We start from the raw sequence: 57,421 nt of genomic DNA, 5'->3' as shown, positions 1-57,421 counted from the left end.
GTGGTACCGGGCCGGCACTGTCGTCGTAGATCATCCAGAACGGCAGTGTCATCGCCCCCTCGTCCAGGCGCGTGATGATGTCGCGGCCCAGCCGGTCGTAGGGCGCGGATTCGTTGACGAAACGCTGCCCCGCCCCGTCGACGAAAATGCCCCCGGTGAACCACAGCGCGAAGGCCGCGCGGCCGTCGGGATGGATCATTCCCGGCGACCACCACGCCTGATCCATCAGATCGGTATCGGCGCCGACCGCCATCCCGGCCTCGTGCGCCTTGCCCTGATTTCCCCAGGGCCCCATGGTGTCGCGGGCCTCGCCGGGGACGCCGAAGCGCCGGCGCAGGTCGTCGTTGCCTTCGAACCCGCCGGCCGCCAGCAGAACTCCCTTGCGGGCCCGGATCGCGACCCGCGTGCCCTCGCGTTCCACGATCGCGCCGACCACCGCGCCGTCCTCGGTGACCAGTTCGACGAGCGGGGTGTTCAGCTGCAACGAGACGTCGGGGAACTTCGACAGCGCGAGCAGGAACCGCCCGACCAGGGCGCGGCCGCCGATCAGATATTTCGGCTGTGGCTCGCCCAGCCGGTCGGTGCCCAGCGGGCCGCGCACGGCTGTGGCGAGGTCCCCGAGAGTCGCGGCAGGCAGCGGTGCGGGAACGATATGCCGCTTACCGTCGGTGCGAGCCTTGGGCGCCGCCCCGAAATAATCCGGCCACGGGAACATCTGGAATTCGAAACTGTCGTCGCTCTCCAGGTATTCGATCACCCGGGCGCCGTTGTGGATATAGGTCTCCTGCAGGTCGGCGGGCGTCCGATCGCCCACGACCGCGCGGAAATAGGTGAGCGCGTCCTCGAAGGTGTCGTCCACCCCGGCCCGTTGCAGCACCGGATTGCACGGAAACCACACTCCGCCACCGCCCGAATACGAGGTGGTGCCGCCGAATTTCTCGGTCGCCTCCACCACGGCCACCGAAAGTCCTTCCCGCGCTGCGGTATAGGCGCCGGCCAAACCGCCGCCCGAACCCGCGACCAGTACATCGACTTCTTCGTTCCAGTCCGTCACCGCACACTCCCAGCACTCGTCTGTGCTCACGGTAAGCGTTCGGCGCCCACGCGTCACCGAAGATCCCGATGGGCAGGAACGTCGTGGTCACAGCCGCCGATCCGTGCCACCGCGATACAACCGGCGGTTGTGGCGGAGTGCGTGTCGGTTGTTTGCGCGGCACCCGGACCGATTGCTTCGATCACCTCGATGACGAATCGTTCGCTGGGCACCTCGTTCACCCGGCTCTGGACCGCCTACGCGGTGAGCACCTTCGGCACCTGCCTGGCCCTGGATGCCTTACCGCTGATCGCGATACGCGTGCTGCACGCCGAACCGGGTGCGGTCTCCGCCTTGACCGCCGCCGGATTGGCGGTCGGCGTGGTGCTCGCCGTCCCGCTCGGTCCCTGGGTCGAGTACCGCCCGAAGCGTCCGGTGATGGTCGCGACGGATCTGCTGCGGTTCGCTGCCATGCTGAGTATTCCGGTCGCCTTCGCCTGCGGCGTGCTCGGTTACGCGCAACTGCTGATCGTCTCCGTCGTGATGGCCGCGGCCGATATCGCCTTCCGCGCGGCCAGCGGCGCCTACCTGAAAAATATTGTCCCGCAAGAGGATCTGCTCGTCGCCAACGGCAGATTCGAATCGACCACCTGGACCGCGACCGCATTGGGACCGCCGCTGGGCGGCACCGCGATCGGGCTGTTCGGCCCGGTCACGACCGTCCTCGCGGATGCGTGCAGCTATCTGCTGTCCGCCGCGGCGCTCGGCTCGATCCGCGCCGCCGAACCGCAGCCGGATCGCGGGAGGGTCGCGCGCACCCGCGCCGCCGATCTGTTCGCCGGCTGGCGCTATCTCCTCACATATCCGGTGCTGCGACCGCTGTTCCTCAACTCGGTCGCGGTGAACGGGCTGATCATGGCGACCGCGCCGGTCGTGGCCGTGCTGATGCTCGGCAGCCTCGGCTTTCCCGCCTGGCAGTACGGGCTGGCGTTCGGAATCCCCTGCCTGGCGGGCCTGGTCGGCTCCCGGCTGTCGCCCCGACTGGTGCGGCGGTACGGGGAACGCCGGATCGTGCTGGTCGCGGGCAGTCTGCGCGCCTGCTGGCCGATCGGATTGGCGGGTATCACCGCGGGTCTCGGGGGCCTGATGCTGGTGATCGTCGTCGAGGCCGGCCTCATCGCGAGCATCGGGATCTTCAATCCGGTGATGGCCACCTCCCGCCTGCGGCATACCGAATCCGGATCGGTCGCACGCGTGCTGACCGCGTGGTCGATCACCGGTAAGGCCACCACCGCGATACTCACCGCGCTCTGGGGCGTGCTGGCCCAACTCACGGGCCCGCGCACCGCACTCGCCGTGGCGGGCGTGTTGTTGCTGGCCACGCCGCTGTTGCTGTTCCGAGGCGGATACAACCACGCGGACAGGGCGGCGGAACCGTCACAGTCGCCGACGGCACCGGAGCCGCTGCGACAGGGGTGATCAGCGCTCCGAGTGATCAGCGACCCGAGTGACCAGCGACACAGTGCCGTGCCGCCCGCCGGCGCCTAAATTCGTTAATTAGCGAAATGCCGAAGGATGGTGGATGTGCGCGACAGCGGAGCGGTTCGGGTGGAAGACCTCGCCGAGCTGAACGAGGCCGAATGCGAGATGCTCGAGGAATGCAAGGCCCTGGCCAACCGGACCAGGCTCCAGATCCTGCACTGGCTCAAGGAGCCGCACGCGAATTTCGCTGAGCTGGACCGAGATTCGGCCGAACTCGGCGTCTGTGTCGGACTGATCCAGCGGCGGGCCGGAACGTCGGCCTCGACCATCTCGGCCCATCTGGCGGTACTGCAGCGCGCGGGATTCCTCATCGCCACCCGTCGCGGGCAGTGGACCTACTACCGCCGCGACGAGGCCCGCATCCGGCACTTCACCGACCGACTACACCGCGTGCTCTGATCCACGCACTCCGAATACGAAAGGCAGCGACCATGCCTACCGCGACTGTGCCCACCGCCCTGTCCATCCTCGACCTGGCGTCGGTGGCCCCCGGCGCGACCGCGCGCGAGAGCTTCGCCAACAGCGTCGCCCTCGCCCAGGCCGCCGAGCGCAGCGGATATCGGCGCGTCTGGTACGCCGAACACCACAACATGCGCTCCATCGCGTCGAGCGCCACCAGTGTGCTCATCGGCCACGTCGCCGAACACACCGAGACCATCCGGCTCGGCGCGGGCGGCATCATGCTGCCCAACCATTCCCCGCTGGTCATCGCCGAACAGTTCGGCACCCTCGAAACGCTGTTCCCCGGCCGTATCGATCTCGGCCTCGGCCGCGCGCCCGGCAGCGATCAGAAGACGATGCTCGCCCTGCGTCGCGATCCGCACTCGGCCGACTCGTTCCCGCAGGACGTCCTCGAACTGCAGGGATATCTGAGCGGGCAGTCGCGCATCCCCGGTGTGCAGGCGGTGCCGCGCGCGGAAGGCATTGTGCCGCTCTACATTCTGGGTTCGTCGCTGTTCGGCGCACAGCTCGCGGCGCATCTCGGCCTGCCGTACGCCTTCGCCTCGCACTTCGCGCCGGATGCGCTCCACCAGGCGGTCGAGGTCTATCGCGAGAAGTTCCAGGCGTCCGAGCAGCTCGCCGAACCGTATGTGATGGCCGGCATCAACGTCTTCGCCGCCGAGACCCACGACCAGGCGATCGAGCAGAAGGCCGTCTCCTACCGGGCCCGCGCCCGCATGATGATTTCTCGCGGCGCCGGCACGGCAACCTTCACCGACGAGGAGATCGACGCCTTCCTCGCCTCGCCCAACGGTGCCCAGCTGGCCTCGATGACGCGCTACACCGCCGCCGGCACTCCGGACGAAGTACGCGACCACCTCGACGAATTCGCCACCTCGATCGGCGCCGACGAGCTGATCCTCGTCCACCACGCCACCGATATCGCCGACCGGGTCCGATCCGTCGAACTGACCGCGGCCGCGATGCGCACCGAGCGAGCAGCCAACTGAAACGGCCGGGCCCGTCGCTACGGGCCCGGCCGTTACCGGCTCACCTGCGGTGACTACCGCCGCGGTCGCCTACTTCGTGGCCGTCGTGGTCGGTGCCGCCGACGTGGTGGTGGTCGGCTGCGTCGTCGTCGGCTGGGTGGTCGTCGGCTGGGTGGTGGGCGGTGCCGTGGTCTCGACCGGAGCCGCGACCTGGGTGCGTGCCGGCGGTTCGGCCGGTGCGACGGTCGTGGTCGTGGTGGCCGGGGCCGGCGTCGTGGTGGTCGGCACCGTGCCGGTGGTCGTCGGCGTCGCGGTCGTCGGCGCCGGCTGGGTGGTGGTGGCCGCGGGACTCGTCGTGGTGGCCGCCTTGGTGTCGGCCGCCTTGCTGTCCTGGACGGTCTTGTACGCCGCCTGGACGTCGGCCTGGGTCGGCTGCGACTTGGTGTCGATCTGCTGACCCGCCTGCGCCTGCTGCGCCAGGTGCGTGAGCCACGCCGCCGCGTATTCGGCCGAGCTCATCGGTTTGCCGTTCGCGGCGTCGGAGTCGCGCCAGTAATCGAAGTGGTGGCCGGTGCCGTTGGGGCCGAGGGTCAGCTGGTACGGATCACTCATGATCACGGGGATCGTGTTCTGGTTGGTGACGATCAGGCCGATGATCTCGTTGAGAACCTTCTGCGGCAGATATGCCAGCGGCGCCATCTGCTCGGTCGAAATCGACTGTGCCGGAGTGGGCGCGGGCGGATTGTCGCCCGGCTTGTAGCCCGGTTCGGACACCTTCAGCAGCACCTGCAGGAAGGTCTCGTTACTGGCCATCCAATTCGGCTGCGACGCGATGTAGGAGAAGGCGTTCATCGCGATCCGGCCGAGTGTGACCGCCACGTCCTGACCCGTCGCAGGCGTCAGCCCCTCGTTCTGCAAGTTGTCGACGTTCAATTGCCGGCCCACGTTCGCGGCCAGCTGCAGCAGCGAAATGTTCTGCGGCGCAGCGCAAGTGAGGTCGCCCTCGGAGCAGAACGAGGCAACCTTGCCGTTCAGCGCGCCGAAGTCGCCGGCCTGATCCGGCAGCGCGCCCTGCCCGGAGATCGGCTTGTCGCCGTTCTGGTAGTTCTGACCGAAGCCGTCGGGATGATTCGGATCCTTGGCGCCGGGGAAGGGGCCATCGCCCGCGGTCCGGCCGGCATCGGCCAGAATCACCACGCCCAGAACGTTTTTCGGGTCGACGACATCGTATTTGCCGTCGGCGCCGGGCTCGTCGTGACCGATGCCCATGGCCACGCGGCGCGCGACGTCGGCGCCTTCGCTGTAACCGACGATGGAGAACTTGGTGTCGGGGCACGCCTGCGCGATGTCGTGCATGACCTTCTCGGCATTGGCCACGCCGGTGTCGACGGCCTGCTCGTAGGTGCTCATGTTGGCCGGATACGCGATGTACACCGCGGCGTAGGAACCCGGATCCACCTTGTCGGCGGGTGCGTTGACCACCGGATCGACCCAGTGGCTGCTGTAGTCACCCGACAGCGCCGCGGGCAGCGCGTTGCCGTTCGCGTCGACCAGCATGGCGGTCTTGTTCGGGTCCGGGCTGTCGTTGCGACCGGCCACCGAGATGGTCACCATGTCATGACATTCGGTGACCGACGAAGTGAGCCGCGTATCGCGGGTCTCGGGCGTCGCCATCAGGCCCCACGAGGCCGCGACAATGGCCGCCACCCCCAAAACTGCTGGTCCGGCGGCCGCAGAGGCGATGCGGTGCCGTTTGATGAACTCGCGAAGAGCCATGTCCTGATCCCCAATTCGGTCCGACAAGAAAGCGGGACAGGCCCCCCGACGGGCCGTGTGTGTCACGAGAGGTGTCGGGAACCGCATGGCGAGCGTTACCAGCCGGAACAGTTCTGTGATCTGAACCGCGGCGTGTAAACGCGGAGGCCGGCCGCAGCGATAACGCGTTTTCGGCCCCACGGCGAGGACCGCCGCTTTGACGATCCGGCAAATTTCTTTGCGTCGCGGGCGGTGCGCTGGGCACGGTGAACGCGTGGACGACGGGTTCGAACCGGTAGTGGCGGCGCTGGGACCACGGCTGCGCGAACTGCGCCGCCGCAGTGGCCGGACGCTGACCGAGCTCTCTGCCGGGACAGCGATTCCGGTCAGCACCCTTTCGCGGCTCGAGTCGGGGCAGCGCAAACCCGGCCTCGAACAGTTGCTGGCACTCGCCCGGGCCTACCGGATTCCGCTGGACGAACTGGTCGGCGCCCCGGCGAGCGGTGACCCCCGGGTCTATCCACAACCGTTCACACGCGACGGCATGACCGTCATCCCGCTGACCCGCAATCCCGGTGGTCTGCAGGTATTCCGCCAGATCCTGCCCGCGGGAGGCAGCCACCGCGAACCGGCGCCGCGCTCGCACGAGGGCTATCACTGGCTGTATGTGCTGGACGGCCGGTTGCGCGTGGTGCTCGGCGATCAGGACCTGGTTCTCGGCACCGGCGAGGTCGCCGAATTCGACACCCACCTCCCGCACTGGTTCGGCAACGCCGACGCCCGCGCGGTCGAATTCCTCAGCATCCTCGGCCCCCAAGGCGAACGCTTCCACCTGCGAGCGCGATACCGCCCGAACTGAATTCGCCACACCGGGCCGCTCGTACGAATCGCTCGTACCATGGCGGCATGCCTGTGCAGCCGGTGGTGCTGGCCGGTGCCGTGATGGACCTCGCGGTCCCGGCCGGGCGTGGCATGCCGGGCGTGAGCATGGCCGGGTTCCGGGGAAGAGCCGGCGAAACGGTCGCCCTGCAGATGATCCCGTATCCGGCGCTGACGATTTTCGTCGATTTCGGTGACGCGCTGGTCGTCGACGGTGTGCGCGGTCAGCGCACGGACGGCCCCCTCGTGGTCGGCCTGCCCCGCGGCGCGCTGCGGGGTTCGGGCCGCGCCGTCGACCTGCTGCAGATCCGGCTCTCTCCCGTGGTCGCCCACACGGTGCTCGGCGCGGGTGCGGAACTGAACGGGATGGTGGTCGGGCTCGGCGAACTGTGGGGTGGGGATGCCGCGCGAATCCAGGAGCAACTGCGTGCCGCGCGGTCGTGGGATACGCGCTTCGCGATCGCGCACGCCGCACTCGCTCGGCGCCTGGCCACCGGCCCGGAGGTGGATCCGGAGGTCGAATTCGTCTGGCGCCGACTGACGCACAGCCGCGGCCGCGCCCGGATCGAACCACTGGCGGCCGAGGTCGGCTGGAGCCGTCAGCGGCTGTGGTCGCGCTTCCGTGCCCAGATCGGGATCACGCCCAAACAGAGCGCCCGGCTGGTGCGGTTCGACCACGTGGCCCATCGACTCGCCGCCGGCCACCGCCCCGCTCGGGTCGCCGCCGAAACCGGTTTCGTCGACCAGTCCCATCTCCATCGCGACATCGCCGACTTCGCGGGAATGCCCACCTCGGCCGTCGCCACCGCCCCGTGGCTCTCGGTCGACCACATAGCCTGGCCGCGCCGGCTGTCCGCTACCCGCGCGCCATATCCACGAAGCGGCTGAGGTGGAGTTGGTGGGCGACGGTGATCGTCGCGGTGGGGCCGTTTCGGTGTTTGCCGAGGATCAGGTCTGCTTCGCCGCCGCGCGGGTCGTCGCGTTCGAACGCGTCGGGGCGGTGCAGCAGGATCACCATATCGGCGTCCTGTTCCAGCGAACCGGATTCGCGGAGGTCGGAGACCATGGGGCGCTTGTCCGTTCGCTGTTCCGGCCCACGGTTCAGCTGACTGATCGCGACCACCGGAACTTCCAATTCCTTGGCCAGTAGTTTCAGGCTTCGGGAGAATTCCGAGACTTCCTGCTGGCGGGATTCGACCTTCTTACCGGAGGTCATCAGCTGCAGGTAGTCCACCACGACGAGCCGCAGATCGTGGCGCTGCTTGAGCCGGCGCGCCTTCGCCCGGATCTCCATCATGGTCAGGTTCGGCGAATCGTCGACGAACAGCGGCGCCTCACTGATCTCGCTCATCCGCCGCGCGAGCTTGGTCCAGTCGTCGTCGCTCATCCGCCCGGCACGCATATCCCCGAGCTTGATCTTCGCCTCCGCCGACAGCAGACGCATCACGATCTCGGTCTTACTCATTTCCAGCGAGAAGATCACGCTCGCCAAGCCGTGCTTGATCGAGCAACTCCGCATGAAATCCATTCCGAGGGTCGAGTTGTGCGTGGGGACCATCGAGCGCCCGGCCAGGTAGAGGTGGTCGGGATTGTCGACCTCGACGCAGCGGACCGGGACGCTGGGGATCGGCCGGATGTCGACGATGAACCGTGAGTTCGACCGCGCGGTCCCGGTCGCACCCCGACGCTGCTTGTGCAGCAGATTCTTTCGGCTCAGGCCGAATACCTCGTCGTCGGTCGCGAACGTGAGGGTGTAAGCCACCGAACTGTCCGCGGTGCGTCCGCGAACGCTCTTGCTCGATCTGTGGCATCGATATCCGAGGCTGACGATCAGTTCTTCGACATCGGAGACCAATCGTTCGTTCGTCACGGCGAATTGCACCGAACCGCCGTGGGTCACCGTGCCATCGGTGTCGAGCAGACCGGCCAGCAGCGCTCGCCGCTGTGCTTCGGAGGCTCGAAGATAGGCGGTCGGGATGTGCTTGTTCCCCAGCACACCGATGGTGCGCAGTCGTGCTTGCACCGTGCCCGTGGCATTGCGGCAGCCCTGGCACGCCCGCAGGCCCGTGGAAGGCCGGCCGCACTGCGGGCAGGTCGGCCGTGGCGAGGGGACGGACACGAATCGCGACTTGCCACCGCAGGATCGGCTGCAGGTCTTCACCTCGGAGGTGAACGGCACGAACTCGGCCCCGCACACGACGCAGTTGCGAGGAGAAATCGGATCGGGTTCGGGCAGGCGCAGGTGGTAGCGCAACGCAGCACTCGCCGACGGCACTGCGAGCAACCCCTCGTTCTCGATGCGCAGCACGATTTCCGGGTCTGCAGTTGTCAGTTGGGCGGAGGCGGCGGTGCCGTCGCCCAGCCAAGCGCCCAGGGTGTAGGGCGGAACGAGCAGGTCACGCTCCGGCAGCTGGAGGGGCGCCGCATTGGTGACCGAATGGTTGAGGCGCGCGTCCGCGGTCGCACAGCGGAGGGTTCCGGCGATATCGGCGGTGGTCCGAACCTCGGCGAATGTCCGCTGGTTCCGGTACCGGTTGTAGCCCGTCGCGGCTTGCTGCGCCGAGCGCCGTGAGGCGCGAGTCTCGGTCAGCCATTGATGTTCGGCGTCCGCGACGATCACCGTGCCGTCGGAGAATTCCACCTCATAGCAAGGGCGCTCGTGCATCGTCTCGGTGGCTGCTACGACGCGGGTGGGCCGTCCGTGTGCGTCGAGCAGTTCGTCTCCGACCGCCACCTCGCCCATGGTCGTCCAGCCGTCCGGGGTGGGTAGCGGAGTGTCCAGCGCGAGCGCCTTGCCGACGCCGGGGCGGGCCGCGACGATGATCATCTGGCCGGGGTGCAGGCCGTTGGTGACCTCGTCGAGTTCGGTGAAGCCGGTCGGTACGCCGAGGGAGATGCCGCCGCGGCTGGCGATGGAGTCGATCTCGTCCATCGTCGGCTGGAGGAGCTCCTCCAGGGGCAGGAAGTCCTCGGTGGACCGGCGTTCGGTGACCTCGTAGATCTCGGCCTGGGCGCGGTCGACGACCTCGGCGACGTCCTGGCCCTCGGAGCCGGCGTAGCCGAATTGGACGATGCGCGTGCCGGCCTCGACCAGGCGCCGCAGAATCGCCTTCTCCGCGACGATCTCGGCGTAGTAGGAGGCGTTGGCCGCCGTCGGCACGGTTTGGGTCAGGGTGACCAGATAGGGCGGGCCGCCGATGCGTTTGAGTTCGCCGCGGCGGTCCAGGGTGGCGGCGACGGTGACCGGGTCCGCGGGTTCGCCGCGGCCGTAGAGGTCGAGGATCGCGTCGTAGACGGCCTGGTGCGCGGGACGGTAGAAATCGCCGGGACGGATGACCTCGACGACGTCGGCGATGGCGTCCTTGCTGAGCAACATGCCGCCGAGAACCGACTGTTCGGCGGCCATATCGTGCGGCGGCTGCCGACCGAAATCCTCGCCGGGCTGATCGTTGTAGTCCGAGTGCCCGCGATCGTCGACGACTGCCACTCGACCGTCCTCTCTCATCGCACCCGGCCTGATCCCACCCGGCTTCGACCCTATTGATGACTTGTTGTACGCCCGGGTACCGACACGTCGGAACATGTCACACCGGCCGTCGCGGCGGCCGCCACATGATCGAGAACCTGCCCGTAGCTAACGGATTTCCCACAGTGAGAATCGCGGTGCTACGGGCGCGTGACGACGGCGCCTGGACGAACCTAAGGGACCGAGTTGGGGATCGCCAAACCGTCCTGTGGAAACAGCTGTGGATAAACTGGGCACAGTTCACCCGCTGTTGTGTAGGTCTTGTGCATCAACTGGGGATAACGCGGTATGCGCAGTAGCTATGACCAGGTGGACACGCGTTTTTTCGATTTCCCACATGTGGATTGAAATAGCGTCGGCGTGTCATCCGAGATGAACAGCCGGGCGTGTTGGGTTAACACCGCTCTCCGAAGCTATGGCGTAGATCACATTCGAGATGGTCGGTTTGGCTACTTGTCCACAAATCCCCACGAGCTGGGTAAAAAGTGCGCAGAAGCTGTCGTCGGCGGGATCCAGTGCCCACCGTCACCAACTAGCAAATCTTTCGCAACTCTATCGTGTCGGATCCGATTCCGGTCCGAAACGCGACAAGAGCCGTATACGGGCCTGTCGGCCGGAAATATCCGCGCAGGCGAAGACCATCCCCGCAGTAACCACGGGGATGGTCTTCGATGAACTGTGACCCGCCGGCCGGATCGGGCATATCGGCGAACCGATCGGTGCCGTACCGGACAGCGGGGCGGAGATCACTCCGCCGCAGCAACCTGCAGGTCGAACTTGGCGATCACGTCGGGGTGCAGGTGCACGGTGACGTTGTGCTTGCCGGTGCTCTTGATGTGCGACTTCGGCAGCTCGATGCTGCGCTTGTCGAGCACCGGGCCACCGGCGGCCTTGACCGCGCCGGCGACGTCGGCGGTGGTGACCGAACCGAACAGCTTGCCGGTGCCGGCGGTCTTCACCGACAGGGACACGCCCTCCAGGCCCTCGATCGCGGTCTTGAGCTCCTTGGCGTGGTCCAGGTCGCGCACGCGACGGGCGTCCTGCGCCCGGCGAATGCCCTCGACCTGCTTCTCGGCGCCGCGGGTGGCGACGATCGCCAAGCCGCGGGGCAGCAGGTAGTTACGGCCGTAGCCGTCCTTGACCTCCACGGTGTCGCCGGGCGCACCGAGGTTGTCCACATCAGCAGTCAGAATCAGCTTCATCGTCTGCCTCCCGTTCTCAGCGAGCCGTGGACACGTACGGCAGCAGCGCGACCTCGCGAGAGTTCTTCACCGCGACGGCGATGTCCCGCTGGTGCTGCACGCAGTTTCCGGTGACGCGGCGGGCGCGGATCTTGCCGCGGTCGCTGACGAACTTGCGCAGCAACGCCGTGTCCTTGTAGTCGATGACGGCGCCGGTGCCCGAGCCGTCCTTCTTCGCCTTCTTGTCGTCCTTGCAGAACGCGCAAGCCTTCTTCTTCAGCACCTTTTCGCGTGCCGGTGCTTTGGCCATGGGTCTTCACTCCGTTTGCCTGGGAGCCGCATACCGCGGGCCCCGATATGTGAGCCGTTCAGAACGGCGGTTCGTCGTCCATCTGGCCGCCTCCGAAGGAGCCGGCCGCGGGAGCGCTGCCCCACGGATCGTCGCCGGCGGAACTCTGTCCGCCGCGACTGCCACCGTTGGAGCCGCCGAAGCCCCCACCACTGCCGCCGGAATTGCCGCCGAAACCACCACCACCGCCACCGCCACGCGAGGTCTTGTTGACCTTCGCGGTCGCGTAGCGCAGGGAGGGACCGACCTCGTCGACCTCGAGTTCGACGACCGTGCGCTTCTCACCCTCGCGGGTTTCGTAGGAGCGCTGCTTCAGCCGTCCGCTCACGATGACGCGAGCGCCTCGGGTCAGGCTCTCGGCGACATTCTCCGCGGCCTCACGCCAAATGTTGCAGCGCAGGAACAGTGCCTCGCCGTCTTTCCATTCGTTGGCGTTGCGGTCGAACACCCGGGGAGTCGAGGCGACGGTGAAATTGGCCACCGCCGCGCCCGCGGGCGTGAATCGAAGTTCCGGATCTGCCGTCAAATTGCCGATGACGGTGATTACGGTGTCGCCTGCCATGGTTCCTCCTGGTCTCCGGTGCGATCAGCTGTGCACTCGCCTGTTGCGCTAGAGCCTAAGGCCAGGCAACGACAAGTGCGGTTTGCTTTCCGGCAGGTATGCCAGGGGTCTTACTTCTTGTCCTGCCGCAGCACCTTGGTGCGCAGCACCGACTCGTTCAGGCCCAGCTGACGGTCGAGCTCGCTGACCGTGGCCGGTTCGGCGGTCAGGTCGACGACGGCGTAGATGCCCTCGGCGCGCTTCTCGATTTCGTAGGCCAGCCGGCGGCGGCCCCAGAGGTCGACCTTGTCGATCTTGCCGCCCTGTTGCGAGACCACACTGAGCATCTTGTCCAAGTTCGGACCGACAGTGCGCTCGTCCAGGTTCGGATCGAGGATGACCATCACTTCGTAATGACGCACGGGAACCCATCACCTCCTGTGGACTGTGAACGGCCACGGACTTTCCGTGGCAGGAGGGGTCGTTGCGTCAGCAACCCGACAAGGCTACATGAACGGCCGGTCCGGACCCGAATCCGGGGCGCCGGGTGCGAAATGGGTCTCCTTCCCCATGAATATCGCCGTCGGCGGGGTAGCCCACCTATCGTGGTGAACATGCCGATTCGATCCGCCGATCGTGGGAACTCCGGCGGTGGCGACGGGGTGGCTGCGGAGGTTGCCGCGTGGCCGATGCGATAGTCCGGGCGCGCGCAACCGGCCGGGCCGCGGCCGCGGTGCTGGCCTGTGCGGTCACGTTGATCTTCGCCTATCTCAACAAGGCTCGTTGCGCGGGCGCGCCGTTCGACGGCGACGGGCGCAGCCTGATCTTCGATCGCATCAAGGATGCCGAGGTCTGCTATTCCGATATCCAATTCCTCTGGCTCGGCCGCGGCATCGACGAACATCTGTTTCCCTACGTCGGCGGCGGTATCACCCCGGACGGCACGCTGACCGGTGGCGCCGTGGAATATCCGGTGCTCAGCGGACTGCTGATGTGGCTCGGTGCGGCCGGCGTGCACGACGACGCCGGCTTCCTGCTGCATTCGGCACTGCTGCTGGCGCCGTTCGCCCTGCTGACCGCCTGGATGCTGGGACGGATGTCGGGAGCGGTCGCGCTGCTGTGGTCGGTGGGGCCGCCGCTGGTGCTCTACGCGTTCCACAATTGGGAACTTCCGGTGGTGTGCACGGCAGTCGGCGCGGTCTACGTGATGACCACGCTGACTCGATATTCGTTGCGCACCAGGGGAATTGTCGCGGCGGTCCTGCTGGGCATCGGATTCTGCCTGAAGTTGTATCCGGGAATCTTCGTCCTGCCGCTGATGCTCTACCTATTTCTCGGCGAGCCGGACCTCGGCGAGCGGCCGGATGCCCCTCGCCGCGGCTACGATCCGGCCGGTGCGTTCGCGGCCGCGGGTGCGGCGATCGTGACGGTGGCGGCGATCAACCTGCCCTTCGCTCTGCTCGGCTACGACGGCTGGCGGGCCTCGTTCACCTTCCAGCAGATGCGGCAGGCCGACATCACCACCAACTCGATCTGGTACTGGGGTCTGCGGCCGATGTTCGGGCAGGGACAGAGCGGGGAGGCGTCGTTCCAAAACGTCGTGGCGACGGCCTCGCCGGTCCTGGTCGCCGTCTCGTTCGCGCTCGCAATCTGGTTGGGGTGGAAGCGTTTTCCCGCACTTCGCTACTACCCCTGGGTGGGCGTGAGCGCGGCGATGCTGTGTGGATTCCTGTTGTTCCACAAGGTGCATTCACCGCAGTACACGCTGTGGGTGCTGCCGTTCTTCGTCCTGCTCGAAGTGCCGTGGGCGGCGGTCGGCGCCTATCTGCTGGCCGATCTGGCGCTCGGCATCGGGGTCTTCCGCTACTTCCACGCTCTGGGGAGCGGAACGGGTGCGGACTTCTACGAGAAACTCGTGCAGTTCGGGGTGTGGGGACGCGCGATCCTGTTGGTGTTCTTCTTCTTCGCGTTCGTTCGCGCCCGCCCGCGCGGGTACCGGCCGATGGTGTCGCCGGTAGCGCGCGAACTCGTTTCCACCCGCTGAATTACGGCTTGCCGCGGCGAGCGCGGAACGACGCGCTCTTGGCGCGGTTGCCGCACAGCGTCATATCGCACCAGCGCCGCGAACCCGCGCGGGAGGTGTCCAGGTAGAGGCGTGTGCAGGTATCGCGGCCGCATTGTTTGATCCGATCGCGATCGGGTCCGCCGAGGAGTTCGATCGCCTCGGTCGCGATGCGCGCGAGGGCGTGATCGCAGTCGCCGCGGCGGGTCACGCCGGCGTCGGCGCGCAGGGCGATCGAGGGTTTCGGGCCGTCGGCGATCCGGTTGACCAGCACCCGGTCGGCATCGCGCCACGGCGCACCGGTGGTGGTGGCCAGGGCCAAGCGGTACACCGCTTCGCGCAGTTCGGCCGCCCGGGCCAGGTCGCCCGCGTCGCACCGCGCCGCGGAATCCAGTAATCCGGCCGCGATCAGCCATTCGTCGAGGGTGGCGGGAGCCGTCAGGAGATCGGCGAAACCGCCGTTGCGCTCCTGGACCGTGCCGGCGAAATCCAGGGCCACGTTGCCGCTGACGAAGGTGAACACCTCGCCATCGTAACCCCCTTGACAGGTTAGTCGCACCGATGTCAGGGTTGGTAACCAGTTGAAGCGGTTATTCGGGAGGCGTCGTGCGGAAGCGACTGATGGAGACGGCCGCGCCCGCGGCCTTCGTCGTGATGTGGAGCAGCGCGTTCATCGCCGGCATCATCGGCGTCGGTGCGGCGCCGCCGATGGTGGTGCTGTTCGCCCGCTTCGCCTGCGCCGGACTGGTCTTGGCGGTGTATGCCGTCGTCGTCGGGGCGCGGTGGCCGCGCGGCCGGCAACTGGCGCATGTCGCCGTCGCCGGATTGCTCATGCAGATGGTGCAGTTCGGCGCCTTCTACACCGCCATGGCCGACCATGTGTCCGCGGCGGTGATCTCACTGGTGCAGGGATTGAATCCGGTGGTGATCGCGCTGTTCGCCGGGACCGTGCTCGGTGAGTCGGTCACCGTGCGGCAGTGGATCGGATTCGGTGTCGGCGGCCTCGGCGTCGGACTCGCGGTTGTCGACCAATCGCATTTCTCCGCAACGGGTTTGGTGCTGTGCGTGGTCGGTCTGCTGGGGCTCAGCCTCGGCACGGTCTATCAGAAGCGTTTCGTGCCGCAGGTCGACACCCGCACGAATACCGCTGTGCATGTGCTGATCAGCGCGCCGGTGGCGGGAATCTTCATGGCCGGGAGCGGGGATACGCATATCGCCGATCCGCTGCGATTCGCCGGCTCGCTGGTGTGGATGGTGGCGATCAACGCCGTCGCCTGCTTCCTGCTCCTGAATGCGATGCTGCGCCGCTGGGACGCCACTCGCGTGGGCAAGTTGTTCTTCGTCACCCCGTTGGTCACGGCGGGACTGGCCTGGCTGCTGATCGCACAACCATTGCGGCCCCTGACGATTGCCGGACTGGGCGTCGGGCTCCTCGGGATGGTGCTGGCCTCGCTCCGATCCGGAACCCGGCCGGATGCCGCGGTGGCCGGGGAGCCGAGCTCGCCGGCGCCCGGCGCCATCCTGGAGCGCCGGCCGGGACTGGCCGCCCTGAGGTAGGGATCCGGGCCTACTGCGGCTCGCCGTGTGCCGCGCTGATCACACCGTCGAGCACCTCGCGGGTGCGGACCAGATCCTTGATGCACGCGTCGATGCGTTTGCGTTCGGCGGCAAGGGTTTCCGAGAGCCACGGGGTCGCCGTCTGCGCGGGCGTACCGTCGGTGTCGTTGATGCACGGCAGCAGTTCGGCGATGGTGCGGCTGTGCAATCCCGCGGCGAACATCTCCTGAATGCGAACCACGCGGTCCACGGCCTGCTCACGGTATTCGCGCTGACCGCCCGAGGTCCTGGACGAAGCCAGCAGGCCCTGACTCTCGTAGTACCGCAACGACCGCACGCTGACGCCCGTGCGTCGTGCCAGTTCGCCGATGCGCACCGGTTTCTCCCTTGCACCTCACATTGATGTCAGGTTCTACGGTACGCGCATGCTGTTGCTGACCGACTATCACGCAAGCCACCTGCACCTGCCCAATCGCGTCGTGATGGCGCCGATGACCCGGCTGCGCTCCCACCCCGACGGCTCGCCCACCGACGATGTGGCGACCTACTACGCCCAGCGTGCCGACGCGGGACTCATTGTCACCGAGGGCATCTGGCCGCATTCCACCGGCCAGAGCGAGGCATGGGTGCCGGGCCTGGCCACCGAGGCGCACATCGCCGGGTGGCGGCGGGTCACCGAAGCCGTCCACGGCGCGAGCGGGAGGATCTTCGCCCAGCTCATGCACGGCGGGCGGTGGGGTCATCCCCTGGCCCGGATCGACGGCACCCTGCCGGCCGGCCCGTCGGCGGTACCGGCCGCCGATCCGGTCCACCTGATCGACGGCGGGAAAGCCCCGGCGCCACGGCCTCGGGCCATGAGCCGCGCCGAAATCGCGCAGGCCGTCGAACATTATGCCGCTGCTGCCGCCAACGCACTCGCGGCCGGATTCGACGGTGTCGAGATCCACGGTGCGAACAGCTATCTCGTCCATCAGTTCCTGGCCGACAACACCAATCTGCGCACCGACGAATACGGCGGCACGATCGCCAACCGCATGCGATTCGCACTCGAGGTCACCGACGCCGTTGCCGCCGTGGCGGGTTCGCATCGAGTCGGGATCCGGTTGTCGCCGGGCAATCCGCAATTCGGCATGCACGAGGCCGATCCGGCGCCGCTCTACCGCGCTCTGGTCGGTGAACTCGCCGGACGAGATCTCGCCTACCTACACCTCACCGACAACGACGACTATCCGGCACTCGCCGATCTGCGCCCGCGCTGGAACGGCACGCTGATCGCCAATATCGGTGAGAACCGCGCACCGACCGCACCCGCGGCGGCCGAGCGCCTGCTCGCCGAGGGCCGGGCCGATCTGGTGTCCTTCGGGCGGGCTTTCATCGCCAATCCCGATCTGGTGTCGCGGATCCGCCACGATCGAGCGCTGGCGCCGGTGCGCGAGGATGGTCTCTACGGCCGGGGACCGTACGGATATACCGACTACCCGGCGTGGATCGACCGCGCCGAGCGGGTGGCCTGACCGGGAATCGCAGCGCCGATGACCGCCCCGGTCGCATACCGTCGGCTCGCTCATCTCGGGCTTCGTGGCATGCGTGGCGACGGGCATCGGCGTGTTCCATTGTCACAGAACCCGACCCGATTCGGTGCCGGGCTTCCGGGATTACTGCCAGCGCTGCAGCAGCCGGTTCGCCTCGGTGCTCAGCGCGCGCTGCAGGAACGGCCCGAAACTGACCCGGGCAACGCCCACTTCGGCGAACCAGGCGCGATCACCCTGATCCGGCAGGCCGATGGCGTTGACCGGCAACGGAAGTTCGGCACAGAGCCGGCGCAGGATCTCCGGATCGCGCTGACCCACCGGGTACAGCACGTCGGCACCCGCTTCGGCCGCCAGCCGCATCCGCTCCAGCACCCGCTCGACCCGGTCCGGGGTGTTCTGGTCCTCGCGCAGGAACAGGTCGGTGCGAGCGTTGACCACCACGTGCACACCGGCGGCATCGGCCGCCTGCCGCAGTCCGGCGACGAAGTCGGCGTGTTCGCTCGGCTCGCGCAGGCGGCCGCCCTCGCTGTGCACCGAATCCTCGATGTTGAGGCCGACCGCGCCCGCCTCCAGCAGTCCGTCGATCAGCTGGGCGGGCTTCAGGCCGTAGCCGGATTCGATATCGACCGAGACGGGAATGTCGACCGCCGCGGTGATCTCGCGAACCCGGGCCATCGATTCGGGATAGGTCATCCCCTCCTGATCGGATTTGCCCAGCGAATCCGCCAGCGGATGGCTGCCGACGGTCAGCGCGGCGAAACCGGCCGCCTGCACCAGATTCGCCGACCACGCGTCCCAGACGGTCGGCAGAATCGCCGGATCGCCGGGGCGGTGCAGCTCGAGGAAGGTGATGGCCTGCTCGCTCAATGCGGTCATGTGTCGATCCTCGCCCATGATCGGGTGTTCGCGCCAGCGGCCGGATACGACGGCCTGGGTTGCAGCGCCGACGGTAACCACGGCAGCGCCGGATCCTGCGCGCGATCCAGAATTCCGCCTACCGGGTCGTCCGCGCCGTCGGCTCGGACGAGGTCCTGTTCGGGCCGGTAGATCTGGCGGACCACCAACGCGCACAGGCCCACGACCGCGAAGTCGCGGATCAGGACCGCGCTGGTGAACCACTGTTCGGGAACGCCCTTGTCGTCGGTGCCGAGGTAGTAGTACATGCGCGGGAACCACACCAGCGCGTCGATCGTCATCCACGCCAACAGGATTCGCCGGTGTGGCAGGGCCAGCACCGCGAGCGGCACCAGCCACAGCGAATACTGCGGACTCCACACCTTGTTGGTCAGCAGGAACGCCGCCACCACCAGGAAGGCCAGCTGCGCCACGCGCGGACGGCGGGCGGCGGTGAGCGCGATGTATGCGATCACCGCGCAGGCGACCGCGAACAACGCCAGTGACACCGAATTCAGCGCGGTGGGAGTGTCGGAGGAGGCGAGTGGACCGTCGAAACCCTGCCAGCCGGTGAAGGAGGTGATCACGTTGTAGAGCGAATCCGGATCGGCATGGCGTTCACTGTTGAGCCGGAAGAATTCCCACCAGCCCTCGGTGAACGGCACCGCGATGGGCAGATTCACCGCCAGCCAGGCCGACATTGCCGACAACACCGTCACCAGCGCCGCCCGCAGCGGGCTGATCCGCGCGCCGGCCAGGTAGTCGCGCAGGGCCCTCAACGCGTTGTTGCCGTTGCGCCGCAGCTGTTCTCGCAGGCCCGGCAGTCGGTCACGGCCGTCGACACGCAGGCAGAGCACCACGATCGGGCCCAGCAGCAACAGCGGATACAGCTTGGCCGCACCGCCCAAACCGAGCAGGATTCCGGCCAGGACCGGCCGCCGCCTGGTCCAGGCCAGCAGGCCCGTGGCCGCGAAAGCCGTTGCCAACGCGTCGAAATTGGTGAAGATGTGCACGAGCACCAGCGGAGAGAGCGCCACCAGCGCCGCATCCCAGATCCGGCGGCCCGCCAGCATCGCCGACGCCCACACCGTCACCAGCCAGGCCAGCGCCAGTCCCACGGCGACGACGTTGAAATACACCACCACCGACAGCGCCTTCGGCAACGGCAGCGACATCCAGATATTGGCGACCTCCATCGCCAGGTACTGATAGAGGCCCGACAGCACCGGATACTCCATGTACCGGGTCTGCAGTTTGCCGTCGGGACCGACCTCGGTCCACTTCTTCTTGTAGGGGAACGCGCCTTCGTCGAGATGTTCGGCGCCGTAGAGCGGCACCGTATCCGAGTAGCACATGGCCACGTATTGGCGACCGTTGTTCCAGTCGAGGGTGAGATGGCCCTCCGAGGTGGTCGTCTGCTGAATGCAGCCGGCCTTACCGGCCCAGCCGAGGGCGAGGAACACCACCGCGAAGGCCAGCAGAATGCGCAGCGGAGTCCAGAACCGAGCGCGGCCGATCAGGGCATGGTCGCCGACCGGGCCGCCGATCGTGCTGCTCAACTGAGCGGTCATCGAATCGGTGCGGCTGGGTTTGTCCCGGCGCACCGCCGATCTCCGATCCGCGGCGAGGGGAGCCGCGGAAACGAAACCGGTGGCGGTCTCGACACCTTCGTCACCGAACGTCGAGGCCGCCACCGGCTGTTGTTCACTCACGCCACCCGAGGCTACCGGTGACTGTTGGAGTACCCGTCTCCTGTCCCGTCGGTACTGTTGCCGACGCCGGAGCCCGGACGCTGGGACCGTGAATTGCCGTTGGTGTCACCGGAATTCGACGTGGTCGGGGAGGATCCGTCGGCAGGTGCCACCGGTTGCCCCGGCAGTGGTCCGGTGTCCTGCGACTGCGGCTGGTTCTGCTGCGGCTGCGAGCGCGGATTCGGCTGGATGCCCGGCACCGGAATGGTGATGCCCGGCAGGATCTCGACCTGCGACGGCTTCACCACGACCGGCGGCTGATACTCCTGCTGTGTGGTGCTCGGTGCGGTGTACGGCGCCGAATAGGACGGCACACCGGCCTGGCCGCCGATCGCGGCCGGCTTCGGGAAGTTCTCCTTCGGCGTGCCCTCGAGCGCGCCGTCCATGGTGTCCTTCCAGATATCCGACGGCAGGCCGGAGCCGTACATGATCGACCCGCTAGGCGTCTTCAGCGCGACACCGTCCGCGGTACCCACCCAGACCGCTGTCGACAGCGACGGGGTGAAGCCGATCATCCACGCGTCCTTGTTCTGACCGGTGTCGCCGAGCTGGGTGGTACCGGTCTTGGAACCGGACAGCCGGCCGCCGGCCAGGCCGTGGTTGCGGGACGAGGCGGCGATCGGCTGCATCGCCGCCGACAGGTTGTCCGCGACGGCGGCGGAGACCCGCTGCTCGCCCGCGACCTGTCCGCGGTCGAGCAGGACCTGACCGTCGGCCGTCACGACCTTCTGCACGAAATGCGGCTTGTGATAGACACCCGAGGCGGCGATGGTCGCGTACGCGGAAGCCATATCCAGCGGTCGCACCTGGTACTGACCCAGGATGATGCCGTTGTTGGGGCCGGAGCCGTCGGGCTCGGTCAGCGTCTGGCCCACGCCCGGAATCGTGTCGGGAATGCCCATGCGGTGCGCCATGGCGGCGATCTTCGCCGGACCGTCCGGCATATCGAGTTCCATGCGGTAGAAGCTGGTGTTCAGCGACCGCTTGAGCGCCTCGGCGATGGTGCAGGTACCGCAGGTCTCACCCTCGGCGTTGGTGATCTTGATGCCGTTGACCGTCAGATCCGAACTGTCGTACATCGTCGACAGCGGCTTGCCGAGTTCGAGATTCTCGGCCAGGCCGAAGACCTTGAACGTCGAGCCGGACTGCAGACCGGCATTGGCGAAGTCCCAGCCGGTCGCGTTGTCGCCGCCGTAATAGGCGCGCACCGCACCGGATTTCGGATCGACCGAGACGACCGCGGTCCGGACCTCGTCGCGTTCACCCTGCATGTTCTTGTGCACCGAATCGATCGCCGCCTGCTGGGCCTTCTGATCGATGGTCGTGGTGATCTGCAGACCCTCGGTGTTCAGCTGGGTATCGCTGATGCCGGCCTCGGACAGCTCGCTGAGCACCTGCCGCTTGATCAGGCCGTTCGGGCCCGCGGTCTTGTTCTCGCTGTCGGCGCTGTTGGCGCTGGACGGCAGGACCTTCGGGTACACCATCTTGGCGCGTTCGGCCGCCGGGATGGAACCGGCCTTGACCATGCCGTCGAGGACGTAGTTCCAGCGTTGTTCGGCGCCCTTCGGGTTGTTCTCCGGGTCCAGGCCGTACGGCTGGTTGATGGTGGCGGCCAGCATCGCGCCCTCTTCGACGGTCAGCTGTTCGACCGACTTGCCGAAGTAGGCCTTGCCCGCGGCGTCGATACCGAAGGTGCCGCGACCGAACGGAATGGTGTTCAGATACGCGGTGAGGATGTCGTCCTTACTCCACTGCCGCGCCATCTTCGCCGAGATCACCAGCTCGCGCATCTTGCGGCTCAGCGAATGCTGATTGCCGACCATGGCGTTCTTGACGTACTGCTGGGTGATCGTCGAACCACCACCGGCGGTGTCCTTGCCCATCAGGTTGTCGCGCGCGGCGCGGGCGAAACCGCTGATGGAGAAGCCGGGGTTCGAGTAGAAGTCCCGGTCCTCGGCCGCGATCACCGCGTTGCGCACGTGCGGCGGGATCTGGTCGATGGTGACGTCGGTCCGGTTGCCTTCCGGCGGAACGATTCTGCTGATCTGCGTGGTGCCGTCGGAGGCCAGGATCGTGGCGACCTGAGGGGTTTTGAGATCGCCCGGCTGGGGTATCGAGACGGTCGTGTATGCGATCAGGAAGACCGCGCTCGGCACCACGATCGCCAATGCCACCAGAACATAGATCACTCGCCGCACGATGCGCCACGGCGATTTCTTCTTCGCCTTCGGGCCTCTGCCTGCCGAACCGCCGGGACCGTCACCACCGCCGTTGCCCTTGCGCGGCGGCGGACCCGACGGGGGAGCACCCGCGCCGACCGCGCGGCGTCCGCCGGTGCCCGGGCCCGATCCGGGGCGGGTGCCGGCGCCACCGGGAGCCGACCGGTTGGCCGCTGTCGAGCGCGGGCCGCGCTGCGCCATCGCCTCACCGAGGGTTCCGGCCGCGATCTTCTGAGTGGCCTGAGGTTTCTGCTCACCGGGACGCGGTGCCGGGTTCGCGGAATTTCCGGGGCGCCGCGGTGGGCCGCCGGCCGGATTCGGCTGACCGCCGCGCACCGTGGGCTGCCCGCCCGTGCGCGGTGGGCCACCGGCCGGGCCGCGCATCGGCGGCGTGCGGTCAGCACCCGGCGGCGGGCCGGGACGTCGCGGGGGGCCACCGGCGGGATTCGGTGGTCCGCCCGGCTGGCCGCCGCGGGGACCGGCCGGTCCCGGGGGCGGTGCCTGGCGACGCGGCGGTAGCGGCCGGGCGCCCGGCGGGTTGCCGCCTGCCGGGCGCGGTGGCTGACCACCGGGCCCGGATTGCGGGCCGCGCGGGGGCCGCCCGCCGTTCGGTCCATCGTCGTAAGGCGAAGTCACAGCCTGGATCTCCATAACTCGATACGGTCCGGATAGCTCGGTGCGGGCGTGCGCGGCCGTCGCCGGCCGGTATGGGAGCCGCACCGCATATCAGTCGAGTGTGCCCGTCATTCGGCGGCAGTCCGACGAGCGCCGCCACCACGACGACGCCGCGGTGCCGGGGTGTGTCCCAGCACATACGACTGCACCAGATGATTCCAACTACAGGTCCGGCACACCTCGACCACGTGCACCGAGAACTCTTCCCGAGTTTCGGCCAGCCGCACCAGTTCCTCGGGGGTTCGGGCCGAACCCGCGATCGGTCCCAGTCCGTCGCCGTAGACCCACGATACGAGCGTGAGCTGCTCTTTCCGGCAGATCGGACATGTGACATCGCTCCCCCGCCCGTGGAATTTCGCCGCACGCAGCAGGTACGGATTCGCATCACATACCTCGGCGACGTCCACACGGCCCGCATAGACATCGGCCAGCAGCGACCGGCGCCGGAGCGCATAGTCGACCACCTGCCGCTGAATTCGCACGGGTCCCAGAGTACTTGCGTCGGCGGGGGCACGGCATGCCACCGAGAGAAGCCACACGTTCCTTTCCGCTCACTATATCGGTCCGATATAGTTTGTAATCGCATCCATCGGTTAGGTCTGTTCAATACAGTCAGGAGGTGAAGCCCGTGCTCGAACTCGCGATTCTCGGGCTGCTCCTGGAGTCACCCATGCACGGCTACGAGCTGCGCAAACGGTTGACGGGCCTGTTGGGACCGTTCCGGGCCTTCTCCTACGGGTCGCTGTACCCGACGCTGCGGCGCATGCAGACCGACGGTCTCATCGCCGAGGAGAGTCCGGCCGGCGCGGTCACCCGCCGGGCCCGCCGGGTCTACCAACTGACCGAATCGGGTCGGGAGCGGTTCGGTGAACTGCTCGCCGACACCGGTCCGCAGAACTACACCGATGACGGCTTCGGCGTTCATCTCGCCTTCTTCAGCCGCACCCCCGCCGAGGCGCGGATGCGGATCCTCGAGGGCAGACGACGGCAGGTCGAGGAGCGCCGAGAAGGACTGCGGGAGGCGATCAAACGCGCCAGCGGAACACTGGATCGCTACACCCGCCAGCTCCATCAACTCGGTCTCGAATCAAGCGAGCGCGAAGTGCGCTGGCTCAACGAGTTGATTGCAGCGGAGCAATCAATGAAGGCGGCACCACAGAAAGAGGGAAATGTCGGCCATGAGTGATGTCAACCCGGCTGCCAATGAGATTCGCGTGGCCATCGTCGGCGTGGGCAACTGCGCTTCCTCGCTGGTCCAGGGCGTGCAGTACTACAAGGACGCAGACGAGAACTCGACTGTGCCCGGCCTCATGCACGTCAAGTTCGGCCAGTACCACGTGCGCGATGTGAAGTTCGTCGCCGCATTCGACGTCGACGCGAAGAAGGTCGGATTCGACCTGTCCGATGCGATCTTCGCCAGCGAGAACAACACCATCAAGATCTCCGACGTGCCGCCGACCGGCGTCACCGTCCAGCGGGGCCCGACCCTCGACGGCATCGGCAAGTACTACGCGGAGACCATCGAGCTCTCCGAGGCCGAGCCGGTCGACATCGTGCAGGCGCTGAAGGATGCCGAGGTCGACGTGCTGGTTTCGTACCTGCCCGTCGGTTCGGAAGATGCCGACAAGTTCTACGCGCAGTGTGCCATCGACGCCAACGTCGCATTCGTGAACGCGCTGCCCGTCTTCATCGCCTCCGACCCGGCCTGGGCGCAGAAGTTCGTCGACGCCGGCGTGCCGATCGTCGGTGACGACATCAAGTCCCAGGTCGGCGCGACCATCACCCACCGCGTGATGGCCAAGCTGTTCGAGGACCGCGGCGTGCAGCTGGACCGCACCATGCAGCTCAACGTCGGCGGCAACATGGACTTCAAGAACATGCTCGAGCGCGAGCGCCTGGAGTCGAAGAAGATCTCCAAGACCCAGGCCGTCACGAGCAACCTGAAGAAGGAACTGGGCGCCAACGACGTGCACATCGGCCCGTCCGACCACGTCGGCTGGCTCGACGACCGCAAGTGGGCCTACGTGCGCCTCGAGGGCCGCGCCTTCGGTGACGTGCCGCTGAACCTGGAGTACAAGCTCGAGGTGTGGGACTCGCCGAACTCGGCCGGCATCATCATCGACGCCGTGCGCGCCGCCAAGATCGCCAAGGACCGCGGCATCGGCGGACCCGTCATCCCGGCCTCGGCCTACCTGATGAAGTCCCCGCCGAAGCAGCTCGCCGACGACGTCGCCCGCACCCAGCTGGAAGCCTTCATCATCGGCGCTGAGTAATCTGGCCTCGCTTCGCTCGGCGGGTTCGCGGCCCCTAGGGCTCGCCGATGCGGCGCCGTGGCTTGCTCCTTCGTCGCTTGCGCCACGGCACCGCATCGGCGAGCCGGCCGCGAACGGGGCCTCCTCGAGGTCGGCCCGTGCGGGGTTGGGTGGGCGCTATGTCGCCTGGAACGTTGGCTGTCGAAAAAGGCTGGGCTACATGGTTTTCCATGTCGGCCCAGCCTTATCGCGTTTCCGGGGACGGGCTACAGGTCTCGATAGGCGTCTCGTCGCCATCCGACTTTGACCACGAGGATGACGAGAACGCCGTTGTCGATCCGGTAGGCGACCCGGAATCTTCCGACCCGCAGCCGATACAAGCCCTCGTGGCCGGACAGCTTCTTCACGTCCAGGCCCGGGGCATACGGGTCCTCGCCGAGTGCGGTCAGTGCGGTCAGGATGCGCATCGCGTCCTGCCGTTCGAGCGCGCGCAGTTCGTGCCGGGCCGATTCCAGGAAGCGGAAGCGGTACTTCACTCCTCGTCCTCGAAGAGGTCGGCGAGAACCTCGCTCATGCTGTAGGTCCGTTCATCGGAGGTGAGCCGGGCCGCCGCTTCGCGTGCGAGCAACTCGTCCTCGGCGGCATCGAACTTTTCCACCATCGACAGCGGGACCAGCGCGGCGGCCGGGGTGCCGTCGCGCAGAATGATCACCTGCTCGCCCTCCTCGGCTGCACGGATGTGGGTGGCCAGGTTGGCGCGGAGTTCACGGATGCTGATCTCGGACACACAGCAAGTGTACGCGCTAGCGTGTACACGGCGGTCAGTCGAGGGACACGTATACCTCTACCGAGGTGGGGCCGGTGTAGCGTTCGATTTCCGCGGCGTGGGAGCGGGTGATGGTGCCGGCGCTTTCGGCCTTGGCGACCTTGGCCCAAGCGGTTCGCAGCAGGTCGTACGGCTTGTCGGAGACGACGAACTTGGCGTAGCGGCCCGCGGGGATGCGGGTGATCACGTCGCCGGTCTCCAGGTCGTCGAGTCCGGCGAGTTCGTAGCCGAGGACCGCGACCGCGTGGTCGTCCTGGCCGATGTAGGCCGCCACGCGCGGGACGTTCTTCTCCCGCGACAGGTAGCGGTCCCAAGTGAAGTTCACCAGATCCAGATCCCGGGCGGTCACCTCGCGCCCGGCCAGCGGAACGGTGAGCCCGCCGACGAGGCTCGGTTCCAGGGTGACGATTTCGAAGTCCACGAGTCCCTACCTGTTCTCGGCGGAATCGGCCTGTGCCACACCGTTGTTCAGCGCATCGGTGAGCGGATCGCTCTGCAGGGCGACGAACACCTCGACCGTGCGAGCCTCCGGATAGTGCTCGAAGTCGCCGGTGTAGGCCCGCACCAGCGCGCCGGCCGCTTCCAGATCCCAAACCGCCCGCCAGATCGAGACGATGGTGTCGCCCAGATTGTCACCGGTGCGCAGGAAGCGCGCGAACTTCGCCGCGGGGATGCGGGCCAGCACATCGCCGGGCTGCAGATCGTCGAGGCTTTCGCACTGGTAGCCCACGATATGGGTGAGATAGGAACCGATCTCGGGCGCGTGGTCGACATAGGCGGTCGCCGGCGGTCCGGGTAACCGGCGCGCCAGAGTTCGCTTCCACGCCTCTTCCACCTTCTGCCGGCGCGGTCCCTCGACCGCCAGCGCCGGGCTGCGTAGCACCGTGCCCGCCACCAGTGTTTCGTGGCGCTCAACCACTTCGAAATCCACCCGTGTCGCCCCTAATGTCTCGTGTTCAACCCCGTTCCACCCTATCGGCGTGTGCTGGGTGATGGCCGGATTACTCCAATTCGTTTCATCACAGCGTGCCGGATCGGACCGTCATCCGGGAACCGGGACGGTCAACCCCGGAAAGATCTCCACCTGCCGCGGCGGCGGGGGTGGTGGCGGTGGTGGCGGCGCGGGCGGAATGACGATCACCGGCGGCTGCTGCTGCTCCGGCTGCGACGGCGGTTGCAGGATGTCGAACGGTGCGTTCCCGGTCGGCTGCGGCGGCGCGGCCTGCGGCTCCGGCTCCGCGAACGGCCCGGCCGAATTCGGCGGCGGGGGCGCCGCGAACGGCCCGGCCGCAGCGCTCGGATCGGGATTCGCGAACTGCTCGACCGGCGTTCCGGCGAGCGCGCCGTCCATGGTGCGCTTCCAGATGTCGGACGGCAGCCCGGAGCCGTAGATCAGGCCGCCGCCCGCCGTCCGGATCGGCTGGGGTTGATCGGTGCCCACCCACACCGCGGTGGACAGCGAGGGGGTGAACCCGATCATCCACGCGTCCTTGTTCTCGCCGGAGTCACCGAGCTGCGTGGTCCCGGTCTTGGCCGCCGACGGCCGCCCGGCCAGATTGTGGCCGTTCGAATATCCGGGGATGGGCTGCATCGCCTTGGTGGTCGTATCGGTGATCCCGCGCGGGAAGCGTTGCTGCGGCGGCGGCAGCTGCCCCGCCCCGGGCGCCCCGCGATCCAGCAGTACCCGGCCGTCCCCGGCCACCACCCGCTGCACGAAATACGGCTGGTGATAGCTGCCCGACGCCGCGATGGTGGCATAGGCCGATGCCATATCGACGGGCCGCACCGAATACACGCCGAGGACGACCGTGGGCGCCGGCTGCCCGTCCGGCTCCGACAGCGAGGTGCCCGGCACGCCCGGGATCTGCAGCGGAATACCGGCCTGATGGGCGGCATCGGCCACCGACCGCGGCCCGATGGCCTGGGTGAGCCGGATGAAACTGGTGTTCAGAGAACGCTTGTAGGCCTCGGCGAGACTGCAGGTCCCGCAGGATTCGCCCTCCACGTTGGTCACCCGCACCCCGTTCACCACGACCGGCGAACTGTCCAGCTGGGACGTCAGCGTGAAGCCCTGCTGCAGCGCCGCCAGCATGGCGAAGGTCTTGAACGAGGACCCGGTCTGCAAGGGGGCCTGCGCGAAGTCGTAGCCGACACCGTCCTCACCGCCGTAGTAGGCCCGGATCCCGCCCGACCGCGGATCGATCGACACCACCGCACTGCGCAGCTGCGCCGGCTGGCCGTCGAGGGTGCGGTGCACCGCGTCCAGCGCGGCCTGCTGCGCCTTGGCGTCGATGGTCGTCGTGATCTGCAGCGCGCCGGTATTGATCTCCTGATCGCCGATTCCCGCGGCGCGCAACTCCTTCAGCACCTGGGTGCGGATCAGCCCGGCAGGTCCGCGGGCGGCATCGTCGTCGGGTTTGGGCGGCGGCGCGATCGTCGGGAATTGCACCTTGTCGCGTTCGCCGAGCGGCAGCACGCCCATCCCGACCATGCCGTCGAGCACATAGTTCCAGCGAGCCTTCAGCTGGTCGAGGTGCGTCTCGGGGTCCAGGATCGACGGCGTGCGCACCAGAGCCGCCAGCACCGCGCCCTCCGCGAGCGTCAGCTGCGAGACCGGTTTGTCGAAGTAGGCGCGTGCGGCCGCGGCGATCCCGTAGGCGTCTCGGCCGTAGTAGATGGTGTTGAGGTATGCGGCGAGGATGTCGTCCTTGCTCCACTGCCGCGCCATCTTCGCCGAGATCACCAGCTCCCGCATCTTGCGCGACAGAGTCCGCTCCGAGCTGAGGAAGGCGTTCTTGACGTACTGCTGGGTGATGGTGGACCCACCGCCCGCGTCGTCGCGGCCGAGCAGATTGTCGCGCGCGGCCCGCAGGAAGGCCGGCGCCGAGAATCCGGGATTGCGGTAGAAGTCGCGATCCTCGGCCGAGAGCATGGCGTCGCGCATGGTCTGCGGCACCTCCGACAGCGGTACCGGCGTGCGGTTCCCTTCGGGGGGAACGATTTTCGCGAGGACCGTCGTTCCGTCGGCGGCGGTGACGGTGGCGATCTGATTGGTCTGCACCGCACTCGGATCGGGTATCTCGGCGCTCCAGTACGCCAGTACCAGCAGCAACGACGGAATCGCGACGAAGATCAGGAACAGCGCCAGCAGCAGGCGCCGAATTCGCTGCCCCCGAGTGCGCGGCGGGCGTTCGCCGGCGCCGGCCGGTCTCTCGCGACGGCGGGGACGGCCGCTGTTCGGCCGGGACGCACCGTCGAGCTGCTTCCACCCGGCAATCGAGGCATAAGGCGCCGTTTCCGGGCGGCCGCGCCGCGGTTTGCGGGTCGAGCTCACGATTATCTCCTCCCGGAGCGTCGGCGAACCAGCGAGAAACAACGATCCCGACCAGCCTACGGGGCCGGTCGATGGTCGACCAGAACAGCTAATACCCAGTAAATCGCAGTCTCACTCGGAAACCGGGCACGACCGGCCGACGGCACCTCGGTCTGAACTGAACAACCGCTACGGCAACCGGACTCGCGGCGGTCCGGCCATCGCGCGGCAAGGGCGCGACGCAACAGGTACTCGACGCGGCGTCGACGGCCCGGTTGCCGGTACAGAAACGGATGAATTAGACGTCCGGCCTGCATTTTGTGAAGTGGGGCACCAGCGGTCGTTCCGGATGGTAGCTCGTCGAACTGCCTGGTAGCTTCCGTTTTGCTTACGTGCAACGTCGCGCATCGCATTCGATCTCTCACTCACCGAACGTCTTCTTCCTGTCGTCCGTGTGCCTCGGCCGTCCGGCACGAGGCGGAATCGTCATATCCGTCCACCGCCGATCGCGCGGGTCGTCGTCGACCCCGAAATCGGTGGTGACGCTGATGGAGCCGTCATGACACGCACCCTCGCGATGCCTGCGAATCGCGCACTCGAAATACCCCACGACGTCGTACGGAGTCGTGGCCTGCTGACGGGCTACTTCGCCGGCCTCGGCGTGGTGATGGCCGTCTGGGGAACTCGCATCCCCGCCGTCCAGGAATCCGCCGGACTCGGCACCGCCGGGCTGGCCGGGGTCCTGCTCGCCGCGGCGATCGGTATGGTCGCCGGCCTCCAGGTGGGTGGTCGCCTCGCCCGTCCCGCCGCGCGATTGCCCCGGCTGCTGACCGCCGGCGGACTCGGTCTGGCCCTCGGCCTCGCGTTGGTCGGCAGCTGCCGAATGCCGCTCGCGCTCGCCGCCGCGGCGCTGTGCTTCGGCGCCGCGCACGGTGTGCTGGACGTCGCGGCGAACGCCGCCGCGGTGCGCTGCCAGAACGCCTACGGCCGGCCCATCATGTCGGGCCTGCACGCGGCCTACAGCCTCGGCGCGCTGGGTGGGGCGGTGATCGCCGTTGTGGCCGCGGACATTTCGCACACCTACGTCTTCGGTGTCACCGCGGCGGCGGTCGTCGTCGCGACTATCGCGGTGGCGCCGGCTACCGGTTGTATCGGATCGCCGGTCGCGGACGCGGGGGTGGTGGTGGGGGAGCGTGCGCCCGGACTGTCCCGGTCGCGAATCTGGTTGCTGGGGGCACTGGCCGCCGCATGTCTGCTGGGGGAGGGCGCGGCCGCCGATTGGTCGGCGGTGCACCTGACCGGGCTGCACGCCTCGGCCGCGATCGGCGCCGCCGCCTACGCCGCCTACAGCGCCGCGATGGCGGGCGGACGTCTCGTCGGCGATCGGCTCACCACTCGCTTCGGGGCGCCGAAAGTCGTTCGGACGGGCGCGATTGCGGCCTCGGCCGGACTTCTCACCGGCGTGGCGGTGAACGATGTGCCGTTCGCGCTGGCCGGCTGGGCCGTCTTCGGTCTCGGCCTGGCCGTCACGATTCCTTCCCTGTTCAGCACGGCCGGGACGGGAGGTCCGCGCGCCGTCGCCGCCGTGGCCGTCGCCGGATATCTCGGACTCCTCGCGGGACCGGCCCTCATCGGTGCCGTGGCCACCGTCACGACCCTGCCCGTCGCCCTCGTGCTGCCCGCCCTGCTCGCCGCGGGCGTGGCCGCGCTGTCTCATCGAGCATTGGAGAACCAGTGGTAAGTCCTCTATCCCACTCGCCCGCCGACATCGACGCGGTCATCTTCGACTACAACGGTGTCATCGGTCTGCAGCCGACGACACCCATGTGGAGCGGCCTCGCCGAACTCGCCGGATGGCGCACCGACGACCTCACCCACTTCCAGACCACCTTCTGGAGTGCCCGTGAACCCTACGATTCCGGCGAGTTCGACGACACGGACTTCTGGACCGCGGTACTCGGCCGCCGACCCGAACCGGTGGTGCTCTCCCGGTTGCGCGCGGTCGACACCGCCCTGTGGACGCGGACCGACCACCGCGTCGTCACCCTCCTGCAGCAGGCGCGCCGGGCGGACCTGCCGATGGTGCTGCTGTCCAACGCGCCCCACCCGGTCGGCGACGCGCTCGACGCGTCCGCCTGGCGCGATCTGATGACCGATGCCCTCTACTCGGCCCGTCTCGGCATGAACAAACCGCATCCCGACACATACCGAAATGCCTTGGCCGCCACCGGGGTCCGCGATCCGAGCCGGGTGATGTTCATCGACGATCGCGCCGACAACTGCGAAGCGGCGGCACAACTCGGCCTGCAAACCCTCCACTACACGGGCTCACCCGCCGATATCGAAAAACACCTCGACTTCCGCGCCGGCCGCCTGACGGCCTCTAGCTCTTGACGCCGCCCGCGGTGAGGCCGGAGATGATGCGGCGCTGGAACAGCAGCACCATGATCACCAGCGGCACGGTGACGATGATGCCCGCCGCCATGATCGCCGCATAGGGCTGGACCAGCGGATCGTTACCGGAGAACCGCGCGATCGCGACGGTCACCGGCTCGGTCCGGTCCACCGAGAGCAGACTGGCCAGCAGGTACTCGTTCACCGCGGCGATGAACGCCAGGATCGCCGTGGTGAACACCGCGGGCGCGGCCAGCGGCAGCATCACCAGCCGGAAGGCCTGGAACCGGCTGGCGCCGTCGATGCGGGCCGCCTCCTCGAGCTCCCACGGCAGTTCGGCGAAGAACGAGGCGAGGACGTAGACCGTCATCGGCAGCACGAAGGAGATGTTCGGAATGATCATCGCCTGGTAGTGCCCGATCCAGCCGATGTTGGTGAACAGCTGGAACAGCGGCGTCACCAGGACGACCACCGGGAACATCGAGGCGCTCAGGATCAATCCGGCGACCAGCGTCTTACCGCGAAAAGCCATGCGCGCCAGCGCATAGGCGGCCATCATGCCGATCAGCAGTGCGATCACGGTGGTGGCCGCGCCGATGACGACGCTGTTGGTCAGTGCCCGCCCGAAGTCGTTGCCGCGGCTGGTGTCGAACGCGTTGCGGAAGTTCTCGAAGGTCACGTGGGTCGGCCACGGGGTGTTGTCGAAGGTGTAGTCCGGATCGCGGAAGGCGGTCACCGCCATCCAGTAGAACGGGGCCAGACCCCAGATCAGCACGATCAGCGCACCGACGTACACCCGGGCGGACCGCCACGGTTTGCGGCCGGAGGTAGCAGTGGTCATCAGTGTGCCTTCCGCTGTTCTTCCTGCGTCGCCACCGCGTTGGCGCCCAGTATCTTCACCAGCACGAACGCCACCGCGAAGATCATCAGGAAGGTGAGCACCGACAGCGCGGCCGCACTGTTGGAGCCCTGCCGCACCTGATCGACCACGAGGATCGAGATGGTCCGGGTCGCCGGGTTGCCCTGCATCATGATGGCCGGCAGGTCGTAGAGGCGCAGCGCGTCCATGGTCCGGAACAGCACCGCGACCAGCAGCGCCGGCTTCAGCAGCGGCAGCGTGATGTGGGTGAAGCGCTGCCAGGCCGAGGCCCCGTCGACCTTGGCCGCTTCGTACACGTCGTTCGGAATCACCTGTAGTCCGGCGAGGATGAGCAGGGCCATGAACGGGGTGGTCTTCCAGACGTCGGCGATGATCACCGCGAATCGCGACCACCACGGATCGGTCTGCCACAGGATGTGCGTGTGCAGGACTCGGTTGACCACGCCGTTGTACTGGAACATGAACTCCCACAACCGGGCCGTCACCGCGGTCGGGATCGCCCACGGGATCAGCACCGCGGCACGCAGCAGCGCCCGCCCGCGGAAGGTCTTGCCCATCACGGTCGCCATGCCGAGGCCGATCGTCGCCTCCAGCGTCACCGTGATCACCGTGAACAGCAGCGTGATGCCGATGGCCGCCCAGAACTGGGAACCCAGGTTGCCGGTGGGGCAGGCCTCGGTTCCGCCGCCGGGCAGGGTGCACTGCTGCAGCAGCCAGTGCGTGTAGTTGCTGAACCCGGCGCTGCCGCCCTCGACGAACATGCCGGTGGCGGGGTCGAGTCCGGCGTCCTTCTGGAACGACATCCACACCGCGCGCACCACCGGATAGCCGATGACGACCGCGAGCGCCACCAGCACCGGTGCGACGAACAACCACGCGCGGCCCGACCCCTGCGGGAGCCGTAAGCCCCGGGAGTTGTTGTCGCTCTTCGGTTTCGGGCTCACCGGCTGATCGTCGGGTGGCGCGAGATCGGTCGCACCCGAAGGACTCGACACGTTCAACTCTCCTACGGGGCAGACTGCGGACAGGGTCAGGAGCCGGCGGCTTCGATGCCCTTCTGCATGCCGATGATCGCGTCATCGACTGATTTCTTACCGGTCAACGCAGCATATGCGTTGTCCTGGATGGCCTTCGACACCGCCGGGTAGAAGGGGGTGACCGGACGCGGCACGGCGCTGGCGATCGAATCCTTCAGCGCGGGCAGGTACGGGAACTTCGCGATCAGCGCCGGATCGTCGTACATCGACGACCGGACCGACGGGAACGCGCCCTCGGCGACGATCCGCTGGGCGTCCTCGCTGATCAGGAAGCGCAGGAAGTCCAGCGCGGTGGCCTTGTGCTTGGAGTAGGCGCTGATGGCGGCGTTGTATCCACCGAGCGTGGAGGCGCCGATACCGTCCTTACCGGGCAGCGGGGAGACGCCGAAGTTGCCCTTCACGGCGGAGGAGTCGGCCTGGGCCACACCGTAGAAGTTCGGCCAGGTGCGCAGGAACAGCAGCTTGCCCGAGGCGAAGGCGTTCTGGCTCTCCGGCTCCTTGTAGGAGATGGCCTCCTTGGGGATGTCGCCGTTCTTGTAGGCGTCGGTGAGTACCTGCAGGCCGGCGCGCGACTGCGGGGAGTTCACGGTCGCGGTCTTGCCGTCCGGGCCGACGAACGAGCCGCCGTAGGCGTTGATCACCTCGGCCGCGTTCACGGTCAGACCTTCGTAGGGCGCGAACTGGCCTGCGTAGCAACCGATTCCGTGATCACGCGCGATATTGCAGTCGGCCAGCAGCTCCGGCCAGGTCTTCGGCGGGTTCGGGACCAGATCCTTGCGGTAGTACAGCAGGCCGCCGTTGGTGTTGCGCGGCGCGGCGTAGAGAGTGCCCTGGTAGGTCGCGCTGGCGACGGTCGGCGAGAGCAGCGTGGAGGTGTCGAGGGCGAAGGAGTCCTTCAGCGGCTGGATCCAGCCCTTGGCCGCGAATTCCGCGGTCCACGGCACGTCCAGCGCCATCACGTCGTAGTCGGACTGCTTGGCCCGCATGTGCTGGGCCAGATCGTCGTACTGCTGGGAGGCGTCGTTCGACTGCTCCTTGAACGTCACCTGCTCGTCCGGATGGGCGGCGTTCCACCGGTCGATGAGTTGCTTGACCGCACCCGTCTCGGTGGTGTCCTTACCCTCGACATAGGTGATCGGGCCGCGGCCGCCCAGGTTCTGGCCGGTCGGGTTGCTGCCGTCGCCGCTCGAACAGGCGCTCGTCAACCCGGCGGTCAGCAGCGCCACCGAGGCGGTGGCCAGTGCGGCGCGGGACACGAGGGACGAGCGTCGTGACGCGGCGCGCGCGCGAACCTTGCGCGCCTTGTTCGAGGACGCCTTGTTCAAAGCCATCGATACTCCAGGGTCGTAACGAACACAGGTGCCATGCGTGAGCGCCCGCACACTGCGCCGGTTGCACAAGGCAAGATACATTGTTCGGCTGCCGGATGGGACTCGGCGTCCGCGCCCGCCCTCCGTGGTTACGCGAGCTGCCGCCTCCGGACGGGTGCTACCGCCGTATGGGATTCGGCGTCCGCGCCCGCCCTGACCGTGTGGCGATGTCGGTGGGTTCTCGTATCCTGGCGCTCGATGTCGACCCAGATGCCTCAGGACAAGTTGCTCACCCGGATCGGTGGGCTGTTGCGTCAGGCCGAGTCGACCGACAACGAGCACGAGGCCGAGGCGTTCATGGCGGCCGCCCAGCGCCTGGCGACCCGTTCGTCGATCGACCTGGCGGTGGCGCGCGCCCATATCGCCGGTCGCGAACGCCGCCCGACGCCGATGCAGAAGGTCGTCGCGATCGGTGAGGCGGGCAAGAAGGGGCTGCGCACGTATGTGCAGCTGTTCGTCGCGATCGCCGCGGCCAACGACGTGCGCTGCGATGTGACCCGCACATCCACGCAGGTCTACGCCTACGGCTTCGATACCGATATCGCGACATGCGAGGCGCTGTACACGAGCCTGCTGGTGCAGATGGTCCGCGCGTCCGACCACTACATCAAATCCGGCGCCTACAGATCGGCGACTGTGGAGAAGATCGTGGTGGAGACGCGCTGGGGTCGCAAGGTGCAGCGTCGCATTCAGGCCCCGGTCGCAGCCGTGACGGCTCGGCTGAATTTCCAGATGGCGTTCGCCGACCGGATCGGCCGCCGGCTCGCACAGGTGAAGGCGGATGTGGAGGCCGAGGCGGTGGGCGCGGATACGGCCGCCGCCGAATCCGCGGGTACCGCCCTGGCGCTGCGCAACAAGGACCTCGAACTGACCGATTTCTACTCCCGCACCTCCGAAGCCCGCGGTACCTGGCGCGGGCCACAGGAATCCACCGGGTACTCACCTGCCGCGCGCCGGGCGGGCGACCGCGCCGGTCGCACCGCGCGCCTGGGCCTGTCGCCCGAACTGCCCTCGGCGCGCGGCACTCTGGAAGCTCCCGGCGCATGAGGGGAGCATGAGCCGCACGCGAGCGGCGCGGCAATTCGAACCGCACGGGAACCGCTTGCCGATACGGTCCGGCACGGAAGCCGGCCGTCGGACGAGGACCTCCACTCGAGCGTGCGATCGGCTGCCCCGGCCCGGGCCCCGTAGTCCGCGCTCGGTACGTGTGCGGAATCGGGTACGCCGCGTGAACGGGCTCGAATGCTGCGGGAAAGCGCTGTGACGCGGCGCGATTCGCAGCGTATCCGGGTCTACGATGCCGAGGGCCTGGTGCGGCGGATGTTCGAACGAGCCGACGAGTTCGGGGCTCGCACGGTCGAGTTGCACGGTTCGCAGCTCACGCTGCCGATCGAGCGGAAGTTCGCTTCGGTCGAGTCGGTCCAGAGTTATGTGGACCGGGTGCTGGCCTTGAATTGGGTACGCGCGCAGTGGGTTCGAGCGGACACGCCGCTGGCCGTGCGGGCCCGTGCGGGCACCGCGGCGGCGCATTACGAGACCGGCCGCGCCGTGCTGGCCGTCCCGTTGCATACCGGCGGAACCGCTTGGGCCCTGCGTGAATTGGTCATCCTGCACGAACTCGCCCACCACCTCGAGCCGCCCGGGGCCGACCTCGCCCCGCACGGCCCCGAGTTCTGCACCCGCTATCTCGAGCTGGTCGACGGTGTCATCGGCCCCGAAGCCGCCCTCCTCCTGCGCGCCACCCTGCACGATTGCGGCGCCCGGGTCGGCTGAGCCGGGTGCATGTCCAGCCCTACTGCCCGGGTGCCTCCGCCCGCACCGTCGGGTCGATGAGGCCGAAGATCTCGCCCTGGGGAGCCTGGACGACGGCCGAGCGGCCGAACGGGGTGTCGTCCGGGCCCATCAGTACCGTTGCACCGAGTTCGGTTGCGCGAGAAATCTTTTCGTCCGTCCCGGCGACCTGGAACCAGGTGAGCCAGTAGGGCGGGTTGTCGCCGGGTGCGTTGCTCGCGTCCATCACGCCGCCGGCGACGTCCGCCCCGGGCGGGGAGAAGGTCGAATAGACGAAGTTCTCGCCGTCGCCGATTTCGTCGAAGGTCCAGCCGAAGACGCGGCGGTAGAACTCCTGGGCGGTGGCGTAGTCGCCGGTGTGCAGTTCGTTCCAGCAATAGGAGCCGGGTTCGTTGTAGATACCGGCGCCGGTGTGGGCCTTGGCCTGCCAGACGCCGAAGATCCCGCCGGTGGGATCGGAGGCCACGCACATGCGGCCCACGTCCATGACATCGAAGGGCGGGACGAAGACGGTTCCCCCGGCCGCGCCGATGGCCTCGGCGACCGCGTCGACGTCGTCGGCGGCGAGGTAGGTGGTCCACACCGAGGGCATCGGTGCCTCGCCCATCTTGGGTCCGATTCCGGCTGCCGGTTTACCGCCCAGCATCGCCATCAGATATCCCCCGGCCTCGGGCGGGCTGTCCATGATCTCCCAGCCCAGCAAACCAGAGTAGAAGTCGCGGGCGGCCCGCGGATCGTCGACCGAACAGTCGACCCAGCAGGGCGTACCCTGCGGCCACGCAGAATCACGAGTGGGCATTGCGGAACTCCTATCGTGTGTTCGAGCACGTGAGAACTGCCGATGGCACACAATCAGCTAATCACAGACCGGCGGGTGGGAAAACCCTCTTCCCGGCTCTGCCGAGGCTCGAGACGCGGCGATCAGTCCAGCAGTCGCAGCACCCGCTCCAACCGGCTCCGCCACCACGCGGTGCGCTCCGGATCGGGGTGGCGGAAGCGTTCCAGCAGAGCGGGATCCGGGGCCGGCGGGGTGCGCGGAACGCTCAGATATCCGTCGACCGGGCGCAGCGAATCCGCCACCACATCGCCGGCGAACAGGTTCACGGTGCCCAGCCCGCAGGCGTGGTCGAGTTCCGGCAGCGCACCGGCCAGCGCGAGCTGCGCCGACAGTCCGACGCTCGTCTCCAGGGCCGAGGAGATGACGCACGGCAGCCCCGCGGCCTGCGCCACCCGCAGCGCCCGCCGCACCCCGCCGAGCGGCGTGCATTTCAGCACGGCGATATCGGCCGCTCCCGCCACCGCGACCCGCAGCGGATCCTCGGCGCGCCGGATGGATTCGTCCGCGGCGATGGGAATGTCGATCCGCCGCCGGACCGCCGCCAGTTCCTCGATCGTCCGGCACGGTTGCTCGGCGTACTCCAAACCCTCTGCGGCACGGTCGATCTGCCGCAGGTTCGCAACCGCCGTATCCACGTCCCAGACCGCGTTGGCGTCGACCCGGACGGCGCCGTCGCGGCCCAGCGCATCGCGCACGGCCGCCACCCGCTCGATATCCTCGGCGAGCGATTCGGGATGATCGGCGATCTTGACTTTCGCGGTGCGGCAACCGGATTCGGCGACGATGGAATACGCGCGCTCGGGCCCGACCGCGGGGACCGTGCAGTTGACCGGAATACGATCCCGGACCGGTTCCGGCCACCCGGCCTCGATCTGCTCGACGGTGGTGGCCAGCCAGTTCGCGGCCTCCCGATCCTCGTACTCGACGAACGGGCAGAACTCACCCCAGCCGCGCGGGCCTTCCAGCAGCATTCCTTCGCGGACGGTGATGCCGCGGAAGCGAGTCCGCAGCGGAATCGCGTACACCAGCGCCGACGCCGGATCCAGATCGCTCACCCGAGCCAGCCTAATCATGCGAAACGGCGACGGACCGGTTGTGCTTGCGAGCGCGGCCGGAGGGAGCTTCCATGAGTAGCCATGGAGTTCTGGCCGGAACGCCCACCGCTGCGACGCGGCGATGCCGTGCTCAGCGCCGTGGTCTATCTGGCCGGTTGTGGTGTGGCGTGGGTGATCTGGCGTTACGGCCTGCCGTACCGCGATATGGCGCAGCAGCGCACTCGTCCGGGGCGCAGTCATCTGCCGCCGGCCTACGCCGCGGTTCTCCTGGCCTTGGTGAGTGCGCTGCTGACGGCCGGGCGGTGGACCCTGCGGGCATTGCGGGAACGCCGCCCGGCCTGGCGTTATGCGTTGCTCACCCTGCCGCTGCTCGCCGAGGCGTGGCTCCTCGGTTTCGCGGTGGCGCTGGTCGTGGTGTCGGTCTGAGGATCACAGCCGCTCGTAGATGGTCGCGTTCGCCAAACCGCCTGCCTCGCACATGGTTTGCAGCCCGAAGCGGGCGCCGCGTTCGTGCAGCGCGTGGACCAGCGTGGTCGCCAGCCGCGCACCGGAGGCGCCGAGCGGATGCCCCAGCGCGATCGCGCCGCCGTTGACGTTCACCCGGGACAGATCGGCACCGGTATCGGCCGCCCAGGCCAGGACCACCGAGGCGAAGGCCTCGTTGACCTCGAACAGATCGATATCGGCGAGCGACAGGCCGGAGCGCTGCAACACCTTTCGGGTCGCCGGGATCACCGCGGTGAGCATCAGCAGCGGATCGTCGCCCGCCACCGCGAAACTGTGCAGCCGGGCCAGCGGCCGCAGGCCCAGTTGCGCGGCCTTCTCGCTGGTCATGATCAATACCGCGGCGCTGCCGTCGTTGATCTGACTCGCATTGGCGGCGGTCACGTTCCAGCCGATCTCGGGGAACCGGGCGGCATAGGCCTCGCTGTAGTAGGCCGGCCGCAGCCCGGCCAGGGTCTCCAGGGTGCTGCCGACCCGGATGCCCTCGTCGGTGCTCAACCCGGCCAGCGGCGCGAGTTGTGCCTCGAAGGATCCGTTCTTCGTCGCGGCGGCGGCCTTCTCGTGACTGGCGAGTGCGAACTCGTCCATGGCGGTGCGCGAGATGTTCCAGCGCGCCGCGATCAGTTCCGCGCTGATCCCCTGCGGTACCAGCTCGTCCGGATACCGTTCGGCGAAGGCCACGCCGTTGATGTCGGTCGCGCCGGCCACGCTCGACCCCATCGGCACCCGGCTCATCGACTCCAGACCGCCGGCGACGACGATGTCGTAGGCCCCGGCCAGTACGCCTTGTGCGGCGAAGTGGATGGCCTGCTGGCTGCTGCCGCACTGCCGGTCGACCGTGGTGGCCGGAACGGACTCCGGGTAGCCGGCCGCGAGCGCGGCGCGGCGGGTGATGTTGACCGACTGCTCGCCGATCTGGGTGACCACGCCGCCGATGACATCGTCGATCAGCACCGGATCGATCCCGCTGCGCCGCACGACCTCGCGCAGGCTGTGGGCGAACAGGTCGACCGGATGCTGATCGTGCAGCGCTCCGGTGGCTTTGCCCTTCCCGATCGGGGTGCGTACGGCCTCGACGATCACTGCGTCTCTCATGGCGATTCCTCCGGTATCGCGCCGTTGCGACAATCTGACTTAGTCGCCCTAAAGTCAGCCTAGGAGCTGACCTTAGTTATGACAAGTCAGAGTTGGTATGATCGTCGTCATGCCCGTGAAACTGGAAGGACCCCTGCGTGACCTGAATTCGTGGAAGCCGGACGGCTGTTCCATCGTGAAGGCTCTCGACATCGTCGGCGCGCGCTCGGCGATGCTGATTCTGCGCGAATCCATCTACGGGACGACCCGCTTCGACGGTTTCGCGGCGCGGGTGGGTATCACCGACGCCGCCGCGGCCGCCGCACTGCGCAAACTCACCGACGCCGGGCTGCTGCGCAAACAGCCGTATCGCGAGGAGGGTAAGCGCACCCGCAACGAGTACGTGCTCACCGAGATGGGCCGGGACCTGCTCCCGGCGATCTTCGCGTTGTGGCAGTGGGGGGACAAATATCTGCAGGGCGGGGTGCCGCCGCTCGAGCGGGTCGAGGACACCACCGGCGAACCGGTGCGGGTGGAATTGCGCGGCGCCGGAGGCGACGAAATCGGACTGGAGGACATCCGGATCCGGGTGAACAAGGATTGGCGCCGGCCACGCGGCTGAACGCGAACTGCCCCCGAATACCGAAAGTATTCGGGGGCAGTCGGTTTCGATGACTAGGTCAGTCGCCGACCGTCGGCCGGGTCGAAGAAGTAGGTGTGCTCCGCATCGGTGGTGAGTGTCAGCTTGTCGCCCTTCTGCGGCGGATTGCGCCAGTCGGCGCGGGCGACGATGGTCTGATCTCCGCCGGCCTCGCCCAGGGTGCGGCCGTAGATGTAGGCGTCGGAGCCCAGCTCCTCGACCACGTCGATCTCCATGGCGATCCCCTCGGAACCACCGGCCAGATCGAAGTGCTCCGGGCGGATACCGACCACCACGGTCTCGCCCGCGGCATCGGCCACCGCGCGCGGCAGCGCGATCGAATGTCCGCCGAGGGTGACCGAACCGTCCGACACCGGCAGCGTGAACAGGTTCATCGCCGGTGAACCCATGAAGCCCGCGACGAACAGATTCGCCGGATCCCGATACAGATCCCGCGGCGAGGCGCACTGCTGCAACAGCCCGTCCTTGAGCACCGCCACCCGGTCGCCCATGGTCATCGCCTCGACCTGGTCGTGGGTGACGTAGACGGTGGTGGTGCCGAGCCGGCGCTGCAACTGGGCGATCTGCGTGCGGGTCTGCACGCGCAGTTTCGCGTCCAGATTCGACAGCGGTTCGTCCATCAGGAACACCTGCGGCTGGCGCACGATCGCACGGCCCATCGCGACACGCTGCCGCTGACCGCCGGACAGCGCCTTGGGTTTGCGGTCCAGGAAGTCCTGTAGGTCGAGCAGTTTCGCCGCCTCCAGCACGCGCTGGTTGCGCTCGGCCTTGCCGACCTTGGCCATCTTCAGCGCGAAGCCCATGTTCTCGGCGACCGTCATATGCGGGTAGAGCGCGTAGTTCTGGAACACCATCGCGATATCGCGCTGTTTGGGTTCGGCGTCGGTGACGTCCCGGTCGCCGATCAGGATGCGGCCGTCGTCGACCTCCTCGAGTCCGGCCAGCATGCGCAGCGAGGTGGATTTGCCGCATCCGGACGGTCCGACCAGTACCAGGAATTCGCCGTCGGCGATCTCGAGATTCAACTTGTCGACAGCGGGTTTGGTGCCACCCGGGTAGAGCCGGGTGGCGTGGTCGAAGGTGACCGTGGCCATGGTAAATCAATCCCTTCACCGGCAGGAACGTGCCGGACGATCCGAGTAGAGGGGTCGGTGCGCGCCCCACAGTAACCCAGCGCCCCGCACGGGGTGCAGCGGGCGAGTAGCCTCGTCAAGGGCCGCTGACCGGCCGCGAGAGCAGCTCACGAGACGAAGGAGCATCGGATGACTCGACCGGTTCGCATCGGAGTTCAGCTACAGCCGCAACATGCTCCCGATTACGGGTTGATCCGGGATGCGGTGCGCCGGGCCGAGGATGCGGGCGTCGACATCGTGTTCAACTGGGATCACTTCTATCCGCTCACCGGCGATCCCGACGGCGCGCATTTCGAATGCTGGACCATGCTCGGTGCGATCGCCGAGCAGACCGAACGAGTCGAACTCGGCGCACTGGTGACAGGCGGCGGATATCGCAATCCCGATCTGCTCGCCGATATGGCCCGCACCGTCGATCACATCTCCGGCGGCAGGCTGATCCTCGGCATCGGCGCCGGCTGGTTCCAGAAGGACTACGACGAGTACGGCTACGAATTCGGCACGCCCGGAACACGTCTGGCGTTGCTGAAGGAATACCTCGCGCGCATCGACGCCCGGTTGCCGAAGCTGAATCCGCAACCGACGCGCCACATTCCGATTCTGATCGGTGGCGGTGGTGAGCGAAAGACCTTGCGACTGGTGGCCGAATACGCCGACATCTGGCACAGCTTCGCCGATATCGAAGCGCTGGAACGCAAATCGAAGATCCTGGCCGAACACTGCGCAGAGGTCGGCACCGACGCGAACCGGATCGAGCGGTCGGTGTCCTGGCCCGGCGCCGAACAGGCCGAGCGGCTGGTGGGCGCGGGGGCGACGCTGTTCACCGTGGGCGCCGGCGGACCCGACTACGACCTGAGCGTGGTCGAGCAGGCCGTCGCATGGCGGGACAACTTCAATCCGGAGTCGGTGGCCGGTATCGCCTGATCGAACACCGTCTGATCGAATCAGCGGGATTCGATTTCCGCCGGGCGATGTGGCAGGGGCGGCGGCCCGTGGACCCGCGTCGCCGCCCTCGGCGCGCCGCCGGCCCCGCTAGGGTTCTCGGCTATGGCCCGTTTGCCCGTCTCGCGCCCGCGTGCGCTGATCGCGCTGATGGCGGCGATGATGCTGCTGTTCGCCGTCGCCTGCAGTTCCGACGGCGGCAGCTCGTCGCAGGCCTCGAACCTGTGCGCACCGCCCGGGCCCTCGGCCGCCTCCCCCGCGCCGACGAAACTGGCGAGCGGTGCGACGGCCGGCACCGATCGCTACACCACCGCGACCACCGCGCCGCTGAGTTCGATCGATATCACCAAGCTCGGTTTGTCCCAGCCCGGTGTGCTGAGCGTGGGTACGCTGTCGGACGCGCCGCCGAGTATCTGCGTGAATCCGTCGGGGACCTTCACCGGATTCGACAACGAACTGCTGAAGGCGATCGCCGCGAAGCTCGGATTGCGGGTGCAGTTCTCCGGCACCGAATTCGCCTCGCTGCTCTCGTTGGTCGCCACCGGCCGGTTCGACGTGGGGTCGTCGAGCATCACCACCACCGATGCGCGGCGGCAGCAGGTCGGTTTCACCAACGGCTACGACTTCGGTTACTTCTCGCTCGTGGTGCCCAACGGCAGTGCGATCCAGGGGTTCTCGGATCTGAAACCGGGCGTGCGGATCGGCGTGGTGCAGGGCACCGTGCAGGACGAATACGTCAGCGGCACCTTGCATCTGGACGCGGTGAAATTCCCCGACTACAACACCGCCTACGCGAATCTGAAGACCGGGCAGATCGATGCCTGGGTCGCGCCGTCCCAGCAGGCCACCGGTGCGATCAAACCGGGTGATCCCACCTCGATCGTGCAGAACACCTTCAGCCTGGACAATTTCACCGCATGGGCGGTCCGCAAGAACAATCAGCCGCTGATCGACGCACTCAATTCCGGCCTCGACGCCGTGATCGCGGACGGGACCTACGCCAAGCTCTACTCCGATTGGGTGCCGCGCCCGCTGCCGCCGGGCTGGAAACCGGGCTCCAAATCCGCGCCGATGCCGCAACTTCCGGACTTCGAGAAGATCGCGGCCGAACATCAGCACAGCGGTCAGCAGAACGCACCGAAATCGACGCTGACGCAATTGAAGGAAACGTTCTTCGACTGGTCGTTGTACCGCAAGGCATTTCCTGATCTGTTCAAGACCGGTTTGCCGAATACGCTGATTCTGGCGCTGGTTTCGGGAGTGCTGGGCACGCTGATCGGCATTCTGCTGGCGGTGGCCGGTATTTCGCGCACTCGCTGGTTGCGGTGGCCCGCGCGGGTCTACACCGACATCTTCCGCGGTTTGCCCGCGGTGGTGATCATCCTGTTGATCGGCCTGGGCATCGGCCCGATCGTCAAGGGGATCACCGGGAACAATCCGTACTGGCTGGGCGCGGTGGCGCTGGCGCTGCTGGCCTCGGCCTATATCGGCGAGATCTTCCGCTCGGGTATCCAATCGGTGGAGCCGGGGCAGTTGGAGGCCGCGCGTGCGATCGGATTCGGCTATCGGCAGTCCATGACGCTGGTGGTGATTCCGCAGGGTGTGCGGCGGGTGCTGCCGGCGCTGATGAACCAGTTCATCGCGCTGATCAAGGATTCCTCGCTGATCTACTTCCTCGGCCTGCTCGCCTCCCAGCGGGAACTGTTCGCCGTCGGCCGCGACCTGAATTCCCAGACCGGAAATCTGTCGCCGCTGGTCGCGGCGGGCCTGGTCTATCTGCTGCTCACCATCCCGCTCACCCACCTGGTGAACTACATCGACCGCCGATTGCGCACCGGCCGCGCCGAAGCCGCCGCCGACGAAATCGACCAGGCAGTCATCACGGAAGGACGCGGAGCGTGAGCGACCAGAATGCCAACGGCGTGAGCGACCAGAATGCCAACGGCGTGAGCGACCGGAAGAGCGCCGGCGTGGGCACCAGTTCCTCGCTGACCGGGGTGGATCTGTATCTGACCCTCGGCAACAACCAGGTGCTGCGCGGCGTCGACATCCACGTCGAGGCCGGTCACACCACCACGGTCATCGGCCCGTCCGGTTCGGGAAAATCAACCCTGCTGCGGGTGTTGAACCGTCTGCACGAACCCGATTCCGGCGATGTGCTGATCGACGGGGTGTCGGTGCTGGGCGAGAATCCGGATCGGCTGCGGCAGCGCATCGGGATGGTCTTTCAGCATTTCAATTTGTTCCCGCACAAGACGGTGGCGGAGAACGTGGCCCTCGGACCGCGGAAATTGCGCGGCCTGAGCAAGGAAGCGGCGCGGGCGCTGGCATTGGAGCAACTCGAGGCGGTCGGATTGGCGGCGCGCGCCGATACCCGCCCGGCGAATCTGTCCGGTGGTCAGCAGCAGCGCGTCGCCATCGCCCGCGCGCTGGCGATGAAGCCGGAATTGATGCTGTTCGACGAGGCGACCTCGGCCCTGGACCCGGAGTTGGTCAAGGGTGTGCTCTCGCTGATGGCGGATCTGGCTTCCGGCGGTATGACGATGATCGTGGTGACCCACGAAATGGGTTTCGCCCGTTCCGTTTCCGACAGCGTGGTGTTCATGGACCAGGGCAAGGTGGTGGAGTCGGGGTCACCGGACCGCCTCTTCGACGATCCGGAAACCCCACGCCTGCAACAGTTTCTGTCCCAGATCCTCTAACTGCCCGAACTGCTGCCGCTGAACGGCATATTGGCGAACTGCGCGAAACTGCCCTGCGCTCCGCTGTAGACGTTGAGGTCGGTATTGCCCGCGATACCGGGCACACTGCCGGAATCGGTGGTCTGCCAGAAGGTCCACGCCGGCCAGCCGCCGGGCACCTCGGGCTGGGCGTTACCGCGGTAATCGGCGATCCACAGCGGATATTGGTGGAACTGGTCGGAATCGGCCATCGCCGTCTGCCAGAACCGTGGGTAGGTGTAGATGATCGGCACGCGGCCGGTCAACGCCTGCACCGTGGTCAGATAGCGATGAGTCCAGTCGATCAGCGCCGCCGGGGGCAATCCGCCGGAATTCTCCATATCGAGAACCGGCGGCAGATCCAGCGGGCCGTTCTGGCCGAGGACGACCGCGGCGTAGAGGGCGGCCTGCGGTTCCGGCGGCATATCCGGATGAGCGTAGTGATAGGTGCCGCGCGCGACCCCGGCCGCGCGCATGAGCAGGCTGTCGGGGACGAAATAGGGATTGACGTAGTTCAGCCCCTCGGTGGCCTTCACCATGGCGAAGTTGTGCCCGGAGGCGCGGACCGCGAACCAATCGATCAGACGGCCGTCGATGTGCTGCCAGGACGACACATCCGGCCCGGTGGGTCCGGCGGAGGCGATACCGGTTGCCGAGAATATGCCGGCAACGGCGAGCAGCGGCAGGGCTGCGGTGAAGCGACGGACTTTCGGACGAGCCACGGTGCGTCGATACATGGCTACGAGAGTAGGCAGCCGAGGCGCTTGTGACCAGTGTTTACGTGTGACTCATCCGAGCCAGTCGAGGACCGCGGCCGCCGTCCAGGACTGCTGCATGCTCCCCAGCGGGTCCCCGGTGAACGGGTCGTAGTACTCCGCGAAGCTGCCGTCGCCCGCCTGCCGCAAACCTTCCGCACGCAGCATGAAGGACCGCTCGGCCCAGCCGCGGCGGGCGAAGACCCAGGAGAACAGCCAGCTCATCACCGGCCAGACCGGTCCGCGCCAGTATTCGCGCGGGCGGAAATCCTTCGACACCGGCGAGGTCGAGGGCGGCAGTGCGTAGCGCAGATCGGGGTGTCCGCAGAAGCGCGGACCTTCGAACAGTCGCAGCAGGCTGCGTTCGGTGGCGCGCGGCAGTCCCCCGCACAGCAGCGGTGCGAACATGGCCAGCGTCTCGGTACCGATCCACTCGTCGGCGCGCAGGTCGAAGTCGCGCGCGGCGCCGGAGCGCGGGTCGGCGGTGGCGATCACGCCGGCGCGGAAATAGTCGGCCCACTCGTAGAGCTCGCGCACGTCGGCGTGCGGCATGCGGTAGTCCTCCCCGATTCCCGCCAGCACCTCGCAGGCCAGCGCGAAGACGGCGGTGACGAAGACATCCTCCACAGCGAAGCTCATCGTCGAGGCGAGTTGAAAATCGTCGTATCCACAACGACGCATTTGTTCCACAAGCCACAGGTAGCGGTCGTATTCGCGATCGGAGGGACGCTGCGCCGGGTCGACCACGTCGATATCGGCCCGCCGATACGGCGGCAGGTCGCCGACCACCACGTTGGCGTAGGCGCGATCCCACCGCGGCGAATTGTCCATTCCGGATTCCCAGCCGTGATACAGGGTGATCCGGCCGTGCTGTTTGGGGTCGCGGGCATGGGCCAGCCAGCGATGCCACCGCATCAGATCGACCCAGCGCCGATCCAGGAATTCCGCGGCGACCGCCCGGGTGGTGCGGCCGTGGCGCCGGGAATGGTCGAGGATGCGCTGAACCGCGATCGCGTGCACCGGCGGCTGGGTGATGCCCGATGTATCGGGACCGGCGGGGGCGTTCGTGGCCAGCCGGCGACACTCCCACCGGCTCGGTCCCGGGAAATAGCCGTCCACCCCGTTGGCGAACACAATGTGCGGGATCATCCCGTTGCGCCACTGCGCCGACAGCAGGGTGTCGAGTTCGACCACGGCGCGCTCCACGCTCAGCGGCGCCAGGCCGACCGCGACGAAGGCGGCGTCCCAGCTCCACATATGGGGGTAGAGCTTCGGGGCCGCGCTGGTCATGGTCCCCAGATCGTTGCCGCGGAGCAGGTAGGAGGCCCGGGCAGCCAGTTGGGTGGGGGTGAAGCCGGGACCGTTCATTTCCCTATTCTGCGACGTCACCTTCAGATATGCGCGCCGCCCCGGCGTCGCGTGCCGCACACCGGCCGCTGCTGGGGCATGGTCCGGCCCGGTCACCGGTTCGGCAGTGTCCACCCTCATCGCCTCGTTCTTCGTCATGCGCGGTGTTCGTCCCCGCCCGCCGCTGTGAGCCGGTTGTTCGAATCCGGATTACACCCATCGGCCGGGGCTCGCCACCGATGGACGACAGATGTCCGCTCGCGGCGGTGCAATTGTCCGGGACGTCCCTCCCCGGTGCGTAGCGTCGCGACGGTCCGGTGCGTAGCGCCGCGACGGTGCCGTGCGTAGCAAGCGCCGCCCCGGCCGGGGCGGTCGGGGTCTACGGTGAGCACATGGCCGCAACTTCGGAATCCACTGCCGCGCAGGATGTACCGACCGCCTTGATCACCGGCGCCAGCCGGGGCCTGGGGGCCGCGATCGCGCGGGAGCTGGCGGGAACGCACCGGCTGCTGCTGGGCGCGCGCTCGGCGGAATCGCTGGCGCCGATCCGGACGGAACTTCCCGATGCCGAGCCGTGGCCGGTCGATCTGACCGATTACGCCGCACTGCCCGCCGCCACGGCGCCGATCGACCGCCTGGACGTACTGGTGCACAACGCGGGTGTCGCCGAACTGGGATCGATCGCCGAATCCTCGGTCGAGCAGTGGCGAAACACCTTGGAAGCCAATCTGATCGCCGTCGCCGAGCTGACCCGGCTGCTACTTCCCGCGCTGCGCGCCGCGAGCGGCCATGTGGTGCTGATCAATTCGGGCGCCGGCCTGCGCGCCAACCCGGGCTGGGGAGTGTACGCGGCGAGCAAGTTCGGACTGCGCGCCTTCGGTGACGCGCTGCGGCTGGAGGAACCGAGCCTGCGCGTCACCTCCGTCCACCCGGGGCGCATCGACACCGAAATGCAGCGCGCGATCGTCGCCTCCGAGGAGCGGGATTACAACCCGGACGAATTTCTCACCGCGGCGACCGTCGCCCGTGCCGTCCGCAATGCCGTCGAGACGCCTCGCGACGCGCACCCGACCGAGATCGTGCTGCGGCCGATCGCCCGCTGAATCGGCTGGAGGCCGACGCGCCGCAACGACCGACGTCTCATGCGACGACGTTCACCAGCTTGCCGGGCACGACGATGACCTTGCGCGGGGTCTTGCCGGCGAGGAATTCCAGCAGCTTCTCGTCGGCGAGCGCCGCCGTCTCCACCGTCTTCGCATCGGCATCCGCCGGTACGCTGACCCGGCTGCGGACCTTGCCGTTGACCTGGATCGGATATTCGACCGAATCCTCCACCAGCAGTGCGGGATCCGCGATCGGGAAGGGGCCGTGCGCCAGCGCCGTGCTGTGTCCCAGGCGTTCCCACAGTTCCTCGGCGATATGCGGGGCCATCGGGGCCAGCATCAGCACCAGCGGTTCCACCACGGTGCGCGGGGCGCCCTGCGGGTACTGCTTGGTCAGATGGTTGGTCAGCTCGATCAGCTTCGCGCCGGCGGTGTTGTCGCGCAGGGCGGCGTAGTCGGCGTCGACGCCGTCGATCGTCTTGTGCAGCAGGCGAAGTGTGGCATCGGCCGGCTCGGCGTCGGTGACCCGCGCGGCCCCGGACTCCTCGTCGACCACCAGGCGCCACACCCGCTGCAGGAAGCGGTGCGCGCCGACGACGTCCTTGGTCGCCCAGGGACGTGAGGTGTCCAGCGGGCCCATCGACATCTCGTACAGCCGGAAGGTGTCCGCGCCGTACAGATCGCACATCTCGTCGGGGGAGATGGCGTTCTTCAGCGATTTGCCGATCTTGCCGTACTCCTGGAAGACCTCGATCTCCACACCGGAGGTGTTCGTCCAGAAGAACTTGCCGTCCCGCTCCACCACCTCGGCGGCCGGAATGTAGGTTCCGCGCTCGTCGGTGTAGGCGAAGGCCTGGATGTAGCCCTGGTTGAACAGCCGCCGATACGGTTCCGGACCCGACACCTCGCCCAGGTCGAACAGCACCTTCTGCCAGAACCGTGCGTACAGCAGATGCAGCACCGCGTGTTCCACGCCGCCGACGTACAGATCGACGCCGCCGGGGTCGTTCGCACCGTGTTCGGCCGGGCGCGGGCCGAGCCAGTAGCGCTCGTTCTCCGGCGCGCAGATCGCCTCCGAGTTGGTCGGGTCGGTGTAGCGCAGCTGGTACCAGGAGCTACCGGCCCACTGCGGCATCACGTTGGTGTCGCGGCGGTAGGTCTTCGGCCCGTCGCCCAGATCCAGTTCGACGGTCACCCAATCGGTGGCCTTGGCCAGCGGTGGCGACGGTTCGGAATCGGCGTCATCGGGATCGAAGGTGACCGGCGCGAAGTCGCGCACCTCCGGAAGTTCCACCGGCAGCATCGATTCCGGCAGCGGATGGGCGGCACCCTGCTCGTCGTAGACGATCGGGAACGGCTCGCCCCAGTAGCGCTGGCGGGCGAACAGCCAGTCGCGCAGCTTGTACTGGATGGTGCCCTTGCCGTGGCCGTCGCGTTCCAGGCGTTCGACGACGGTGGCCTTGGCGGTCTCGACGTCCAGCCCGTTCAGGTAGTCGGAGTTCACCAGCAGGCCGTCACCCGAGTACGCCGACTCCGAGATATCGCCTCCGGCAATCACTTCCACGATCGGCAGGCCGAACGCCCGCGCGAACTCCCAGTCGCGCTGGTCGTGGCCGGGCACCGCCATGATCGCACCGGTGCCGTAGCCCGAGAGCACATAGTCGGCGATGAAGATCGGCAGCTGCGCGCCGTTGACCGGGTTGGTGGCGTAGGCGCCCAGGAAGACGCCGGTCTTCTCCTTGTTCTCCTGCCGCTCCAGATCGGATTTGGCGGCGATCGACTTGCGGTAGGCCGCAATGGCTTCGGCAGGGGAGGGCGCGTCGAAGGTCCACCGGGTGTCGACGTCCGCGGGCCACTGCGCGGCGGCCAGCCGGTCCACCAGTTCGTGCTCGGGAGCCAGCACCACATAGCTCGCCCCGAACAGCGTGTCGGGCCGGGTCGTGAAGACCTCGATGTTCTCCCCGTTCGCGCCGAACGAGACCTCGGCACCCCGGGAACGCCCGATCCAGTTGCGCTGCATGGCCTTCACGTTGTCCGGCCAGTCCAGCAGGTCCAGGTCGTCGACCAGGCGGTCGGAGTAGGCGGTGATGCGCATCATCCACTGCCGCAGGCGTTTCCGGAACACCGGGAAGTTGCCGCGCTCGCTGCGACCGTCGGCGGTGACCTCTTCGTTGGCCAGCACGGTGCCCAGTCCCGGGCACCAGTTGACCATCGAATCCGATTGGTAGACCAGGCGATACGAGTCCAGGATCTCGCCCTGTTGGGCGGCGGACAACTCGGCCCACGCGCGACCGTCGGGGGTGGGCCGCTCGCCGGCGGCGAATGCGGCCACCAGATCCGCGATCGGGCGGGCCTTGTTCGCCGAGGCGTCGTACCAGGCGTTGTAGATGCGCAGGAAGATCCACTGCGTCCACTTGTAGAACTCGGGGTCGGTGGTGGCGAACGAACGGCGCCGGTCGTGCCCCAGGCCCAGCCGGTCCAGCTGGCGCTGCATGGTGGCGATATTGGATTCGGTGGTCACCCGGGGATGCGCGCCGGTCTGCACCGCGTACTGCTCGGCGGGCAGGCCGAAGGCGTCGTACCCCAGCGCGTGCAGAACATTGCGACCGTGCATGCGGTGGTAGCGCGCGAACACGTCGGTGGCGATATAGCCCAGCGGATGGCCGACGTGCAGGCCCGCACCCGACGGATACGGGAACATGTCCTGGATGAACAGCTTGTCGGCCGGGGTCGCGCCGGCCAGCGGGCCGACCGGATTCGGCGCGTGGAAGGTGCCGCGCTCCGCCCACACCCGCTGCCACTTGCTCTCCAGGGCGCCGGCCAGTTCGGCGTTGTAGCGGTGTGCGGGCACATCGGTTCCGGGAAGCGTGGGCAGGCTGCTTTCGGGCCCGTCACCCCGGCCGGTCGATGCGCCGGCTGTATCGGTTGCACGAGTGTCCTGCACGGTCCTGCCTTCTTGTCGCCGAGTTCCCCTGGTGAACGTCTGTGGACAACGTCGTCACTCAGGGTAGAGCCTGCGCACGTCAGCACCCAAAAAGGGGTGAGCGGGGCGTTCGTGGCGGCGGCGAGCCCCGCGGGCGCCACGTTTTGATACCGGAGTACCGTATTCCGGGTGTTCGTGGTCGCGCTCCTCCTGTTTCTGCTTGCGGCCGTGGCCGTGGTCACGGGCGTGCTCGGGCTGACCGGCACCCTGCCGCCCAATCGGTTCTTCGGTGTCCACACCGAAGAGGCCCTGCGCACCGAAGAGGCGTATCGCGTGGCCAACCGCGTCGCCGGGCCCACCTCGGTCGGTGCGGGTCTGCTGCTCGCCGCCGCCGGTGCCATCGCGCTGGTCGCGACCGTATGGGTGGGCTTGGCCGCCGCCGCGGTAGCGCTGGTCGTGGCGCTGTTCACCCTGGGCGCCGGCGTGAACGCGGCGAACGAGGCCATCGCGGGCCTCGCCCCGGCCGAGACCGGCGGCTGCGGTAGCTCCTGCGGCGCGTGCTCACTGCGCGACGCCTGTCAGCCCGCCAAGTGATCCGCCCGCCGTCCGGTATGACGGCACCGCTCACCGTCGGCTTCGACCTCGATATGACGTTGATCGACTCCCGTCCCGGTATCCGCGCCTGCTATCGGGAATTGTCGCGGCGCACCGGCACGCCGATCGACAGCGATCTGGTCGTCACCCGCCTCGGCCCGCCGCTGGAACACGAGCTGGCGAACTGGTTCCCCGCCGACCGTGTCCCCGCCGTCGCCGATCTGTATCGGGAGATGTATCCGGAGTACGCGATCACCGGCACGGTGGAACTGCCCGGCGCCCGCACGGCGGCCGCGGCGGTGCGAGCGCTGGGTGGCCGCGTGATCGTGGTCACCGGCAAATACGAACCGAACGCGAAACTGCATCTGACCCACCTCGACATCCCGGCCGATGCGGTGATCGGCGACCTGTGGGCCGAGCAGAAGGCCGAGGCGCTGCGCGACCACGAGGCGAGCGTGTACGTGGGCGACCATATCGGCGATATGCGCGGCGCCCGCGCCGCGGCGGCCTATGCGGTCGGCGTGACCAGCGGTCCGTGTGACGCGGCCGAGCTGCGGGCCGCCGGCGCCGATGTCGTCCTGCGTGACCTCACCGAATTCCCGGGCCTGCTGCACGAACTCGTGAGCTGACCTCGGCCGGACGCTACCGCCGGTCCGTGTCGCACTCCGGCGCGGGGATAGAACGGGACAGCGGGCTGCCGGCCGGAAGGACGTAGAACACGGTGAGCCGCAACGGTTTTCGACTGCGATTGCGGGCCGTGTGAGCGTGCGTGGCGCCGGCGGGCTCGCGGAAAATCCGGCCGGGGCGATAGGTGACCGGTACGCAGTCGGTTCCGGGGTGGTCCAGGGTGCTGCCGGTGACCAGGACGAACAGGGTGCCGTCATGATAGTGCCAGCCGCTGTCACCGCCCGGTTCGACGATCGTCTGCCGGAGCAGGAAATCCCGCCCCGCGCACCGGAACCGCAGCAGCACCCGGCTGCGGGTACCCACGGCCGGCGGCGGATTGGGCTGGAAACGTCCGGGAAGGGGCATACCCCGATGATGCGGCTAGACGATGCCCAACGCCAGCATCGCGTCGGCGACCTGGGTGAAACCGGCGATGTTCGCACCGGCCACGTAATCGCCCGGGGTGCCGTACTCCTCGGCGGTCTCGAGGCAGCGGTCGTGGATGCCGCGCATGATCGTCTCGAGGCGTTGCTCGGTGTGCTCGAAGGTCCATGAATCGCGGGAAGCGTTCTGCTGCATCTCGAGTGCGCTGGTGGCCACGCCACCGGCATTGGCCGCCTTGCCCGGTGCGAAGGTCACGCCCGCGTCGATCAGCAGCCGGAAGGCCTCGGGGGTGCAGGGCATGTTGGCGCCCTCCGCGACGATGGCGCAGCCGTTCTCGATCAGCAGGCGGGCGTCGCTGCCGTTGAGTTCGTTCTGCGTCGCACACGGCAGCGCGATATCGCACGGCACCGCCCAGATCGAGCCGGAATCCACGAAATACGCCGAGCCGCGGGCGATATCGGGGTATTCGTGGATGCGGCCGCGCCGGTCGTGCTTGATCTCCTTGAGCAGTTCGAGGTCGATCCCCTTGTCGTCGACGATGTAACCGGAGGAGTCGGAACAGGCGACGACCGTGCCGCCCAGCTGGTGCACCTTCTCCACGGCGTAGATCGCGACATTGCCGGAGCCGGAGATCACCACGCGTTTGCCCTCGAAACTGTCGCCGCGCCGGTCGAGAATCTGCTCGGTGAAGAAGACGGTGCCGTATCCGGTCGCCTCGGGGCGCACCTGCGAGCCGCCCCAGCTCAGCCCCTTACCGGTGAGCACGCCGGATTCGTAGCGGTTGGTGATGCGTTTGTACTGGCCGAACAGGTAGCCGATCTCGCGCCCGCCGACGCCGATGTCACCGGCCGGCACATCGGTGTATTCGCCGATGTGCCGGTACAGCTCGGTCATGAAGGACTGGCAGAAGCGCATCACCTCAGCATCCGAGCGCCCCTTGGGGTCGAAATCCGAGCCGCCCTTGCCGCCGCCGATCGGCATTCCGGTGAGCGAGTTCTTGAAGATCTGCTCGAAGCCGAGGAATTTCACGATGCCCAGATAGACCGACGGATGGAATCGGAGGCCGCCCTTGTAGGGCCCGAGCGCCGAATTGAACTCCACCCGGAAACCGCGATTGATCTGCACCGTCCCGCTGTCGTCGACCCACGGGACGCGGAAGATGATCTGCCGCTCCGGTTCGCACAACCGACGGATCACGGCGGCGTCGACGTACTGGGGGTGTTTGGCGACGACCGGTCCGAGGCTGTCCAGTACTTCCCGAACAGCCTGGTGGAACTCCGATTCGCCGGGGTTGCGCTGCAGTACCTCGGCATAGATGTCCTGCAGCTTCTCGTCCAGGGCGGCCATGGACGCACTCCTTCCGGTCGTCGTCGACTGCGCCGACGGCCCGGGCCGGATGGTGCCGGCCCGGGCCGCTCGGCCTCTTTCCTACGTTCTCACGCGCGGACGATGCGGTTTCGACCGGTATGTCCGTTAATCACTGGGTGGTAGCTCAGTTGGTCTTACGGCGGAACAACGAGCGCGACCACAGGTAGCCGACCACCGCGAAACCGAGGCACCAGGCCACCGCCGCGACGCCGTTACCTCCGATGGCCGTACCCATGAGCAGTCCGCGCAGGGTTTCGGTCAGGGGTGTGAAGGGCTGGTACTGCGCGAACTGGCGGACACCGGCGGGCATCGTGTCGGTGGGTGCCAGGCCGCTGCCGAGGAAGGGAAGGAAGATCAGCGGAGTGGGGGTGTTGCTCGCGCCCTCCGGTGTTTTGGCGGCCAGCCCGAAACCCACTCCGAGCCAGGCCAATCCGAAGATCACCAGGATGATGAGGCCGAAGGCGGCCAGCCACTCCACGATCGTGGCATCGGGCCGGAAGCCGATCAGCACGGCGACCGCGACCATCAGCCCGACGCCGAGCACGCCCTGGATCACGGTCCCGGCGACCTGTCCGGTGAGGATCGAGGAATGTGCCATGGGCATGGTCCGGAACCGGTTCACGATGCCCTTGGTCATATCCGAGGCGATGGCCACCGCGACGCCGACCACCAGATAGGCCGGGATGATGAGCATCATGCCGGGGACCAGATAGTCGATGTAACTGCCACCGGTGGCCTTCTCCAGCGCGCCGCCGAAGATGTAGTTGAACATCAGCAGCATCACCAGCGGCATGATGAACATGCTGATCGTCATGCCGGGATATCGCTTGGCGTGCACCAGGTTCCGGCGCAGCATGGTGCGGGAGTCGGCGAGGGTGTGCGTGGTCATCGTGCGGTTTCCTTCTCGGGTGCGGAGTGGCCGGTGAGGGTGAGGAAGACGTCGTCGAGATCGGGTGTGTGCACCGAGAGGCTCTCGGGCTCGAGGTGGGCGCGGCCGAGCCGGTCCAGCACGTCGCGCAGGGATGCGACGCCGCCGTCGCTGGGCACCGCCAGCGTCGAGTCCGTGGTCGTGCCGCCGAGTAGTCCGGCGGCGCTGCGCAGTTGTTCGTCGTCGCCGAAGGTCAGGCGGATATGTCCGCCCGGCACAAGGCGTTTCAGCTGTTCGGGGGTGCCCTCGGCGACGATCCGGCCGTGGTCGAGTACCGCGATCCGGTGCGCGAGTTGGTCGGCCTCCTCCAGGTACTGGGTGGTGAGGAAGATGGTGACCCCGTCGGCGACCAGTTCGCGGATGATGTCCCACATTCCGCGCCGGCTGCGTGGGTCCAGGCCCACCGTGGGTTCGTCGAGGAAGATGATGCGCGGCTCGCCGACCAGCGTCATCGCCAGGTCGAGCCGGCGCGTCATACCGCCGGAGTAGCTTCCGGCGACCTTGTCGGCGGCGTCGCGCAGGTCGAAGCGGGACAGCAGGTCCTCGGCGATGCGCCGGCCCTCGCCGCGGGGCAGATGGTGCAGATCCGCCATCAGCAGCAGGTTCTCGCGTCCGGTGAGCAATTCGTCGACCGCCGAGAACTGGCCGGTCACGCCGATGGCGGTGCGGACGGCATCGGGTTCGGCGACCGGATCGTGGCCGCCGACGCGCAGACTGCCGTCGTCGGGCCGGGTCAGGGTGGCGAGGATGTGGACGGTGGTGGTCTTGCCCGCGCCGTTGGGACCGAGCAGCGCGAAGATTCTGCCCTCGGGCACGGTGAGGTCGATACCGTCGAGCACCACGTGGTCGGCGAACGATTTGCGCAGGCCGGTGACCGAGATGGCCGGTGAACTCATGGTCGTCCTTTCATAATGAGATAGCGATGAATGCATGCGTCGACCGAGCCGTGTCCGCGGGTTTCCGGCGGACAAGGTAGGTCGATATCGAATTGTCTTGCGGCCGAACTCATGTCGACCCGAAGCGGTCGATCAGATGTCGAGATCCTCGATCTGCGGATGCTCGGTCAGATCGCTGATGCGGTCGTACAGCTTGTCGGGAACCCTGCCTTTCAGGTCGGCCGGCGACTCGTAGATGTCCAGGGTGAATTCACCCCAGTCCGGATCGGTGACGCCGAGCATCCGCCGCCAATTGGTCAGATCCTTCAGCCAGTTCGTATCCGTGGGGTACTCGGCCCATTCGGAACGCTGCCGGTGCAACACGTATTTGCCCTTGCGCGTGCGGAATACGCGGATTCGCTCGAAACGCGCGTCGCTCATATCGCTCGACTCGGTGAGCAGTGCGCCCGAGAACCGCACCTGCCGGGCGCCGTTGTGGCCGACCCGCAGGACGATTTCGTCGTATCCCTGCAGGCGTCCCTCCTCCAGTTCGATGTACCGGCGCAGTGCCGTCACGATCGCACCCGACAGATTGCCGCCGACCAGCTCCTGTGCGCGCTGGAACAGGGGGAGATCGTCATCGGAGACGTACACGGTCTTGTTCGGCATGGCTCCAACTATACGTAGATGTATACGTACACACAAGAGCGTCCTTCCGAGATTGCATGCGGCGGCGGTGAACCGGCCGGGGGCGTGCTTCGT

The 57,421-nt window shown here is 67.6% G+C and carries 55 protein-coding genes (1 of these 55 only partly in view); 22 read left to right on the top strand and 33 right to left on the bottom strand.

Translation table 11 applies throughout. From position 1 onward, the window contains the following. Window positions 1-1,054 carry the 5' portion of an FAD-binding protein gene (locus C8258_RS12125; protein ID WP_106955274.1) on the bottom strand. The gene continues 482 nt to the left of window position 1, outside the view, so the window shows 1,054 of its 1,536 coding nt (coding positions 1-1,054); it begins with the start codon at window positions 1,052-1,054; its stop codon lies beyond the left edge, outside the window. A gap of 189 nt (window positions 1,055-1,243) precedes the next feature. Here C8258_RS12125 and C8258_RS12120 point away from each other — a divergent pair, with 189 nt between their 5' ends. From C8258_RS12120 to C8258_RS12110, 3 genes are all read left to right on the top strand, one after another. Continuing rightward, entirely contained in the window at window positions 1,244-2,512 is a 1,269-nt protein-coding gene (locus C8258_RS12120; protein WP_106955273.1) for an MFS transporter, read from the top strand. Between the two features lie 105 nt (window positions 2,513-2,617). Then, window positions 2,618-2,974: a helix-turn-helix transcriptional regulator gene (locus tag C8258_RS12115; protein ID WP_233225033.1), complete on the top strand. Its 357-nt coding sequence runs from the start codon at window positions 2,618-2,620 to the stop codon at window positions 2,972-2,974. 32 nt (window positions 2,975-3,006) lie between these two features. Further along, window positions 3,007-4,026, top strand: a complete 1,020-nt coding sequence (locus C8258_RS12110) for an LLM class flavin-dependent oxidoreductase (protein WP_106955272.1) — start codon at window positions 3,007-3,009, stop codon at window positions 4,024-4,026. 69 nt (window positions 4,027-4,095) lie between these two features. On the opposite strand, the gene C8258_RS12105 is transcribed toward C8258_RS12110, so the two are convergent. Continuing rightward, window positions 4,096-5,781 carry a cutinase family protein gene (locus C8258_RS12105; protein ID WP_106955271.1) on the bottom strand — a complete coding sequence of 562 codons (1,686 nt, stop codon included), beginning with the start codon at window positions 5,779-5,781 and terminating at the stop codon, window positions 4,096-4,098. 253 nt (window positions 5,782-6,034) lie between these two features. On the opposite strand from C8258_RS12105, the gene C8258_RS12100 reads away from it, so the two are divergent. After that, window positions 6,035-6,619, top strand: coding sequence for a helix-turn-helix domain-containing protein (locus tag C8258_RS12100; RefSeq protein ID WP_106955270.1), 585 nt, complete (start codon window positions 6,035-6,037; stop codon window positions 6,617-6,619). Window positions 6,620-6,666: 47 nt separating this feature from the next. Continuing rightward, a complete protein-coding gene (locus C8258_RS12095) occupies window positions 6,667-7,527 on the top strand; it encodes a helix-turn-helix domain-containing protein (RefSeq protein ID WP_233225032.1) in 861 nt (286 codons plus the stop codon). Here C8258_RS12095 and dnaB read toward each other — a convergent pair. From dnaB to rpsF, 5 genes are all read right to left on the bottom strand, one after another. Beyond that, window positions 7,496-10,126: a replicative DNA helicase gene (dnaB, locus tag C8258_RS12090; RefSeq protein WP_199195680.1), complete on the bottom strand. Its 2,631-nt coding sequence runs from the start codon at window positions 10,124-10,126 to the stop codon at window positions 7,496-7,498. The genes C8258_RS12095 and dnaB overlap by 32 nt on opposite strands. 785 nt (window positions 10,127-10,911) lie before the next feature. After that, a complete protein-coding gene (gene rplI / locus C8258_RS12085; protein ID WP_036507152.1) occupies window positions 10,912-11,367 on the bottom strand; it encodes a 50S ribosomal protein L9 in 456 nt (151 codons plus the stop codon). A gap of 16 nt (window positions 11,368-11,383) precedes the next feature. Continuing rightward, window positions 11,384-11,656: a 30S ribosomal protein S18 gene (gene rpsR, locus C8258_RS12080; RefSeq protein WP_025353551.1), complete on the bottom strand. Its 273-nt coding sequence runs from the start codon at window positions 11,654-11,656 to the stop codon at window positions 11,384-11,386. A gap of 58 nt (window positions 11,657-11,714) precedes the next feature. After that, entirely contained in the window at window positions 11,715-12,257 is a 543-nt protein-coding gene (locus tag C8258_RS12075) for a single-stranded DNA-binding protein (protein ID WP_106955268.1), read from the bottom strand. Between the two features lie 110 nt (window positions 12,258-12,367). Then, entirely contained in the window at window positions 12,368-12,658 is a 291-nt protein-coding gene (gene rpsF, locus C8258_RS12070) for a 30S ribosomal protein S6 (RefSeq protein ID WP_030514152.1), read from the bottom strand. A gap of 260 nt (window positions 12,659-12,918) precedes the next feature. Here rpsF and C8258_RS12065 point away from each other — a divergent pair, with 260 nt between their 5' ends. Next, complete coding sequence (locus C8258_RS12065; protein WP_233225031.1) at window positions 12,919-14,280, top strand: glycosyltransferase 87 family protein; 1,362 nt, start codon at window positions 12,919-12,921, stop codon at window positions 14,278-14,280. Between the two features lies 1 nt (window position 14,281). Here C8258_RS12065 and C8258_RS12060 read toward each other — a convergent pair whose 3' ends face one another. Continuing rightward, window positions 14,282-14,821 carry an ABATE domain-containing protein gene (locus C8258_RS12060; protein WP_106955267.1) on the bottom strand — a complete coding sequence of 180 codons (540 nt, stop codon included), beginning with the start codon at window positions 14,819-14,821 and terminating at the stop codon, window positions 14,282-14,284. Between the two features lie 83 nt (window positions 14,822-14,904). Between C8258_RS12060 and C8258_RS12055 the strand changes: the two genes are divergently transcribed. Next, a complete protein-coding gene (locus C8258_RS12055; RefSeq protein WP_233225030.1) occupies window positions 14,905-15,855 on the top strand; it encodes a DMT family transporter in 951 nt (316 codons plus the stop codon). Window positions 15,856-15,865: 10 nt separating this feature from the next. On the opposite strand, the gene C8258_RS12050 is transcribed toward C8258_RS12055, so the two are convergent. Then, window positions 15,866-16,231 (bottom strand): MerR family transcriptional regulator, encoded by a 366-nt coding sequence (locus C8258_RS12050; protein WP_106955265.1) that lies wholly within the window; start codon window positions 16,229-16,231, stop codon window positions 15,866-15,868. 49 nt (window positions 16,232-16,280) lie between these two features. On the opposite strand from C8258_RS12050, the gene C8258_RS12045 reads away from it, so the two are divergent. After that, window positions 16,281-17,369, top strand: coding sequence for an alkene reductase (locus C8258_RS12045; RefSeq protein ID WP_106955264.1), 1,089 nt, complete (start codon window positions 16,281-16,283; stop codon window positions 17,367-17,369). Window positions 17,370-17,510: 141 nt separating this feature from the next. Here C8258_RS12045 and C8258_RS12040 read toward each other — a convergent pair whose 3' ends face one another. The 4 genes from C8258_RS12040 to C8258_RS12025 form a co-directional block, all read right to left on the bottom strand. After that, entirely contained in the window at window positions 17,511-18,263 is a 753-nt protein-coding gene (locus C8258_RS12040) for an isocitrate lyase/phosphoenolpyruvate mutase family protein (RefSeq protein ID WP_106955263.1), read from the bottom strand. Beyond that, window positions 18,260-19,975: a glycosyltransferase family 87 protein gene (locus C8258_RS12035; RefSeq protein WP_233225052.1), complete on the bottom strand. Its 1,716-nt coding sequence runs from the start codon at window positions 19,973-19,975 to the stop codon at window positions 18,260-18,262. The genes C8258_RS12040 and C8258_RS12035 overlap by 4 nt, the downstream gene beginning before the upstream one ends. Window positions 19,976-20,004: 29 nt before the next feature. Further along, entirely contained in the window at window positions 20,005-22,452 is a 2,448-nt protein-coding gene (locus C8258_RS12030) for a transglycosylase domain-containing protein (RefSeq protein ID WP_369974746.1), read from the bottom strand. 542 nt (window positions 22,453-22,994) lie between these two features. Further along, entirely contained in the window at window positions 22,995-23,408 is a 414-nt protein-coding gene (locus C8258_RS12025; RefSeq protein ID WP_158271251.1) for a DUF5318 domain-containing protein, read from the bottom strand. Window positions 23,409-23,554: 146 nt separating this feature from the next. On the opposite strand from C8258_RS12025, the gene C8258_RS12020 reads away from it, so the two are divergent. Next, the gene (locus C8258_RS12020; RefSeq protein ID WP_036507131.1) at window positions 23,555-24,112 is read left to right on the top strand and encodes a PadR family transcriptional regulator; all 558 of its coding nucleotides are present in this window, start codon (window positions 23,555-23,557) and stop codon (window positions 24,110-24,112) included. After that, on the top strand, window positions 24,105-25,199 hold the full coding sequence (locus C8258_RS12015; RefSeq protein ID WP_106955261.1) for an inositol-3-phosphate synthase: 1,095 nt from the start codon (window positions 24,105-24,107) through the stop codon (window positions 25,197-25,199). Before C8258_RS12020 ends, C8258_RS12015 begins: the two co-directional genes overlap by 8 nt. Before the next feature lie 245 nt (window positions 25,200-25,444). On the opposite strand, the gene C8258_RS12010 is transcribed toward C8258_RS12015, so the two are convergent. From C8258_RS12010 to C8258_RS11990, 5 genes are all read right to left on the bottom strand, one after another. Further along, window positions 25,445-25,714: a type II toxin-antitoxin system RelE/ParE family toxin gene (locus C8258_RS12010; RefSeq protein WP_106955260.1), complete on the bottom strand. Its 270-nt coding sequence runs from the start codon at window positions 25,712-25,714 to the stop codon at window positions 25,445-25,447. After that, entirely contained in the window at window positions 25,711-25,965 is a 255-nt protein-coding gene (locus tag C8258_RS12005) for a type II toxin-antitoxin system Phd/YefM family antitoxin (protein WP_106955259.1), read from the bottom strand. The genes C8258_RS12010 and C8258_RS12005 overlap by 4 nt, the downstream gene beginning before the upstream one ends. A 34-nt stretch (window positions 25,966-25,999) precedes the next feature. Further along, entirely contained in the window at window positions 26,000-26,425 is a 426-nt protein-coding gene (locus C8258_RS12000) for a GyrI-like domain-containing protein (RefSeq protein WP_106955258.1), read from the bottom strand. Between the two features lie 6 nt (window positions 26,426-26,431). After that, on the bottom strand, window positions 26,432-26,935 hold the full coding sequence (locus C8258_RS11995) for a GyrI-like domain-containing protein (RefSeq protein WP_051025284.1): 504 nt from the start codon (window positions 26,933-26,935) through the stop codon (window positions 26,432-26,434). Window positions 26,936-27,046: 111 nt separating this feature from the next. Continuing rightward, window positions 27,047-29,344: a transglycosylase domain-containing protein gene (locus C8258_RS11990; RefSeq protein WP_106955367.1), complete on the bottom strand. Its 2,298-nt coding sequence runs from the start codon at window positions 29,342-29,344 to the stop codon at window positions 27,047-27,049. A 532-nt stretch (window positions 29,345-29,876) separates the two neighbouring features. On the opposite strand from C8258_RS11990, the gene C8258_RS11985 reads away from it, so the two are divergent. Both C8258_RS11985 and C8258_RS11980 read left to right on the top strand, forming a co-directional pair. Continuing rightward, window positions 29,877-31,058, top strand: coding sequence for an MFS transporter (locus tag C8258_RS11985; RefSeq protein WP_199195679.1), 1,182 nt, complete (start codon window positions 29,877-29,879; stop codon window positions 31,056-31,058). Beyond that, the gene (locus C8258_RS11980) at window positions 31,052-31,711 is read left to right on the top strand and encodes an HAD family phosphatase (RefSeq protein ID WP_233225029.1); all 660 of its coding nucleotides are present in this window, start codon (window positions 31,052-31,054) and stop codon (window positions 31,709-31,711) included. The genes C8258_RS11985 and C8258_RS11980 overlap by 7 nt, the downstream gene beginning before the upstream one ends. On the opposite strand, the gene C8258_RS11975 is transcribed toward C8258_RS11980, so the two are convergent. The 3 genes from C8258_RS11975 to C8258_RS11965 all read right to left on the bottom strand — a co-directional run bounded on the left by C8258_RS11975 (window position 31,701) and on the right by C8258_RS11965 (window position 34,884). Then, entirely contained in the window at window positions 31,701-32,552 is an 852-nt protein-coding gene (locus C8258_RS11975) for a carbohydrate ABC transporter permease (RefSeq protein ID WP_036507022.1), read from the bottom strand. The two genes, C8258_RS11980 and C8258_RS11975, sit on opposite strands and share 11 nt — an antisense overlap. Next, window positions 32,552-33,535 carry a carbohydrate ABC transporter permease gene (locus C8258_RS11970; RefSeq protein ID WP_106955364.1) on the bottom strand — a complete coding sequence of 328 codons (984 nt, stop codon included), beginning with the start codon at window positions 33,533-33,535 and terminating at the stop codon, window positions 32,552-32,554. The genes C8258_RS11975 and C8258_RS11970 overlap by 1 nt, the downstream gene beginning before the upstream one ends. 86 nt (window positions 33,536-33,621) lie before the next feature. Next, window positions 33,622-34,884 (bottom strand): ABC transporter substrate-binding protein, encoded by a 1,263-nt coding sequence (locus C8258_RS11965; RefSeq protein ID WP_369974745.1) that lies wholly within the window; start codon window positions 34,882-34,884, stop codon window positions 33,622-33,624. A gap of 324 nt (window positions 34,885-35,208) precedes the next feature. Here C8258_RS11965 and C8258_RS11960 point away from each other — a divergent pair, with 324 nt between their 5' ends. Further along, on the top strand, window positions 35,209-36,045 hold the full coding sequence (locus C8258_RS11960) for a DUF2786 domain-containing protein (RefSeq protein WP_106955363.1): 837 nt from the start codon (window positions 35,209-35,211) through the stop codon (window positions 36,043-36,045). 213 nt (window positions 36,046-36,258) lie between these two features. Further along, a complete protein-coding gene (locus C8258_RS11955) occupies window positions 36,259-36,771 on the top strand; it encodes a TIGR04338 family metallohydrolase (protein WP_199195677.1) in 513 nt (170 codons plus the stop codon). A gap of 19 nt (window positions 36,772-36,790) precedes the next feature. On the opposite strand, the gene C8258_RS11950 is transcribed toward C8258_RS11955, so the two are convergent. Together C8258_RS11950 and C8258_RS11945 are read right to left on the bottom strand one after the other, a co-directional pair. Continuing rightward, the gene (locus C8258_RS11950) at window positions 36,791-37,588 is read right to left on the bottom strand and encodes a VOC family protein (RefSeq protein WP_106955255.1); all 798 of its coding nucleotides are present in this window, start codon (window positions 37,586-37,588) and stop codon (window positions 36,791-36,793) included. A 122-nt stretch (window positions 37,589-37,710) separates the two neighbouring features. Beyond that, window positions 37,711-38,700 (bottom strand): o-succinylbenzoate synthase, encoded by a 990-nt coding sequence (locus C8258_RS11945; protein WP_106955254.1) that lies wholly within the window; start codon window positions 38,698-38,700, stop codon window positions 37,711-37,713. A gap of 63 nt (window positions 38,701-38,763) precedes the next feature. Here C8258_RS11945 and C8258_RS11940 point away from each other — a divergent pair, with 63 nt between their 5' ends. Next, window positions 38,764-39,108 carry a hypothetical protein gene (locus C8258_RS11940; RefSeq protein WP_106955253.1) on the top strand — a complete coding sequence of 115 codons (345 nt, stop codon included), beginning with the start codon at window positions 38,764-38,766 and terminating at the stop codon, window positions 39,106-39,108. Window positions 39,109-39,111: 3 nt separating this feature from the next. Here the strand turns inward: C8258_RS11940 and C8258_RS11935 are convergent, their stop codons facing one another. After that, window positions 39,112-40,281: a thiolase family protein gene (locus tag C8258_RS11935; RefSeq protein ID WP_106955252.1), complete on the bottom strand. Its 1,170-nt coding sequence runs from the start codon at window positions 40,279-40,281 to the stop codon at window positions 39,112-39,114. Window positions 40,282-40,390: 109 nt separating this feature from the next. Here C8258_RS11935 and C8258_RS11930 point away from each other — a divergent pair, with 109 nt between their 5' ends. Further along, on the top strand, window positions 40,391-40,882 hold the full coding sequence (locus C8258_RS11930; protein WP_233225027.1) for a helix-turn-helix domain-containing protein: 492 nt from the start codon (window positions 40,391-40,393) through the stop codon (window positions 40,880-40,882). Between the two features lie 53 nt (window positions 40,883-40,935). Here the strand turns inward: C8258_RS11930 and C8258_RS11925 are convergent, their stop codons facing one another. Further along, a complete protein-coding gene (locus C8258_RS11925; RefSeq protein ID WP_063013253.1) occupies window positions 40,936-42,015 on the bottom strand; it encodes an ABC transporter ATP-binding protein in 1,080 nt (359 codons plus the stop codon). Between the two features lie 168 nt (window positions 42,016-42,183). On the opposite strand from C8258_RS11925, the gene C8258_RS11920 reads away from it, so the two are divergent. From C8258_RS11920 to C8258_RS11910, 3 genes are all read left to right on the top strand, one after another. Then, complete coding sequence (locus C8258_RS11920; protein ID WP_106955250.1) at window positions 42,184-42,978, top strand: LLM class F420-dependent oxidoreductase; 795 nt, start codon at window positions 42,184-42,186, stop codon at window positions 42,976-42,978. 123 nt (window positions 42,979-43,101) lie between these two features. Beyond that, window positions 43,102-44,898: an ABC transporter substrate-binding protein/permease gene (locus tag C8258_RS11915; protein ID WP_106955249.1), complete on the top strand. Its 1,797-nt coding sequence runs from the start codon at window positions 43,102-43,104 to the stop codon at window positions 44,896-44,898. A 68-nt stretch (window positions 44,899-44,966) separates the two neighbouring features. Then, window positions 44,967-45,698 (top strand): amino acid ABC transporter ATP-binding protein, encoded by a 732-nt coding sequence (locus C8258_RS11910; protein WP_106955362.1) that lies wholly within the window; start codon window positions 44,967-44,969, stop codon window positions 45,696-45,698. Here C8258_RS11910 and C8258_RS11905 read toward each other — a convergent pair. Further along, window positions 45,695-46,453: a glycoside hydrolase family 25 protein gene (locus C8258_RS11905; protein ID WP_106955248.1), complete on the bottom strand. Its 759-nt coding sequence runs from the start codon at window positions 46,451-46,453 to the stop codon at window positions 45,695-45,697. The two genes, C8258_RS11910 and C8258_RS11905, sit on opposite strands and share 4 nt — an antisense overlap. A 51-nt stretch (window positions 46,454-46,504) precedes the next feature. Then, window positions 46,505-47,839, bottom strand: coding sequence for a glycogen debranching protein (locus C8258_RS11900; protein WP_036507112.1), 1,335 nt, complete (start codon window positions 47,837-47,839; stop codon window positions 46,505-46,507). 371 nt (window positions 47,840-48,210) lie between these two features. Here C8258_RS11900 and C8258_RS11895 point away from each other — a divergent pair, with 371 nt between their 5' ends. Then, window positions 48,211-48,921 (top strand): SDR family oxidoreductase, encoded by a 711-nt coding sequence (locus C8258_RS11895; RefSeq protein WP_106955247.1) that lies wholly within the window; start codon window positions 48,211-48,213, stop codon window positions 48,919-48,921. Window positions 48,922-48,958: 37 nt separating this feature from the next. On the opposite strand, the gene leuS is transcribed toward C8258_RS11895, so the two are convergent. Next, the gene (leuS, locus tag C8258_RS11890; RefSeq protein ID WP_106955361.1) at window positions 48,959-51,796 is read right to left on the bottom strand and encodes a leucine--tRNA ligase; all 2,838 of its coding nucleotides are present in this window, start codon (window positions 51,794-51,796) and stop codon (window positions 48,959-48,961) included. A gap of 237 nt (window positions 51,797-52,033) precedes the next feature. Here leuS and C8258_RS11885 point away from each other — a divergent pair, with 237 nt between their 5' ends. Continuing rightward, window positions 52,034-52,438 carry an SdpI family protein gene (locus tag C8258_RS11885; protein WP_106955246.1) on the top strand — a complete coding sequence of 135 codons (405 nt, stop codon included), beginning with the start codon at window positions 52,034-52,036 and terminating at the stop codon, window positions 52,436-52,438. A 17-nt stretch (window positions 52,439-52,455) separates the two neighbouring features. Continuing rightward, window positions 52,456-53,067 (top strand): HAD family hydrolase, encoded by a 612-nt coding sequence (locus C8258_RS11880; protein WP_106955245.1) that lies wholly within the window; start codon window positions 52,456-52,458, stop codon window positions 53,065-53,067. Window positions 53,068-53,080: 13 nt separating this feature from the next. Here C8258_RS11880 and C8258_RS11875 read toward each other — a convergent pair whose 3' ends face one another. The 5 genes from C8258_RS11875 to C8258_RS11855 all read right to left on the bottom strand — a co-directional run bounded on the left by C8258_RS11875 (window position 53,081) and on the right by C8258_RS11855 (window position 57,328). Then, on the bottom strand, window positions 53,081-53,470 hold the full coding sequence (locus tag C8258_RS11875) for a cupin domain-containing protein (protein ID WP_106955244.1): 390 nt from the start codon (window positions 53,468-53,470) through the stop codon (window positions 53,081-53,083). 15 nt (window positions 53,471-53,485) lie between these two features. Then, window positions 53,486-54,835: an NADP-specific glutamate dehydrogenase gene (gene gdhA, locus C8258_RS11870; RefSeq protein ID WP_106955243.1), complete on the bottom strand. Its 1,350-nt coding sequence runs from the start codon at window positions 54,833-54,835 to the stop codon at window positions 53,486-53,488. A 145-nt stretch (window positions 54,836-54,980) separates the two neighbouring features. Beyond that, window positions 54,981-55,745, bottom strand: coding sequence for an ABC transporter permease (locus C8258_RS11865; RefSeq protein ID WP_106955242.1), 765 nt, complete (start codon window positions 55,743-55,745; stop codon window positions 54,981-54,983). Continuing rightward, on the bottom strand, window positions 55,742-56,680 hold the full coding sequence (locus C8258_RS11860; RefSeq protein WP_199195676.1) for an ATP-binding cassette domain-containing protein: 939 nt from the start codon (window positions 56,678-56,680) through the stop codon (window positions 55,742-55,744). Before C8258_RS11860 ends, C8258_RS11865 begins: the two co-directional genes overlap by 4 nt. 132 nt (window positions 56,681-56,812) lie before the next feature. Then, entirely contained in the window at window positions 56,813-57,328 is a 516-nt protein-coding gene (locus C8258_RS11855) for an EXLDI protein (protein WP_106955240.1), read from the bottom strand. Between the last annotated feature and the right edge of the window lie 93 nt (window positions 57,329-57,421).

Origin of the sequence: Nocardia sp. MDA0666 (assembly GCF_003023875.1) — a bacterium.
In the GTDB taxonomy this organism is placed as follows: domain Bacteria; phylum Actinomycetota; class Actinomycetes; order Mycobacteriales; family Mycobacteriaceae; genus Nocardia; species Nocardia aobensis.
This window is presented reverse-complemented; position numbering and strand designations above follow the sequence as displayed.

Coding starts and splice junctions, on each gene's coding strand:
- C8258_RS12120 (WP_106955273.1), top strand. CDS start 1,244: ATGACGAATCGTTCGCTGGGCACCTCGTTCACCCGGCTCTGGACCGCC.
- C8258_RS12110 (WP_106955272.1), top strand. CDS start 3,007: ATGCCTACCGCGACTGTGCCCACCGCCCTGTCCATCCTCGACCTGGCG.
- C8258_RS12105 (WP_106955271.1), bottom strand. CDS start 5,781: ATGGCTCTTCGCGAGTTCATCAAACGGCACCGCATCGCCTCTGCGGCC.
- C8258_RS12095 (WP_233225032.1), top strand. CDS start 6,667: ATGCCTGTGCAGCCGGTGGTGCTGGCCGGTGCCGTGATGGACCTCGCG.
- rplI (WP_036507152.1), bottom strand. CDS start 11,367: ATGAAGCTGATTCTGACTGCTGATGTGGACAACCTCGGTGCGCCCGGC.
- rpsR (WP_025353551.1), bottom strand. CDS start 11,656: ATGGCCAAAGCACCGGCACGCGAAAAGGTGCTGAAGAAGAAGGCTTGC.
- C8258_RS12075 (WP_106955268.1), bottom strand. CDS start 12,257: ATGGCAGGCGACACCGTAATCACCGTCATCGGCAATTTGACGGCAGAT.
- C8258_RS12045 (WP_106955264.1), top strand. CDS start 16,281: ATGCTGTTGCTGACCGACTATCACGCAAGCCACCTGCACCTGCCCAAT.
- C8258_RS12040 (WP_106955263.1), bottom strand. CDS start 18,263: ATGACCGCATTGAGCGAGCAGGCCATCACCTTCCTCGAGCTGCACCGC.
- C8258_RS12030 (WP_369974746.1), bottom strand. CDS start 22,452: ATGGCGCAGCGCGGCCCGCGCTCGACAGCGGCCAACCGGTCGGCTCCC.
- C8258_RS12015 (WP_106955261.1), top strand. CDS start 24,105: ATGAGTGATGTCAACCCGGCTGCCAATGAGATTCGCGTGGCCATCGTC.
- C8258_RS11985 (WP_199195679.1), top strand. CDS start 29,877: ATGACACGCACCCTCGCGATGCCTGCGAATCGCGCACTCGAAATACCC.
- C8258_RS11975 (WP_036507022.1), bottom strand. CDS start 32,552: ATGACCACTGCTACCTCCGGCCGCAAACCGTGGCGGTCCGCCCGGGTG.
- C8258_RS11960 (WP_106955363.1), top strand. CDS start 35,209: ATGCCTCAGGACAAGTTGCTCACCCGGATCGGTGGGCTGTTGCGTCAG.
- C8258_RS11950 (WP_106955255.1), bottom strand. CDS start 37,588: ATGCCCACTCGTGATTCTGCGTGGCCGCAGGGTACGCCCTGCTGGGTC.
- C8258_RS11945 (WP_106955254.1), bottom strand. CDS start 38,700: ATGATTAGGCTGGCTCGGGTGAGCGATCTGGATCCGGCGTCGGCGCTG.
- C8258_RS11940 (WP_106955253.1), top strand. CDS start 38,764: ATGGAGTTCTGGCCGGAACGCCCACCGCTGCGACGCGGCGATGCCGTG.
- C8258_RS11935 (WP_106955252.1), bottom strand. CDS start 40,281: ATGAGAGACGCAGTGATCGTCGAGGCCGTACGCACCCCGATCGGGAAG.
- C8258_RS11930 (WP_233225027.1), top strand. CDS start 40,391: ATGCCCGTGAAACTGGAAGGACCCCTGCGTGACCTGAATTCGTGGAAG.
- C8258_RS11925 (WP_063013253.1), bottom strand. CDS start 42,015: ATGGCCACGGTCACCTTCGACCACGCCACCCGGCTCTACCCGGGTGGC.
- C8258_RS11920 (WP_106955250.1), top strand. CDS start 42,184: ATGACTCGACCGGTTCGCATCGGAGTTCAGCTACAGCCGCAACATGCT.
- C8258_RS11915 (WP_106955249.1), top strand. CDS start 43,102: ATGGCCCGTTTGCCCGTCTCGCGCCCGCGTGCGCTGATCGCGCTGATG.
- C8258_RS11905 (WP_106955248.1), bottom strand. CDS start 46,453: ATGTATCGACGCACCGTGGCTCGTCCGAAAGTCCGTCGCTTCACCGCA.
- C8258_RS11900 (WP_036507112.1), bottom strand. CDS start 47,839: ATGAACGGTCCCGGCTTCACCCCCACCCAACTGGCTGCCCGGGCCTCC.
- C8258_RS11895 (WP_106955247.1), top strand. CDS start 48,211: ATGGCCGCAACTTCGGAATCCACTGCCGCGCAGGATGTACCGACCGCC.
- C8258_RS11880 (WP_106955245.1), top strand. CDS start 52,456: ATGACGGCACCGCTCACCGTCGGCTTCGACCTCGATATGACGTTGATC.
- C8258_RS11875 (WP_106955244.1), bottom strand. CDS start 53,470: ATGCCCCTTCCCGGACGTTTCCAGCCCAATCCGCCGCCGGCCGTGGGT.
- gdhA (WP_106955243.1), bottom strand. CDS start 54,835: ATGGCCGCCCTGGACGAGAAGCTGCAGGACATCTATGCCGAGGTACTG.
- C8258_RS11865 (WP_106955242.1), bottom strand. CDS start 55,745: ATGACCACGCACACCCTCGCCGACTCCCGCACCATGCTGCGCCGGAAC.
- C8258_RS11860 (WP_199195676.1), bottom strand. CDS start 56,680: ATGAGTTCACCGGCCATCTCGGTCACCGGCCTGCGCAAATCGTTCGCC.
- C8258_RS11855 (WP_106955240.1), bottom strand. CDS start 57,328: ATGCCGAACAAGACCGTGTACGTCTCCGATGACGATCTCCCCCTGTTC.